The following is a 57,671-nucleotide window of genomic DNA, read 5'->3' as shown; positions in this document are numbered from 1 at the left end:
ACCTTCACCGGCTACCGGCGGATGAGGCTGCACGACATGGACACCCACGCCTGGGCGCCCGAGGCCTTCTGGGACGCGGGACGCGGCACGTACGGCGTCATCTACTCCGCCGTCGACGACAGCGGCCACAACGTCATCATGATCAACTACACCGGTGACTTCGTGACCGCCGGCGACCCGCAGGTCTTCTTCGACCCGGGCTACGACGTCATCGACGGCGACCTCGCCGTCGGCGTGGGCGGGGTGAACTACCTGTACTTCAAGAAGAACTCGACGCTCGTCGGCGCCCGCTCCACCTCACTGGACCCGGGCAGCTTCACCGAGTTCTCCACGGCCGTCTCGCACCAGGGCACCGAGGCCCCGACCCTGGTCAAGTCCCTCACGTCCGGTTCCACCTGGTACCTCTGGGGAGACACCTGGGACCCCAACGGCGTCTTCTACGCCTGGCAGACCAGCGCCCTGTCCGCCGGCACCTGGACCGCCCTCGACCAGAAGGCCTACACCCAGCCGCTCAACTCCAAGCACTGCGGCATCCGGCCCATCACCGCGACGGAGTACAGCAACCTCGTCGCCGCCTGGGGCACCCCCACCTGGAACCGGCTGAAGTCCTACAACCACCCGGACAGATACGTCCGGCACAGCGACTTCGTCGGGCGGATCGACGAGTACGCCTTCGACCCGTACACCGACGGCATGTGGAAGCTGGTCCCCGGACTCGCCGACAGCGGCGGCGTGTCCTTCCGGTCCGTGAACTACCCGACCCGCTATCTGCGCCACTACGACTACCGGCTGCGGCTCGACGAGAGCGACGGCACCACGACGTTCGCCCAGGACGCCACGTTCTACCGGACGGCCGGCCTGGCCGACGCCTCCTGGTCCTCGTTCCGCTCGTACAACTACCCGACGCGCTACATCCGCCACTCCGACTTCGTGCTGCGCGTCGACCCCGTCTCCACGAGCACGGACCTGGCCGACGCCACCTTCCACGTCGGCTACTGACTCCACGCCGGGCCCGCCCTGCGGCGACACGCCGACGGCGGGCCCGCGACCGCCCGAACGGCGGTGTGCCCGGCCAGGGGATTGGCCCAGCCGGGCGGTGTTGGGCGTGTCGCGACCACGGATGGGCCGCCTGGATGGTGCGCGCCGCGGGGCTGACTGACGGTGGTTCATGTCGGGGCCGGGTCGTTACAGCTGATGGAGTATCGGCGCCCGGCCGCGGCGAAAGGACATCGAGATGCGTTCTGCCCGCATGATCCTCGCGACCACGGCCGCCACCGCGGCCCTCGCGTTCTCCGCCCCGGCGGCCCATGCCGCGGGGTCGGGGGACCAGGACGACGGAGGCGACTCCTCCTACAGCAGCAACGACAGCAGGTTCGACCCCAATTCCTACAAGGACCAAGGCGACGAGGACGGGGGAGGCAAGCAGAACCAGGGCGGCAAGCAGGACCAGGGGGGCAAACAGGACCAGGGCGGCAGGGGGAAGGACCAGGGCGGTTCCTCGTGGGGCGACGACGAGGGGAGCGACCGGCCGCACGGCGGTATGCACACCGGCGGCGGCGCCCTCGCCTCGTCCGGTGTCACCGCGGGCGGGCTGGCCGTGCTCGGCGTGGCGGCCAGCGGTGCCTACGCGCTGCGGCGCAGGAGAGTGCCCGGGTCCGCGTCCTGATGGGCCCACGCATGCGGGGGCCGCGGTGCCGTCGGCGCTCCACACTCCGACGGCACCGTGCCCCCTGTGTCCCGCCCTCCCGCTGCCGTGCCCCAGAAAGGTGACCTCCGATGGCAGCTGGCCCCGCCACCCAGATCCCCGAAGCCCCCGCCGAGCCCGACGGCCCCGACGACCGGGACGGCGCCGGCAGCCCCCCGTCGGGCGGACGGCTCCCCGTGTGGTGCATCGCCGCCCTGCTCGTCGCCGTGGCGCTGATCGGCGGCCACCCGGGCGGCTCCGACACCGCCGACACCCCCGGCACCACCGGGGCCGAGAGCACGGACGCCCTGCCCTCGGCCGACCCCCGCCGGACCGGCGAGGCGCTGTCCCGGTCCACGCCGATCCGCCTGCTCATCCCGAAGATCTCCGTCGACGCCCCCTTCACCGCCCTCACCATCGGGCCCACGGGCCAGCTCGAGCCCCCGCCGGCCGCCAACACCAACCTCGTCGGCTGGTACTCGAAGGGCGCGGCACCCGGCGAGGCGGGCACCTCGATCATCGCGGGGCACGTCGACACCGTGACCTCGGCGGCCGTCTTCGCCAGGCTGGACGAACTGGAGCGCGGCGACCGCTTCACGGTGGACCGGGCCGACGGCACGGAGGCGGACTTCGTCGTCGACGACGCCGAGACCTTCGCGAAGGACGACTTCCCCAGCGACCGCGTCTACGCGGACACCCGCCGCCCCGAGGTACGCCTGATCACCTGCGCCGGCGACTACGACCACGACGTCAGGGACTACACGGAGAACCTGGTGGTCTTCGCCCACCTGGTCTGACACCGCACCGGCATTGCAGGGTCAGCCACCCGTGGACTCCCGCACCACCAGCCGGAACGGACCGGCGAACTCCTCCCGTTCCGGGCCCGGACCGTCAAGGTCGATGCGGGCCGCCAGCAGGGCGACCGCGCGCTCGGCCATCAGGTCGTGGTCCGGGTCGACGGTGGACAGGGAAGGGACGAGGTAGGCGCTCTCGTCGACGTTGTCGAAGCCGATGACCTTGACCTGCTCCGGCACCCGGATCCCGGCGTCGGCGAGAGCGCGCAGCACGCCCATGGCGACCGTGTCCGTCACGCAGAACACCCCGTCGAAGCCGAGGCCCCGGGCCGTTCGCTCGCGGACACCGCGGGCGGCCGCCTGCATGGTGAGCGACTCGGCCGTCACCACCAGCTCCGGGTCGGCCGGCAGCCCCGCGGCCGCGAGCGCCCGCAGATACCCGGCGTGCCGCAGGCTCGACACGTCGGCCTCACCGCCCAGCCGCCCGCACATGATGGCGATCCGCCGGCAGCCCCGCTCGACGAGATGGCGGGTCGCGGCCTCGGCGGCGGCCTCGTTCGGCATGGCGACATGGTCGACGGGCCCGCCGAAGATCCGCTCGCCGAGGATCACCACCGGGTGGTCGACGTCGAGCGCCCCGACATCGGCCGGTCCCATGCCGACCGTGCTCAGGATGAGACCGTCGTAGAGCCGGTTGCGGGACTGGGAGAGAGCGGCCAGCTCGCTCTCCCGGCGGGCGCCGGTCTGCTCGATGCTCACCCGCAGGCCGTGCCGGCCGGCCGCCGCGATGATGGCGGCGGCCAGCCGGCCGTAGTACGGGCGGTTGATCTCGGGGACGGCCAGGCCGATGGTCCCGGTACGGCCCTTGCGCAGGTTGCGCGCGGCCATGTTGACCCGGTAACCCAGCCGGTCCATCGCCTCCAGGACCCGCTCGCGGGTGGCCGGGCGGACGTTGGGGTGCCCGTTCATCACGTTGGAGACGGTCATCGCCGACACCCCGGCCGCCTTCGCCACGTCCTGGATCGTCGCCACACTCACTCCCGCCGGCTGTCCTCGGCAAGACGATAGAGGGCGGCACCGTGGGCGGGCAGCACCGCGGTCAGGTGCCGGCCGTCGTGAGCGGCCGCGGTGCCGGTCCACAGTTCCCGGACGTGGTCGCGGGGGGTGGCGCCGACCGACCCCAGCGGCACCTCGACGCGCCGCTCCTCGTCCGCGAGCGAGAACACCGCCGCGTACCGGGTGTGCCCGTCGGTGTCCCGGGCGGTCCACAGCACCAGGTCCCGCTCCCGCAGCACCTCCTGGTTGCCGGTGCTGTGCCACAGGACGTCGAGGGCCTCGTCGTTGGTGAGCAGCGCGATGGTCCCGGGCGAGGAGGTGGGCAGGTCGCCGCCCATCATCAGCGGGGAGCGGGAGATGAGCCAGAGGGTCAGCAGGCTGATCTGCTCCGGGTGGGTGAGGCGGGACCGGCGGTCCGCGCCGCGCTCCGCACGGATCCCGATGCGGCCGAGCGGCAGCATGTCGGCGTCCGCCCAGCCGTGGCGGCCCTGCCAGGGGGCCCAGCGGGCCATCCGCGCGAACTGCGCCTCGACGTCCTCCCAGCGGTCCCACAGGTCGTCGCAGACCCGCCACATGGTGGCGTGCTCGCGCAGGTGGTCCAGACGGGCGAGGGACATGTCGGTACCGGGGGAGAGGCTCAGCTCGATGGGCCGCCCGCTGCGCTCGATAGCCCGCGCGTAGGCGGCGATCTCCCGCTCGTGGTACGGGAAGAGCATGTCGTCGGCCTTGACGAAGTCCACGCCCCAGGCGGCGAACTGGGCGACCTGGGAGTCGTAGTAGGCCTGGGCGCCCGGGTGGTCGTGGTTCAGGCCGTAGTTGTCGGAGTTCCAGGGGCACACGGACCCGGTGTCGGCCACGTCCGCGGCCGTGAACCCGGTGCCGAGCACGGGCAGTGCGGCCTTCACCGCGCGCCGCGGGACGCCCCGCATGACGTGCAGCCCGAACCGCAGCCCCATGCCGTGCACCCGCGCGGCCAGCGGCCCGAACCCCGCCCCGCCCGCGGCCGAGGGGAACCTGTTGGGGGCGGGGAGCTGACGGCCGTGACCGTCCAGGACGAGCGGGGCGTCGGGGTTGTAGCCGTGGGCACGGGCGGTGGGCTCGTACCACTGGATGTCGACGACGACGGTGTCCCAGCCGTGCGGGAGCAGGTGCTCACGCATGAACGCGGCGTTGGCGAGGACCTCCTCCTCGGTGACGGTGGTGCCGTAGCAGTCCCAGCTGTTCCAGCCCATGGGCGGTCGCAGACGGCGGGCGGGCAGCGGGCGTGCGGGCCGGGTCACGGGGCGCTCCTGCGGGTCAGTGCCGGTCCAGGCGAGCCTGGACGGTCACGAACGAGTGGCGCGGGAGGGTGAGCCGCAGTCCGCCGGCGGTCACGGCCACACCGTCGAACGCCCGGGGGGAGACGGCGGTCGACGCCTCGGGTGTGTTGTGGGCCTGGAGCCTGTCGGCGGTCAGGATCCGGGCGGCCGGCTCGCCCAGGCGGCCACCGCGCAGGTCGAGGGTGATCTCGGCCGGTTCCGCCGCGTCCAGGTTGCTCAGCGAAATGAGGACGGTGCCGTCCTTGACGCTGGCCGAGGCGGACACCGTCTCCAGCTCCGCGTCCCCGACCGTGCGCCGGGTGCCCTCGCCGCGCAGGTGCACGGGGAGCGAGGTGGCGTCCTGGTGGCCCTTGTTCATCTCGAAGACGTGGTAGGTCGGGGTCAGGACCAGGGCGTCGCCGTCGGTGAGGAGCATCGCCTGGAGGACGTTGACGGTCTGGGCGATGTTGGCCATGTGCAGGCGGGCCGCGTGCCGGTGGAAGACGTCGAAGTGGGTGCTCGCCACCAGCGCGTCGCGCAGGGTGTTCTGCTGGAACAGGAAGCCCGGGTTGGTGCCGGGTTCCACGTCCCACCAGGTGCCCCACTCGTCCAGGACCAGGCCGACGGTACGTCCCGGGTCGTAGACGTCCATGACGGTGGAGTGGCCGGTCAGGATACGGTCGATGCGCTGGGCCGACAGCATCGTGCGGTAGTGGTCCTCGGCGTCGAACTCCGTGGCGCTGCCCTTGGCCTCCCAGGGGCCGGAGAGCGTGTAGTAGTGCACGGAGATGCCCTGGAAGAAGTTCTTGGGGGTGGCCTCGCAGCCGAAGCAGCTGATCTGCTGCATCAGCGTCTCGGTCCACTTGTAGTCGGCGTCGGAGGCGCCCGAGGCGATCCGGTAGAGCTTGTTGTCGCCGTGGTCGCGGCAGTAGGTGGCGTACTGGCGGGCCAGGTCGGCCGAGTACTCGGCGCGCATGTTGCCGCCACAGCCCCAGGTCTCGTTGCCGATGCCCCAGTACGTCACGCGCCACGGCTCCTCGCGGCCGTTCTCCTTGCGCAGCCGCACCATGGGGCTGTCGCCGTCCCGGGTGAGGTACTCCACCCACTCGCTCATCTCGCGGACCGTGCCGGAGCCGACGTTGCCGCTGATGTAGGGCTCGGCGCCGAGGAGTTCGCACAGGGCCATGAACTCGTGGGTGCCGAAGTGGTTGTTCTCCTCGACGTTGCCCCAGTGCGTGTTGACCATCCGGGGCCGCTGCTCGCGCGGGCCGACGCCGTCCCGCCAGTGGTACTCGTCGGCGAAACAGCCGCCCGGCCAGCGCAGGTTGGGGATGTCCAGGGCGCGCAGGGCTGCCACGACGTCCAGGCGGATGCCGCCCTCGTGGGGGACGGGGGAGTCCTCGCCGACCCAGAAGCCGCCGTAGACGCAGCGGCCGAGGTGTTCGGCGAAGTGGCCGTAGAGGTGACGGCTGATCGTCGGGCCCTCGATGTCGAGGTTGATGATCGCGCTGGCGGTGGGCACGCGGGGGCTCCTGTCCGGGTGATCCGATTCGTTCGATATATGGAACAGGGTTCGTGAGATCGGTTGTATCGATAAAAAGCTGCCATCGGGCCGTGATCGCGTCAAGAGCGCGCACAGCCCGGCCCCCTGTACGCACAGGGGGGCCGGGCTGCCGGAGGGCGAGGGGCGTCAGACCGCCGGGGACGGGAACGTCGGGTACTCCACGCCCGAGACGTGCTGGACGACCCGGACCACCTGGCAGGAGTAGCCGAACTCGTTGTCGTACCAGAGGTAGAGGATCGCGTTGTCGCCCTCCACCTTCAGCGCGCCGGCGTCGACGATCGACGCGTGGCGCGAGCCGATGAAGTCGCTGGAGACCGCGTCCGGGGCGGTGATGAAGTCGATCTGGCGCTTCAGCGGTGAGGTCAGCGACACCTCGCGCAGGTAGTCGAGGACCTCCGTGCGGGAGGCCTTGCGGGCCAGCTGGAGGTTGAGGATCGCGATCGACACGTCCGGGACCGGGACCCGGATCGAGCTGCCGGTGATCCGCGCCTTGAGGTCCGGGAGCGCCTTCGCCACGGCCGAGGCGGCGCCCGTCTCGGTGATGACCATGTTGAGCGGCGCGGACCGGCCGCGGCGCTCGGACTTGTGGTAGTTGTCCAGCAGGTTCTGGTCGTTGGTGAACGAGTGGACCGTCTCCACGTGGCCGCGCAGCACCCCGTACTCGTCGGCCATGGCCTTCAGCGGCGGCACGATCGCGTTGGTGGTGCAGGAGGCGCAGGACAGGATCTGCTCGTCCGGCTTGACGGTGTCGTGGTTGACGCCGTGCACGATGTTCGGGACGTCGCCCTTGCCCGGCGCGGTCAGGACGACCTTCTCGATACCCGGGCGCAGGTGCTTGGACAGGCCCTCGCGGTCCCGCCACTTGCCCGTGTTGTCGATGAGGATCGCGTCCCGGATGCCGTACGCCGTGTAGTCGACCTGGGACGGGTCGTCGGCGTAGATCACCTTGATCTCGTTGCCGTTGGCGAGGATGGTGCTGTTCTCCTCGTCGACGGTGATCGTGCCCTGGAACTGGCCGTGGATCGAGTCGCGGCGCAGCAGCGAGGCGCGCTTGACGATGTCCTCGCCGCCGGCCCCGCGCACCACGATGGCCCGCAGGCGGAGGCCGTTGCCGGAGCCCGCCTTCTCGATCAGCAGCCGGGCGACCAGGCGGCCGATGCGGCCGAAACCGTACAGGACGACGTCCCGCGGCTCGCGCTGCTCGATCTTGTTGGCGCCGGTGGCCCCGGCGACCGCCTCCGCGGTGAACGCCTCGACGCTCAGGCCCCGGTCGTCGGCCTTGTGGGTCGCGGCCAGCATGCCGATGTCGATCTGGGAGGGGCCGAGGTCCAGCGTGGCCAGCGCCCGCAGGAACGGCATCGTCTCGGTGACCGACAGTTCGGCACCGTCGATCTGCCGGGCGAAGCGGTGGGTCTTGAGGATGCTGACCACCGACTTGTTCACCAGGGAGCGGCTGTGGAGGAGGACCGTCACGTCCCGCTCCCGGTGCAGCTTCCCGATGAGCGGGATCATCGACTCCGCGATCTCCTCGCGGTTCTTCCAGTTGGTGAACGAGTCGTCGTTGACAGTCACAGACCTGAATCTCTCGATCGAGCTGGGTGGCGCTCATATGCTAAACCGCCCGGTGAATGATCGATCAAGGGGGTCCGGGTGTGATGCGGGTCGCGAAGTTCCGAACCCCGGCGGAAGACCGTAAGAAGCCTCCGTGCCGTGTTGCGCGCACGCGGGCCGTTGCCGAAGGTCGGAGCGTGAGCACGTCCTCCGTCCCGCGGCCCGGGTCCACCGCGCAGACCGGCCCCGCCCACCCCGCACCGGGCCGCCGCGTCCCGTCCGGCCTGGTGCCGGCCCTCGTCCTGTTCGCGGCCGTCCGGCTCGCCGGAGTCGCCGCCGTCGCCCTGGCGAACCACGCCGTGGGGCGCCCCCTGGTCGCGAACCTGGCCCATTCCTGGGACGCCCGCTGGTACCTGCACATCGCCACCCACGGGTACGGCGACCTCATCCTGATCACCCGCAAGGGGGCCGTCCAGACCGACTGGGCGTTCTTCCCGCTCTACCCCGGGCTCGTCCGCGCCGTGACGACGGTCCTGCCCCTCACCCCCGGCAAGGCCGCGCTGGCCGTCTCCTGGAACGCCGCCGTCGTCGCCGCGTGGGGCATCCACCGCATCGGCGATCACCTGTACGGCCGAGCCGTCGCCGCCGCGCTCGTCGTCCTGTGGGCCGTCCTGCCCCAGTCGGTCGAACTCACCATCGCGTACACCGAGTCCCTCTTCTCGGCCCTCGCGGCCTGGTCCCTGTACTGCGTCCTCACGCGCCGCTGGCTGTGGGCCGGCTGCCTGGCCGCGCTGGCCGGACTCTCCCGCCCCACCGGCTTCGCGGTCGCGGCCGCCGTCCTGGCCGCGGGAGCCCACGAGGCGGTACGGCGACGGGGCCGCGTCCCGCTCGCCCTGTGGGCCGGGTGCCTGCTCGCCCCACTCGGCTGGCTCGGCTACGTCCTGTGGGTCGGCCGGCGCACCGGCAGCCTCCTGCACGGCTACTTCCAGGTGCAGGACGCCTGGAGTTCCCGCTTCGACTTCGGCGCGGGTTCACTCCGCTTCGTCAAGGACCTGCTACTGCACGGCGGCGGTTTCGTCTACGCGGCGGACCTGGTGATCGTCGCCGCGGGACTGCTGCTCTTCGGCCTGCTCTGCCTGGACCGCGCCCCGCTGGTCCTGGTGGTCTTCGCGGGCGTCCTGGTCCTGGTGGTCGCGGCCGGCTCGGGCTCCTTCTCCTCCAAGCCCCGCTTCCTGCTCCCCGCCTTCCCCCTCCTGATCCCGCTCGCCCGCGCCCTGGCCGACAGCCGGCGCGTGCGTCCCGCGCAGACCGTCCTCGTCGTCGGCGCCCTCGCCGTGGTCTCGTGGCTGTTCGGCGCCTATGTCATGGCGGTCGCCCGCGCACCCCTGTGACGCCCGCACACAGACCGGTGGCGCCGGTCACCACGACGTGACCGGCGCCACCGGAGGACCGGACGGACCGCGGCCTAGCGGGGGTTGAAGACCACGCTGGCGAAGCGGACGCTGCCGGACGCCGAGCGGCCGGGGGCGAGCCGGTGTTCGGTGCCCTTGCACTTCGCCTTGCTGTAGACGGCGAGCGTCTTCTTCGTCGCGTTCTGCGGCCCACGCGCCTCCTGCGCCATGTCGAGGCACTTGCGGTCCGGCGGGTTCTGGATGGCGTACGCCTTGCCCTTCGGCCCCACCCAGACGAACGTCCCGTCGGCGGCGGACGCCGGTCCCATGGTGATGACGGTGAGGGCGAGCCCGCCGAGAGTGACGGCGAGCGGACGGAGCAGGCGCATGGTGGAGTCCTTCGGGAACGGCGAAAACGATGACCGACGGGCCTCGGGTGCACCGAGACCCGGCGCCATCACACACCGTCACCGCGCCCGGACGTCCCAGCGACACGGCGAGGTCCCACGTCCGGGGGACGCGCGTCGGCGTGTCGTGACGCGCGGCCCGGCCGGCCGGGGGCTCACACGAACGCCACGACCAGGGCGACCGCGACGGTGAGCGCCGACAGTCCGACCATCGCGGTCCGCCACGTGAAGGACGGCGGCGGCGCCGGGGGAGCCGGGTCGGGGACGTCCTCGCCCAGGTGGGGACTGTCCAGCCAGTAGGCGTCGGACAGTTGGGCGAAGGGAGGGGTGTCACTGAGACCCATGCCTGTTCCAACGCCCGCGACGCGCACGGGAGTCGGCGGGAGCGGCGTCGTCACACCAACGGGGCAATCCGGTTCCCCGCGATTCCTTGCCGGAATTGCGTGACATAAGAGTAAATTCCAGACCATCGCTCGAGGGAGATCTCACCGGCGGACGGGGCAAGGGATGAGCACGGACGACGGCGGCACCGTGACGACCGGGATCGCACGGCTGCACGCGGCGCCCGCACTCGCCGGTCCCGGCCGCTTCGGGCTGGTGACCAACCACACCGGTGTCCTGCCGGACCTGCGCCCGGCCGCGCCCGCGCTGCTCGAGGCCGGCGCGCGCCTGGTCGCCCTCCTCGGTCCCGAACACGGACTGCACGGCACCGGCCAGGCCGGCGAGAGCGAGACCGCCCGGACCGACCCCGGCACCGGCCTGCCGGTCCACGACACGTACCGGTGCCACGGCGAGCGGCTCGACAAGCTGCTGATCGACAGCGGCGTCGACGCCCTGGTGTACGACCTCCAGGACATCGGGGCCCGGTGCTACACCTACGTGTGGACCATGTTCGACCTGATGGTCTCGGCGGCCCGCACCGGCATCCGCTTCGTGGTCGCCGACCGGCCCAACCCGCTCGGCGGACTCGTCAGCGAGGGCCCGCTGCTCGACCCGGCGTGGGCCAGCTTCGTCGGACGCGCCCCCATCCCCGTCCGGCACGGCCTCACCTGCGGCGAACTCGCCCGGCATCTCAACGCGTCGGCCGTGCCCCGCGCCGCCGGGCACGCGGCCGACCTGACGGTGATCGAGGCCCTCGGCTGGCGGCGCGCCCTGGACGCCGCCGCCACCGGCCTGCCCTGGATCGCCCCCTCCCCGAACATGCCTACGCCCGCCACCGCCGCCGTGTACCCCGGCACCAGCCTCTTCGAGGGCACGAACCTCTCGGAGGGCCGCGGCACCACCCAGCCCTTCGAGATCGTCGGCGCCCCCTACCTCGACGCCCGGTTCGCGCCCGCCCTCGCCGAACTCGCCCTGCCCGGCGTGCACTTCCGCGACCTGCGGTTCGTGCCGGCCTTCCACAGACACGCCGGACGGCAACTGCGCGGGGTCCAACTCCACGTCACCGACCGCGCGGCGTTCACTCCCGTACGCACCGCGGTGGCGATGCTCGCCGTGCTCCGGCGGCTGTACCCGGACGACTTCGCCTGGCACACCACGGACACCGAGGGCGGCGCCGAGGGGACGGGCCACCGGCACGTCGTCGACCTGCTGTGGGGATCCGACCGGCTGCGGCGCACCGTCGACGCGGGCGACGACCCGCTGCCGCTGTGCGACCCGCCGGCCCCGCCCGGCCGGTGGGCCGGCGACGACGTGCTGCTCTACCCCTGAGACCCGCCGTTGCCTCCCCGGCAGCTGCCGCCCCGCTCGGAAGGACACCCCGTCGATGACCGACCTCACGACTCTCACGACGACCACCCGGACCGCGACCCGCGGCTTCCGCGCGGGCGACGGACCGCAGGTCGTGGCGGCGTGGCGGCGGAGCGCGCCGGCCGACCCCGTCACCGCGGACCGGTTCCGCTCGCTGGTGCTGCTCGACCCCAACTTCGACCCTGAGGGGCTGCGGGTCGCCGTCGACGGCGACCGGGTCGTCGGCGCCGCCTACGCGGTGCGCCGGCTGACCCCGATGGCCGGCACCGACCTGGAACCGGAGCAGGGCTGGATCCCGTTCTTCTTCGTCGACCCGGACGCCCGCGGGCAGGGCCTCGGCCGCCGGCTGCTCACCGAGGCCCTCGACTGGCTGCACGGCCACGGCCGGACGCGGGTGGACTTCTCCTCGTACACCCCGAACTACGTCTTCCCGGGACTGGACGCCGAGGCCTACCCGGAGGCGGCCGGCCTCCTCGACTCCCTGGGGTTTCGCGCCCTGTACGAGGCGGCGGCGATGGACCGCGTCCTGGTCGGCTACCGCGTCCCGGACGAGGTCGCCCTGCGGGTGGGCGAGCTGACCGCGCGGGGCTACCGGTTCGGCACCCCGGCCGACGACGACCTGGTGGACCTCCTCGCCCTCGCCCAGGGCCACTTCGGGCCGGACTGGGCGGCCACGATCCGGGCGTGCCTGACCGCGGGCACACCGCTCGACCGGATCGTCGCGGCCCGCGACCCCGGGGGCCGGATGGTCGGCTGGGCGATGCACGGGGCGTTCGACTCGGTGGACGAGCGGTTCGGGCCGATCGGCGTGCTGGAGGAGATGCGCGGCACCGGACTCGGCGAGGTCCTGCTCCACCTGGTCCTGGAGCGGATGCGGGCGCTGCGCGCGCACTCCGCGTGGTTCCTGTGGACCGGCGCGCAGTCCCCGGCGGGGCACCTCTACCGCAAGAGCGGCTTCACCACGACCCGGGTGTTCAAGGTGCTGCGCTGGGAGGCCGCCCGGTGACACCGTCACTGAGCCGGCGCCACTTCGCGCTCGCGCTGCCCTCGGCGCTGCTGGTCTCCGGCTGCGCGGCCCCGCACCGGGGCACCGGCCGGCCCGGCGACCCCATCGTCCTCACCCTGCTCTCCCACTACGCGAGCGGGGAGCTCAAGAAGGCGCTCCAGGGACCGGTGGACGAGTGGAACGCCCTGCACGACCGGGTCAAGGTGCGGACGAAGGCCGTCGAGTTCACCGACCTGCTGACCACCTTCATGGTCCGGCAGGCGGCGGGCCAGGGCACGGACATCCTGCACCCTTACTGCCTGTGGAACGGCCAGCTCGTCCGCGCCGGGGTGCTGCGGCCCGCGCCGCCCGAGCACGCCGAGGAGATCGGCCGCGGCTACGGCGCCGCCGCGGCCGGCTCCGCATCGGTGGCGGGCAGGGTCTACGGCTACCCCACCGAGATGCAGACCTACGCCCTCTACTACAACAGGCGGCTGCTGCGCGAGGCCGGCGTCCACGGCCCGCCGCGGACCTGGCCGGAGCTGGAGGAGGCCGCCTACCGGACCGCCCGGCAGGACCGGTACGGGAACACGCTGGTCCAGGGGTTCGGCCTGTCGGCCTTCGACGACTCCACGACCGTCGGCCAGACCCTCGCCCTGCTCAACGCCGCGGGCGGGCGGTTCGTCTCCGCCGACGGCAGACGCACCGCCATCGACTCGCCGGCCGGCCGGACCGTCTTCGAGCTGGAGCGCCGCCTCGTCGACAGGGGCGCGAGCGCCCCCGGCGTCAACGTCTACCAGGCGTTCGCCTCCGGACAGGTGGCCATGGTGATCAGCGCCGGCTGGTGGACCGCCAACCTGAAGGCGCTGATGGGCCCGGCCTACCGCGACGTCGGCGTCGCTCCCGTGCCCCTCCCCGGGGCGGGCGGGAGACGTGCCACCCTCTCCACCGGCTTCATGCTCGGCGTCAACACCGCCAGCCGGCACCCGGACGAGGCCTGGGAGTTCCTGCGCTGGCTCAACACCGAGAAAGTGCGGGGGACGACCCGGATGAGCGCGCTGCAGGCGTCGGTCGGCTCCCTGACCGGCCGCGCCGGCGACATGCGCAGGCTCCTCGGCGCGGGCGGCGACCCGAACCTGCGTCCGTTCCTGGACGCGCTGGCGTACGCCGTACCCGAACCGAACGTGCCCGGCGCGCAGCAGGCCAAGTCGCTGCTGCGCAAGAACATCGAGGCCCTGTGGACCGGTCAGCAGACGGTCGACGAGGCCCTGCGCGCCACCCGCCGCCAGGTCGACCAGGAGGTGGCGCGGTCATGGTGAACGCCACCCTGGCCCCGGAGCCCACCGAACGGGCGGCGCACGGCGGGGCCACCGCCATCGGACTCCGCATCCAGGCACGGAACCGTCGCCGCCAGGCCGTCGTCGCCTACCTCTTCCTGGCACCCACGCTGCTGTTCTACGCCGTCTTCCTCGCCCTGCCGCTCGGCTTCGCGGTGCTCCTCTCGACGTCCCGCTGGGCCGGGTTCGACCTCGGCGACATCCACCCGGTGGGCCTGGACAACTTCGCCGACCTGTTCGCCGACGGCTCGGCGTTCCTGACGCCGGTCCTCACCAACACGCTGCTCTTCGCCCTGGGCACCGTGGCCCTCGCGCTCGCGGGCTCGGTGCTCGTCGCCACCTGCATCGACAAACTGCGGTTCCAGGGGCTGTGGCGCACCCTGTACTTCCTGCCGATCGTCACGACCGTCGTCGCCGTCGGCAACGTCTGGAAGTACATGTACCAGCCGGGCGGACTCGTCAACGGCGTCCTCAACGCCGTCGGGCTCGGTTCGGTGGCGTTCCTCCAGGACCCGGACACCGCACTGCCCGCGGTGGTGGTCGTCCAGGCCTGGGCCTCCGTCGGCTCGGCGATCCTCGTCCTGACCGCCGGGCTGAAGTCCGTCCCCGAGTCCTACTACGAGGCCGCCGCGCTCGACGGCGCCGGGCCCGCGACCGTCTTCTGGCGGATCACCCTGCCACTGCTGCGGCCGTCCCTGCTGTTCGTGTGCGTCACCCAGTTCCTCACCGGCCTGCAGTCCTTCGCGCTGATCATCGTGATGACCAAGGGGGGCCCCGGGGACGCCACCGACGTGGCCGCCCTGGAGATGTACCGGCAGGCCTTCTCCTACGGCGACTGGGGTACCGCGAGCGCCGCCGCCTTCGTGCTGTTCTCGGTGGTCCTCGTGGTCACGCTGGTCCAGCTGTGGCTCTTCCGGCGCAAGGGGGAGGACGCGTGATCCGCCGCCGTTTCCCGTGGCTGTCGTACCTGCTGGTGGCGACCGGCGCGGTGCTCACCGTGGTGCCGTTCGCCGACATGCTGATGACGTCCTTCAAGGGACCGGACGAGGCGGGCACCCTGCCCTACCGGTTCCTGCCGAAGGCGTTCGACCTGTCCAACTACCGGGCGGCGGTCCACCAGCTCGACCTGCCGGTGCTCTTCCGCAACAGCGTCGTCGCCACCGCCACGATCACCGGCTCGGTGCTGCTCACGTCGTCGCTCGCGGGCTACGCGCTCGCCAAACTCCGCTTCCCCGGCCGGGACTTCGTCTTCCGTCTGGTGCTGTCGACGATGATGTTCCCGCCGTTCCTCTTCTTCATCCCGCACTTCCTGATCCTGGTGCACTGGCCGCTGGCCGGCGGCAACGACCTGCTCGGGCGCGGCGGCGCGGGACTGACCGTGAGCATCCTGGCCCTGGCCATGCCGTTCCTCGTCAGCAGCTTCGGCATCTTCCTGACGCGCCAGTTCATGGTCTCCCTCCCGGACGAGGTCCTGGAGGCCGCGCGCATCGACGGGGCGGGCGAGTTCGCCGTGTGGTGGCGGATCGTCGTCCCGCAGACCAAACCGGTCCTGGTCACCCTCGGCCTGCTGACCTTCGTCGACGCCTGGAACGAGTACATCTGGGCCCTGCTCGTCTCCACCGCCGACCCGGACGTGATGACGCTGCCCGTCGGCATCCAGTTCCTCCAGGACTACGTCGACCCGACGCGCACCCTGCCCATCGTCATGGCCGGCCTGGTCCTGAGCGTCCTGCCGGTCCTGGTCCTCTTCCTGCTGCTGCAGAAGTACTACATCAGGGGCGTCATGCTCAGCGGCCTCAAGTGAGGGCCCCGCGACGGTCAGGGGCTCGACGGCAGGTGGTTCGCGGTCGCGCCGGCCAGGGGGCGGCCCAGTGACGGCCGGAACGGTGCCGGCACGACGGCAGGCCGCCCGGGCGAGGCGCCCGGGCGGCGGTGCTCACGGGCGCTCCGGGCGCCGTCGCACGGCAGCCACCGTCACAGGCCGCGCCAGACGTTGTCGAACGCCGCGTCCTCGATCTCCCTGCGCTGGCGCACGGCTGCCAGCTCCGTCACGGCGTCGTCCACGGCGGCCACCACCGTCACGATCGGGTCGGAGACGGAACTCGCGAGGTCCTTGGCCGCCTCGTCCCGGATGCCCACCGCGGCCGCCAGGGCGGCGAGCACGGGCTCCCCGGACGCCCAGCGCTCGTGCGCCCGCGCGCGCTCGGGCGAGTCGGGGGCCTCCGTCCGCCCGGTCGGCAGCGGCAGCCAGCGCCGCCGCTGCTGGGCGACCGTCCCGTCCGCCTCCAGGGCGTCCAGGTAGGCGGCGCCCAGGCCGCGCCCCCGCCGCCACAGCCAGTCCTCGACCGACTCGTACGGCGTCTCCCGGCGCAGCGCCGCCGCCGCCTCGCCCAGGAGCCGGTCCTCCGTCGCGCCCGCCGGCGCGGGCACGATGAGCTCGTCGTCGAGCGCGACCGCCCCGGCGTCGATGAGATCGACCAGTTCGGCTCCCGCGAGCGCCAGCGAGAGGTCACCCTGCTCGACGGGCCGCGCGGCGGCGTCGTACACGGTGACCAGGAACAGGTCCCGGGGTGTGGTCATGACGGACTCCCCAAAAAAGACGGCGAAGGCACCAGAGGTATCTGGAGCACTAGAGGTACCAGAGGTACCGAGAGGTGTCAGGGAGAACGACGGCGCCGCGGCATTCGATGCCCGGTCGGACGCCGCCGCCCGCGCCGTACCGCCGGTCTGTACGTCGCCAGGCGCGCCCGGCGCGACGTGCGCGGCGGGGCCCCGCGGCAGTGATCCGCTGCGCCGCCGCGGCTCCCGCACGCGCGGTAGGCTGCTGGGCGATCAGAAGGGTGACTCCGGCCGGAGGTGGGTGGGCATGACAGCGCACGTCGGGCCGTCGTCCACCGTCGGCGCGGGCGGCCGGGACAGCCGGCTGGGCCCGCTGATCATCACCCTCTTCGCGCTGTACGCGCGCGGTGAGCACAACTGGCTCTCCGTCGCCTCCGTGATACGCCTGATGGCCGACCTCGGCGTGGAGGGGCAGGCCGTGCGCTCGGCGGTCTCCCGGCTGAAGCGGCGCGGGGTGCTGCGCGGGGAGCGCCACGAGGGTGCCGCCGGGTACGCCGTCTCCGCCGGCACGCTGGAGGTGCTCGAAGACGGTGACGTGCGGATCTTCGAGCGGAACCGGGCCGCGGCCGGCGACGGCTGGCTCGTCGTCGTGTTCTCCGTGCCCGAGTCCGAGCGCGACAAGCGGCACGCCCTGCGCACCGCCCTGACCCGTCTCGGCTTCGGCACCGCGGCCCCCGGCGTGTGGGTGGCGCCCGGCATCCTGGCCGACGAGACCCGCCGCACCCTGCAACGCCTCGCGCTGACGCCGTACGTGGACATCTTCACCGGTGACCACTTCGCCTTCGGCGACCTGTCGGCGAAGGTCCGCGAGTGGTGGGACCTCGACGAGCTCACCGCGCTGTACGCGGACTTCCTGGAGCGCTACCGCCCTGTGCGCGAGCGCGCCGCGGTGGGCGCGGTCCCGGCCCGCGAGGCGTTCGGGATCTACCTGCCGATGCTCACCGAGTGGCGCAGGCTCCCGTACCGCGACCCCGGACTGCCGCTGTCCCTGCTGCCGCCGGGCTGGATGGGGGAAACCGCCGGCGCGCTCTTCGAGGAACTGGACAGGACCCTGCGGGAGCCCGCCCGCGCCCACGCCCTGGCGGTCATACACACCCGGTAGCGCCCCCGGCCCCGGCCCCGGTCTACGGCCTGACCAGCCGGTCCTCCGGGATCACCGCCACACCGAGGATCTCGATCATCGCCTCCGGCTGCCACAGCGCGGTGCAGCCGATGCCCGCCATCGCCGGGTACACCGGCCCCGCCAGCTCCCGCCACACCTTGCCGATCTCCTTGCCGTGGGCCTGGTAGCCGGGGATGTCGGTGAGGTAGATCGTCACGCTCACCAGGTCCTCGGGCTCGCCCCCGGCCGCCCGCAGGGTGGTCAGTACATTGCCGAACGCCTGCCGGAACTGCTCGACGATCCCGCCCGGGACGATCTTCATGTCGGCGTCCAGCGCGGTCTGGCCGCCCAGGTACAGCGTGTTCCCGGCGAGGGTTCCGTGCGAGTAGCCGCTCGGGACGGGCAGGGCGGGCGGGTTCACGGCGACGGGAGTCATCGGGCCTCCGGTTCGGTGGTGTCCGGCGCCGGCCGCACGGCCGGTCGTATTGACAATAAATGACGACCGTGAAAGATACGAGATACAGCGCGCGGTCCGGATCCGGACCCCGGCGAGCCCACGGAAACGGAGTCGATTCCATGGAGCCTGACCTCGGCAAGTACCGGCTCGAGGGCGACAACGCGATGTACCGGCTGCCCAGCGGCATCGTCGCCCCGGTCGTGACCCGGGCCGGCCAGGAGGACGTCAACACCGCCGACTCGGGCGGCGCCGTCCGCGTGTCGGGCGTCAGCGCCCGGCACACCCCGGCGCGCCGCCTGTGGTACGGCAAGGTCAGCAACGAACCCGGCTACCGCTCGGTCTCCCACCACCATGGCGAGGCCGAGACCGGCGGCTACGTCCTGTCCGGTCGGGCCCGGATCTACTTCGGCGAGAAGTTCGAGGACTACCTCGACATGGAGGAGGGCGACTGGGTCTTCGTCCCGCCGTTCATGCCGCACGTCGAGTGCAACCTGTCGAGAACCAGGCCGCTGGTGTGGATGACCACCCGGACCCCGGAGAACATCGTGGTGAACCTGCCCGACGTGGCCGACACCGACCTGCGCGACTGGCTGAACCGGTGACCGGCGCCCCGGCCGGGCCGGCCGGCGAGACCGCCCCGGCCTCCGCGATCGTCACCGCGGCCCTCACCCTCAAGCCCGCCCCACCCGAGCACTTCGACCTCGCCTTCACCGCCACCACCCAGCCCTGCCCCTGGCCCAAGGCCTACGGCGGCGACCTCGTCGCCCAGGCCGCCGCCGCGGCGATGCGCTCGGTGACCGACGGCAAGACGCTGCACTCCATGCACAGCTACTTCCTGCGCCCGGCCGACATCGGCGCAGAGGTCCGCTACGAGGTCGAGGTGCTGCGCGACGGCCGTGGCTACAGCACCCGTCAGGTGCGCGGCTACCAGAACGGCAAGGTCCTCTACGTCTGCCTCGCCAACTTCGCGGCGGGAGAGCCCGGTTCGGCCTTCGGTGCCGAGTTCCCCGCGGACGTGCCCGATCCCGGGTCCCTGCCGGGCTCGGCCGAGTACCTCGCCGAGCGCTCCGGGGGGACCATGACCGACGGCTCCAAGGCCTACTGGAGCGGCGGCCGGGGCTTCGACATGCGCCACGTGCCCGGCCCGGTCTACCTCACCGTCGACGGCGCGCGCCTGCCGCACCAGGCCGTCTGGGTACGGCCGTTCGACGCGCTCCGCCCCGTCGAGGGACTCACCGACGCCCAGCGCGACCTCGCCGCGCTCGCCTACGTCTGCGACTACACCATCCTCGAACCCGTCCTGCGCGTCCTCGGCCTCGCCTGGGCCGACCCCGGCCTGGTCACCGCCAGCCTCGACCACGCCATGTGGTTCCACCGTCCCGCACCGGTCGGCGACTGGCTGCTCTACGCCCAGGAAGCGGTGGCCGCCGAGGCCGGCCGCGGGCTGGGCAGCGGCCGCTTCTTCACCCGCGACCACCGCCACCTGGCCACCGTGGTCCAGGAGGGCATGATCCGCCCCGCCTGAGCCGCCCGCCGTACACCACCGGCGGGCTCCCGGAAGGAACCCCGCGTTGGCTCTTCCGCTCTCACCCACCTCGCACCTGGACACCTTCGCCAGGGACCACCTGCCGCCCGCCGAACAGTGGCCCGTCATCGAGTTCACCACCCCCGAACTGGCCTACCCGCAACGCCTCAACGCGGCCGGCGAACTCATCGACGCGGCCGTCGAGCGGTACGGCCCCGACCGCCCCGCCCTGCGCACCCCGGCCGGGGAGCTGTGGACGTACGGCGAACTGCGCACCCGCGCCGACCAGGTCGCCCAGGTCCTCACCGAGGACCTCGGCCTGGTGCCGGGCGGCCGCGTCCTGCTGCGCGCGCCCAACACCCCCTGGACGGTGGCCTGCTGGCTCGGTGTCCTGAAGGCGGGCGGAGTGGTGGTCACCACGATGGCCGCGCTGCGCGCCCGCGAGCTCGTCCCGATCGCCGACCGCACCCGGCCCGCGCTCGCCCTCGTGGACCACCGCTTCACCGACGAGTTCCGCGACGCACTGCCCGGCCTGAGGGTGGTCGAGTACGGCGGGAGCGGTGCCGGCGACCTGGTGGCCCGGTGCGCGGTGAAATCGGGCGAGTTCACGAACGTCGACACCGCCGGCGACGACGTGGCGCTCCTCGGGCCGACCTCGGGCAGCACCGGCGTCCCCAAGATCACCATGCACTTCCACCGGGACATCCTGTCCATCGACAACACCTTCGGACGGCACGTCCTGCGGCTGCGGCCGGACGACCTGGTCGCCTGCACCGCGCCGTTCGCCTTCACCTTCGGCCTCGGCATGCTCGTCGTCTTCCCGCTGCGCGCCGGCGCCTGCGCCCTGCTCACCGAGACGGCGACCCCGCCCCAGCTCGCCGACCTCGTCGAGAAGCACGGCGTCACCGTCCTCGCCACCGCGCCCACCGCCTACAAGGCGATCGTGCGCGACGGCAGGGAGGGCCGGCTGCGCCGACTGCGCACCGGGGTCTCGGCCGGTGAGCACATACCGCTCACCACCTGGGAGGAACTGCGCGACCGCATCGGGCTGAAGGTCATCGACGGCATCGGCGCGACCGAGCTGCTGCACATCTTCATCTCCGCCGCCGGCGACGACATCAGGCCCGGCGCCACCGGCCGCCCGGTGCCCGGATACCGGGCCGCCGTCCTCGGTCTCGACGGCGAGGAGCTCGGCCCGGGGGAGTCGGGGCGGCTCGGCGTCATCGGCCCGGTGGGCTGCCGCTATCTCGACGACAAGCGGCAGCAGGACTACGTCGTGAACGGCTGGAACGTCACCGGCGACATCTTCCACCGCGACGAGGACGGTTACTTCCACTACCACGCCCGTAGCGACAGCATGATCGTCTCCTCCGGGTACAACATCGGCGGACCCGAGGTGGAAGCGGCCGTCGACACCCACCCGGACGTCCTCGAGTCGGCCGTGGTGGCCCGGCCCGACCCGGAGCGCGGCTCGGTGGTGTGCGCCTTCGTCGTGCTGCGCGAGGGCGTCACCGGGGACGCCGCGAAGGCCAGGGAGATCCAGGACCACGTCAAGCAGGTCCTGGCGCCCTACAAGTACCCGCGGGACGTGCGCTTCCGCGACACCCTGCCGCGCAACACCAGCGGCAAGCTCCAGCGGTTCGCGCTCCGCCGGATCATCGAGCAGGAGCAGGCCGCCGAACGCGAGCGGGCCGACGAACGGAAACAGACCGTCGGACAGAAGCAGACTGCCGGACAGAAGCAGACCGTCGAACAGGGACAGGCCGCCGAGCCGGTCGCCGAGCAGTGAGAGGAACTCCGGTGAAAATCGCGATCATCGGCGGTGGCCCGGGCGGGCTCTACCTCGCGGCGTTGCTGAAGCAGCTGGACCCCGCCCACGAGATCACCGTGTGGGAGCGCAACGCCCCCGAGGACACGTTCGGTTTCGGCGTGGTCTTCTCCGACGAGACGCTCGGCGGCATCGAGAACGCCGACACCGTCTTCGCCGAGGCCATGGCCCGCCGCTTCGCCCGCTGGACGGACATCGACATCCACTACCGGGGCGAGAGCCACACCGTCGGCGGCCAGGGCTTCGCCGCGATGAGCCGCAAGGAACTCCTGCGCCTCCTCCAGGAGCGCTGCCGCGACCTCGGCGTCACCCTGCGCTTCCGCACCCTGGCGCCGCAGGTCGCCGGGCTGCGCGCCTCGCACGACCTCGTCGTCGGCGCGGACGGCGTCAACTCCGCCGTGCGCACGGCCCACGCGGACGCCTTCGGCCCCTCCCTGGACCGCCGGCACAGCAAGTACATGTGGCTCGGCACGGACCGCGTCTTCGAGGCCTTCCAGTTCTTCGTCAAGGAGACGGAGTGGGGGGTGATGCAGGTGCACGGCTACCCCTACTCCGACGCCGGCTCGACGTTCATCGTGGAGATGCACGAGGACGTCTGGCGCCGGGCGGGCTTCGACGCCACCGAGGACACGGTGTTCGCGCCGGGCGCCTCCGACGAACAGGCGGTGACCCGGGTCCGTGAGCTGTTCGCCGCCGAACTCGACGGCCACCGGGTGTTCGCCAACAACTCCAGGTGGCTGAACTTCACGACCGTGCGCAACGAGCGGTGGCACCACGGGAACCTGGTCCTGATCGGCGACGCCGCCCACACCGCGCACTTCTCCATCGGCTCCGGCACCAAGCTGGCCATGGAGGACGCCCTCGCCCTCGCCGCCTGCCTGCACGAACACCCCGACACGCACAGCGCGTTGGGCGCCTACGAGAGCGAGAGGCGGCCGGTCGTCGAGTCCACCCAGCGGGCCGCGCAGGCCTCGCTGGAGTGGTTCGAGAACATCGGCATGTACGCCCGCCAGGAACCCACCCAGTTCTGCTTCAACCTGCTCACCCGCTCCCGCCGCATCACCTACGACAACCTGCGCACCCGCGACGCCGGGTTCGCCGACCGCGTCGACACCGCCTTCGCCACGGCCCAGGGCGCGAGCAGCCGGGCCCCCGCCATGTTCCAGCCGTTCCGCATCGGCCGGCTGGAGCTGAAGAACCGGGTGATCGTCTCCCCGATGGACATGTACTGCGCCGTCGACGGGGTCCCGGGCGACTTCCACCTCGTCCACCTCGGCTCGAAGGCCATGGGCGGGGCCGGCCTGGTGATGACCGAGATGGTCTGCGTCTCGCCCGAGGGCCGGATCACCCCCGGCTGCACCGGCCTGTGGAACGACACGCAACGCGACTCCTGGACCCGGGTGGTGGACTTCGTGCACACGAACAGCACCGCCCGCATCGGCCTCCAGCTCGGCCACTCCGGCCGCAAGGGCTCCACCCGCCTGATGTGGGAGGGCATGGACGAACCGCTCCCGGACGGCAACTGGGAGACCGTCGGCCCCTCCCCGCTGCCCTACGGCCCCGGCTCACCCACCCCGCGCGAACTCACCCGTGCCGACCTGGACCGGATCAGGGACGAGTTCACGGCGGCCGCCCGCCGCGGCGCGGACGCCGGGTTCGACCTCCTCGAACTCCACTGCGCCCACGGCTACCTGCTCTCCTCGTTCCTCTCGCCGCTCGCCAACCACCGCACCGACGAGTTCGGTGGGCCGCTGGAGAACCGCCTCCGCTTCCCGCTGGCGGTCTTCGACGCCGTCCGCGCCGCCTGGCCCGCCGGCCGCCCGGTGATCGTGCGGATCTCCGCCACCGACTGGATGCCGGACGGCAACACCGAGCACGACGCGGTCGAGATCGCCCGCGCCTTCGTCGCCCACGGCGCCGACGCCATCGACGTCTCCACGGGTCAGGTCACCAAGGACGAGAAGCCCGCCTACGGCCGCTCCTACCAGACCCCCTTCGCCGACCGCATCCGGCACGAGGTCGCCGCCGCCACCGGCGCGGCCGTCATCGCCGTCGGGGCCATCGCCTCCTACGACGACGTGAACTCCATCCTGCTCGCCGGCCGCGCCGACCTGTGCGCCCTCGGCCGTACCCACCTGTACGACCCGCACTGGACCCTGCACGCGGCCGCCGAGCAGGAGTACGCGGGAGCGGCCGCCGAGTGGCCGGTGCAGTTCCGGGCCGGCCGGCGCAGGCCGCCCACCGCGCGTACCGACGCCGTCCGCCCCCGTCTGTCCCTGCTGCGGGCCGGGCAGGACGGGGAGAGCGTCCACCTGCGGTGGAAGCCCGCGGGTCAGGAGCTGCCGGCGGTGCGCTGACGTCAGGCGCTGCCCGTCGAACGGGTCCGTGCCGCGGCGAGCGGCGGGGTGAGGGTGAACAGCGTGCCGCCGGGCACGTCGGCTCCCTCGACGCGGCCTGTACGTGACCCGTGGAGGCCGCCGATCTCGGGCCGCGGACCCCCCGAAAGGGCCCCGGATGCGTGACACCCCCCATAGGAGCCAGATCACATCCTATCGAGCATCGTAGGAACGGAACCCCCTGAACTGCCCGTAAGTCATATATAAGCAGGCATTTCAGGCATTGAGTCCTAAGTCGGGTAGTACGTCACGTCTTTGCCTCCGGCTCCGGCTGCCGCTAACCATTGCTCTCGTCGCCGGGAGACGGGCCGAGCGGAACCCCGCCGGTCCCGCCCAGCTCCCGCCGGTAGTACGGGCTCCGCCCACCGCCGCCGCGCACCGCGGCCGGCGCCGACGCCGTCCCAGACCGGAGAGTTCCTCACACATGACCACGATCAACCGCACCCGCATCGCCCGCCTTCGCACCCTCGGCCTGACCGGCCTGGTCACCACGGGTGCCGCGGCCGCCGCCCTCACCCTGATGCCGGCGAACGCACAGGCTGCCGAGATGACGCAGGCGCACACCTCGACCGCGGTCACGGCCACCTCCGCTGACAGCGGTCGCACCGCCTCCCAGAAGGGCGGCTACGCCAACAGCCTCGACGGCTGGATCAAGCAGTCCCTGCAGATCATGAAGTCCAAGGGCATCCCGGGCAGCTACGACGGCCTCAAGCGCAACATCATGCGCGAGTCCGGCGGCAACCCGGGCGCCCAGAACAACTGGGACGTCAACGCCAAGAAGGGCACGCCGTCCAAGGGCCTGCTCCAGGTGATCGACCCCACCTTCAACGCGTACCATGTGTCCGGCACGGCCCACAGCGTCACCGACCCGGTCGCCAACATCACCGCCGCCGCCAACTACGCCGCGCACCGGTACGGCTCGATCGACAACGTCAACTCCGCCTACTGACCTGCCTGTCGTGCCGTAGCAGGAAGGTGTCGACGAGGGTGTCCACGAACCCCTCGTCCACCGGACCGGCGGACACCGGCACGCGGCGGTAGAGCGGACCCACCGGCTGGTCCGCCTCCGCGTCCAGATGGGGACCGGCTGCCGCCTGCGAGGGCGCCGGGCCCCTACGGCTCGCGGTGCTCGTGCGACGCCTGCTCCAGGGCGGCCGCCTCCGCCTCGGCGATACGGGTCTCCGCCTCGACGTCGATCGAGCGGGTCAGCCACCAGTACAGCAGCGCCGACACCGGCAACCCGACGAACAGGGAGATGTCGGCGCCGTCGAGGGCCTTCGCGGCGGGACCGACATAGAGCGTGCCGACCGAGAAGAACGGGATCATGACGGCGAACCCGACCAGGTACGAGATGATCCCCCGCCAGCCCCAGCGGCCGTAGATGCCGTTCGGCTTGAAGATCTCGGCGATCGCGTAGTGGCCCCGGCGCACCACGTAGTAGTCCATCAGGTTCACGGACGTCCACGGGATGAACAGGTAGAGCACCAGCAGCAGGAAGTTGTTGAAGTTCGTCAGGAAGTTCGACGTCGCCGCCAGCGCGCCGATCAGGGAGAGCGCCGCGGTCACCACGAGGGTGACCAGCCGCACGCCCAGGGTCGGCCGCACCCGCTTGAACGAGTCGATGGCGCTGATCAGCGTCAGGGAGCCGCCGTACATGTTCAGCGCGGTGACCGAGATCAGGCCCAGGGCGGAGAACAGCAGCACGATCGCGCCGAAGCCGTCGAAGACCTTGTCGCCGGCGGCGTTGATCGAAGTGATCGTGTCGAAGCGGGGGCCCGCCCAGCCGGCCAGCAGCGTGCCGAGCACCATCAGCCAGATGCCGCCCAGCGCCGAGCCGAAGTAGGTCCAGTAGAACGTCTTGCGGACGGTGACGTCCGGCGGCAGGTAGCGCGAGTAGTCCGAGACGTAGATGGCCCAGCTGATCTGGTAGCCGGCGACCACGCCGAACTGCGCCAGGAACGGGGTGGCCCGGAAGGCGCCGAGGTCGAAGGAGCCCGGCGGGTAGTGCAGCGTGACCAGGACTCCGACGGTGAAGATCCCGAAGACGACCAGGAACGTGTAGGTCAGGAACCGCTCGGCCTTGTGGATGACGTCGTACCCCACCAGCGCCACGACCAGCCCGATCACCGTGACCACGACCACCCACAGCTTCACCCCGCCGTGGATCGTGGTGTTGAGGGCCTGACCGGCCAGGATGGTGTTGAACACGTTGAAGCCCGCGTACTGCACGTACGCGAACAGCCACACCAGCAGCGCCCCGACGTAGCCGAACTGCGGACGGGACTGGATCATCTGCGGCAGTCCCAGTTGCGGCCCCTGCGCCGAGTGGAACGCCATGAAGAACGTGCCGATCAGCGTGCCCGAGACGATCGCCAGCAGCGACCAGATCAGATTGCCGCCCTCCGTGATGCTGATCAGCCCCACGGCCAGGGTGGCGATCTGCGCGTTGGACATGAACCACAACGGGCCCAGATGCCAGAGCTTGCCGTGCCGCTCGTCCAGCGGCACGTAGTCGATGGACCGGACCTCCAGACCGCTCACCCGCGGTTCCGCCGACGTGCTCATGGCACCTCCCAGAGGCCAGGTCCGCCACACTGACCTCATTCTTCCCCCGGACCGACACGGATGAGGCATGCGGAATTCACGTTCCGTACAGCGGAAGGTCCACCCGCGTGAGCAGCTGTCGCCCTGCTCACAGGCAGGCCCTGTTGCCCTGCTCACAATCGGCCCCGAACCGGTCCCGTCGTGGCGGCCGTCATGTCGCAGGACGGACATTTTGTCTACGTTCGCAGCTCTGTGTCCCTCCGACCCGAACTGCGAAGGTTCCCGCCATGCTCAACCGCACCCTGTCCGTCGTGGCCACGGTGGTGGCCCTGCTCGCCGGAGCCGCGCCGGCGGCCATGGCGGCCGAGGCCGGATCCGGCACCACCGCCTTCCGTACCGCCGTCGGGGCGCCGGACAAGGCTCAGGTGACCGCCGCCGTCCTCGACCTCGACCGGACCGGCGGGGCACCCGCCGTCTACGGCGACGACACGCCGTACGACACGGCGAGCATCGTCAAGGTCGACATCCTCGCCGCGATGCTCCTGCACGCACGGGACCACCGGCGCGACCTCACCGCACGGGAGAACGCCGAGGCGCAGGTGATGATCCGCAACAGCGACAACACCGCGGCCACCGCCCTGTGGCGGGCCATCGGCGAGGCCCCCGGCCTGGCGTCGGCCAACAAGCGGCTCGGACTGACCTCCACCCAGGGCGGCCCCGGCGGCCTGTGGGGGCTGACCCGGACCACCGCGACCGACCAGATACGACTGCTCGAGGCGGTCTTCGGCGCCGGCCCCTCCCCGCTGGACACGGCGTCCCGCAACCGCATCGGCACCCTGATGACCGAGATCTCCGCCGGCCAGTCCTGGGGCGTCTCCGCCGCCACCGACTCCGGGTGGGCGCTGAAGAACGGCTGGCTCATGCGCACCACGACCGGCCGGTGGGACATCAACAGCATCGGGCGCATCACGAACGGCGGCCACCACTACCTCGTCGCCGTCCTCTCCGACGGGAACGCGTCCATGCCGGACGGCGTGAACCTGGTGGAACGAGCCGTCCGCACCGCCGTCTCCGAGACGGCGGCCCGCTGACCGGGCTGACCCCCTTGGCCCACCGCAACCCGCCCGCCGGCCGAAATGCCCCTAACGTGCATGAGAGGTGACGGAGGCCGGCAACGGGAGGCACGGTGGCGGGTGCGGACGGGCCGACGGCCGGGCGGGGCCGCGCGCGCCGGGCCCGCGGCACGACACCGGACGGCCGGACCACACCCGCGATCCGGATCCCGAAACGGGCCCGCGGCGCACGCGCCGCCGCCTCCGCCGGCGGGATCGTCGTCCCCGCCCTGCGGATCGCCGCCGCCTACGCCTGGCGGCTCATCGTCGTCGGCACCGCCGTCTACGGCGTCTTCGTCGTCCTCGGCCGCTTCCAGCTGATCGCCGGCGCCGTCTTCCTGGCCCTCGTCGTCACCTCGGTGCTGCGTCCGCTCGCCGACCTGCTGGTCCGGTGGCTCCCCAGGCCGCTGTCCGTGGCGGTGAGCCTGGTCGGCAGCATCTGCCTGTTCTTCGGCCTGCTGGCCCTCGTGGGCAACGCGGTCGCGCAGGAGTCGGCGACGCTGGCCGACGAGTTCCGCGGTGGCATCCACCGCATCGAGGTCTGGCTGCAGCACCCGCCCTTCCGGTTCGGCCCGGGCGCCCTGTCGCACCTCCAGCAGCAGATCGTCGACTACATCCAGGCCCACCGCTCCAACCTGGCGAGCCAGGCGCTCAGCGGCTTCGGCACCCTCGTCGAACTGGTCACCGGCGGCGCGCTCGCGCTCTTCACCTCCGTCTTCTTCATCCACTCCGGCGAACGGCTGTGGGCCTGGACGAGCAGCGAACTGCTGCCGGCCGGCGCCCGCGACGCCTGGGACCGGGCGGGGCACGCGGCCTGGCGGACGTTCGCCGGGTACACCCGCGGCATCATCATCGTGGCCGCCGTCAACGCCGTCCTCGTCGGCATCGCCCTGCTCGTCCTGCGGGTGCCGCTCGCGCTGCCGCTCACCCTGCTGGAGTTCTTCGCCGCGTTCGTCCCGCTGGTCGGCTCACCGGTCGCGCTGAGCGTGGCCACGGTGGTGGCGCTGGCCGGGCGGGGCCCGATCACGGCCGCCGCCGTCCTCGTGCTCATCGTCGTCATCGGCCAGCTGGAGGGCCATGTGCTGCATCCGCTGGTGATGAGCTGGGCGGTGCGGCTGCACCCCCTCGTCGTCGCCGTGTCCGTCATCGCGGGCAGCATCGTCGCGGGGGTGATCGGCGCCGTCGTGGCCGTGCCGTTCATCTCCGTCGTCTGGGCGGTGGTGCGGGCCCTGCGCCCGGTACCGCCGCCCTGACCGGGCGCCGTGGGCTCAGCCGTCCCCGGCGGGGCGACGGCCGCGCTTCGACGCGCGCCGGGGACGACCGGACGGCGCGGCGGGTCCGACGGGCTCGGGTCCGGCGGGGGCGGACGTGGCCGCGGTGGTGGCGGTGGCGGCGGGGGGTCCGGCCGCGGCGGACAGGGTGGTGGGAGACGTGCCGGAGGGCACCGCGGGGCCGGGTGCCGGCTCGCCGTCGTCCCAGGCCTCGTGCGCGCCGAACGGATCCGCCGGCCCGTCCGCGAGCAGCGCGGCCAGGCCGGGCGTCGCCTGTGCCCTGACGGTCGCGAGCGCCAGCGTGTCGGCGTCGGACTCGGCGCCGCTGCGCCAGGTGACGGTGCCCGGGAGCATGACGAGGGAGGTGGTGCCGGACTCTCCGGCGGCCGGCCGCAACTGGACCCGGATGCCGTGCCGGTCGGCGAGCCTGCCCACCACGAACAGGCCCATGTACTGGTAGACGCCGGCGTCGGCGGTCGGCGGGTTCGCCAGCTTGTGGTTGATCAGCGCGAAGTCCTCGGGCCGCAGGCCGATGCCCTGGTCGTGGATCTCGACCATGATCCGGGTGTCCGGCAGCCGGGTCGCCGTGACCCGCACCGTCGAGCGTGGCGAGGAGAACGAGGTGGCGTTCTCCAGCAGTTCCGCGAGCAGATGCACCAGGTCGGTGACGGCACGGCCGTGGACCTCGGCCTCCGGGACGCCCGCGAGCTCGATCCGCTCGTACTGCTCCACCTCGGAGGCCGCGGCCCGGATGACGTCCACCAGGGGGAGCGGGTGGTCCCACTGCTGCGTGGGGCGCTCGCCACCCAGGACCAGCAGGTTCTCGCCGTTGCGGCGCACCCGCGTGGCCAGGTGGTCCAGCCTGAACAGGTTCGCCAGCTGCTCGGGGTCGGCCTCGCGCTCCTCCAGACGGGTGATCAGGGCGAGCTGGCGCTCGATCAGCGACTGGTTGCGGCGGGACAGGTTGGTGAAGATCGTGTTGACGTTGCCGCGCAGCAGGGCCTGCTCGGCGGCCAGCCGCACCGCCTCCCGGTGCACGTGGTCGAAGGCGCGGGCGACCTCGCCTATCTCGTCGGTCGTGGTGATCGGGATCGGCGTGACCTTGGTGTCCACCTGGCCGGGCACGGCCTGCGACAGCTGGGTGATCACCGCCGGCAGCCGCCGCTCGGCGATCTCCATCGCCGAGGCACTGAGCCGGCGCATGCCGCGGCTCATCGAGCGGGCCACCCACGCGGCGAGGAGAACGGCCGCGAGTACGGCGCCGAGCGTGACGGAGCCGTTGGTGATCGCGGCCCGCCTGGCCTCGGAGGCGACGCTCCGGGCACCGGCGAGGGCGGTGTCGGTGAGATGCACCTCGATACCCCGGTAGGCGTCGAAGGCGAGCGCGGACGCGGCGAAGAACGACTCGGGTGTGATGCCCTCGGCGGCCAGCTGTTCGGTCGTCCTCCCACTGGCGATCTCGCTGATCATCTTCGACAGGGCCGGCGGCGTCACGAAGGCCTGCCCGGCCGCCTTGGTCTTCCGGGCGGCCTCGGCGGTCTGCCGCGCCCCCTTCTGCTGCGCGTCCGCCAGCGCCGCCCGTAGCCGGGCCATGTCCCCGGCGGTACCGGCGCCCGCGTACTCCTGGAGGCCCACCTGCTCCAGGTAGGCGTAGGAGCTGAACGAGCCGAGCTGGTTCTGCAGTTCGCCCTCGCCGAGCGCGTCGCGGTCCTCGACCAGCAGGTGCGTACCGATACTGCGGACCAGCGACTCCGCGGCCTGGGTGAGGGAGATGGCGTACAGGGTGCGCCCGAAGCTGGCCTGGTTGTTGCTGCCGAAGCCCAGTTCGTTGGAGAGCTCCATCAGGGGGTGCTGGACGGCGTGGTAGCTCTCCTCCGTCTGCACCCCGGACGACCTGGCCGTGAACGCGTTGGCCCGCACCGCCGCCAGCTGTTTCTCGCCCGCCCGCACCAGCTCGATCCGCCGGACGAGGCCCGCGGTCCTCGGCGCCCGGGCCACGGCCGCGTCGAACACCTTGGCGTCGGCGTCGGTGACCTTGCGGGCCGCCACCACGGCGGGCGCGTCCCGGTTGCCCTCCAGGAGCGGGATGACCGACACGTCGCGCTCGTTGATCGCGTCACTGGCGTAGGCGTTCGCCGCCTGCACCAACTCCGCGACGTGCACCGCGTCGTTGGCGTCGCGCAGCGTGTCGATCGAGTGCTTCACCCGGACGCCGCCGAGGCCGAGGGCGACGAGCACGGGGATGAGCAGAATGGCCTGGAGGCGTCTTGCGACGCGCCAATTGCCGGTCAGAGGTCTCGACTTGGGCAAGATCGTCCCATTTCACAACAGGGATGGCGTGCAGGGCTGTGCGCAGCCCGACGTTCTGTGGCCAATTTCTAACACCCGGCGATCGGGATCGGCCCGCGTTTTGGTGAAGCGGTTTCTCCGAAATGGTACAAAACTCAATCAAAACCATCGATGGTCAACGCACGGACCACGGCGTGGGAGGCCTGCGGGTAGGGCCTGCTCGTGCGACTGGAAAGACAGCGCTTGCCGATCCGCTGTACGGCGGCATCGTGCGCAGCGCGACGTGTCGGTCCCCACCCGCGCCGCGATCTTCGCCGGCGGGTCCGACCGCTGCCTGCGGCGACGGCGTCCCGGCTCGCCGACCGCCCCTCCCGGGGTGACCATGGGGGGACGGAACCGGTCCGGGGCCACCAGGGGAGACACCCGTGACGCACGCAACCGACGTCCTGATCGTGGGCGCGGGCCCAGTCGGGCTGAGCGCCGCCGCCGAACTGCACCGGCACGGCGCGGACTGCCGCCTCGTCGACCGGCTCCCGGCCCGGCTGCCGTACGCCAAGGCCGTCGGCATCCAGCCGCGCACCATCGAGATCTGGGACCGGATGGGCCTGGCCCGGGCCGTCGTCGAGCAGGCCATGCCGCTGCGCGGGCAACTGAGCTACGTCGACGGCCGGCAGACCGGCCGGGTCGAGCTGACGCTGCCGCCCGAGGTGCCGTACGGCTTCGCCGCGCTGCCGCAGTACGAGGTCGAGCGGATCGTCGAGGAGTACCTGAACGGGCTCGGCACGGCCGTCGAACGCGGCACCGAGCTGCTCTCCTTCACCCAGGACGCGGACGGCGTCACCGCCCGGCTGCGCAGCGCCTCGGGTGCGGAGGAGGAACTGCGGGTCCGCTACCTGGTCGGCTGCGACGGCGCGCACAGCACGGTCCGCGCAGGTCTCGGCCTCGACTTCGCGGGCGGGGCCTTCACCGAGGAGTACATGCTCGGCGACGTGGTGGCCGACTGGGACCTGCCGGCCGGCTACGCCGTGAGGTCCGAGCACCGTGGTGCGGACGGCGCCACGGACGACCTGCTGGTCTGCATCCCGCTGCCCGGACCGGGCCGCTACCGCATGTCGATGCGGGTCCCGCCGGAACCCTCCGGCGTCACCGAGGACACCGGCGGCCCCGAAGACCCCGCCGCGGTGGCCCACGGCCCGCTGAGCGGACGCCGGCTGCCCGAGCTGCCCGACCTCCAGGCCGTCGTGGACCGCCTCGCGCCCCGGCCCGCGACCCTCTCCCAGCTGCGCTGGTCCTCGGTCTTCCGGATCGGCCACCGCATCGTCGACCGCTACGGCGAGGGCCGCGTCTTCGTCGCGGGGGACGCCGCCCACATCCACCCGCCCATCGGAGCCCAGGGCATGAACACCGGCATCCAGGACGCCTGCAACCTCGCCTGGAAACTCGCCCTCGTCCTGCGCGGCGAAGCCGGACCCGCCCTGCTCTCCAGCTACGACGCCGAGCGCCGCCCGGTCGGCGAGGAGGTGGTCGGCCGCACCGTACGTCACACCGTGCACGGAACGGCTGACCCCGACGATCCGCGGACCGCCCTGCTCCGTGAGGCCCAGCTCCTCGTCGGCTACCGGGACGGCCCCCTCGCCACCGCCGCCCACGGCCCCGCCGACGCCCCGCAGCCCGGCGACCGCGCCCCGGACTGCGCCGGTCTCACCACCCCGGTCGCCGCGTACCCGCTGCGCCTGCTGGACATCCTGCGGGGCCGCCCGGACCACGTCGTGCTGCTCTACGCGGCGGACCCCACCGACGTGATCAAGGCGGTCCTCGCCCCGGGCTGGGACGTCCTGGCCGTCCGCACGGAGGACGGCACCCACGTGCCCCTCGTCCCCGAATACCTGGACACGGGCGGCGAGTTCGCGCGGCTCTACCGCCCGGACGGCCCCACCGGCTTCGTCGTCCGCCCCGACGGGTACCTCGGCGCCCGCTTCCCCCTCACGGACACCGAGACCGCGCTCGCCGACTACTGCGAGGCACTGGGCTGAGGACCGTTCCCGGCACTCCACTCGACGGCCGGCGGTACGACCCGTGCGCACAGCGGCATGCCTCGGCCGTCGGTCAGCCCGAGCCGTCCGACCAGCAGCCCCTCCCGCGCCGCCGCCTCGGCCACCGCGCCGGGGACGGCACCGAGCATCAGCTTGGCCCGGCGGAACATCGTGAAGGCGCCCCCGGCGTCCACGGTCCCCCAGGACAGGTAGACGAACCGGCCGCCGGGACCGCCCTGGACATGCGGCCCCGTGATGTCGACGCCCGTGACCGAGACCGCCGCGACGCACGGCAGGGTCCAGGTCGCGGAGACGGCGTCGCCGGGGTGCGGATCGAGCAGTTCGGCGGGGCGGTTGCGGCGCTGTACGGCGACGTGGATGTCGCCGTAGCGGGAGAAACCGCTGTCTTCGGGCGCCGGGCAGGAACGGCCGGGCAGGTCGGTGGCGTCGATGCGGAGGTCCATGGCGGCCATGCGGCCATCATCGCCGATGCGGCGCGCGCCCCTGCCGGCCGGCGGGTGTCATGAGCGGACGTCATGAACGATCCGCCGGCCGGGCGCGGTCAGCGCTTCGTGTAGATGAAGCCGACCTTGTCCAGCTCGTCGCCGGAGCGGCCGTGGAAGCCGGCGATCTGCCAGCCCGACGGGGCGGTGCGGGTCACGCAGTTCGAGGTCGTCGTACCACCCGCGAGGGTGCGGCCCAGGTTGGTGGTGAACTTCGCGTAGAAGATGCGGGTCGTGTTGTTGTACTTGCCCTCGCACAGGTACGCCGTCGTCACGTACTCGCCGCTGCCCAGCGTCAGTGAGGACGCCGTGCCGCCGGTGCCGCCGTGGGTCAGGGTCGTGCCGTCGGCGAGCGCGATGCCGACCTGGTCGACGCGGGAGCCGGAGCGCAGCGAGATGCTGGTGGCGCGGGCGCCGGCGGCGACCTTGTCGATGTCCTGGTAGTAGTCGCCGTGCGGACCGCCGAACTGGTCGCTCAGCTGGAAGTCCGCGTTCTCGGACCAGGAGAAGCCGACCGTGATCGGGTCGTGGTCGGAGAGCATCAGCCCGTCGCTCGTCAGGAACTTGGCGTGCTCGTTGTTGTACGAGGTCGCGTGCAGGTTCACCAGCTTGCTGCCGCGGTACAGGACCTTGTCGACGACCTCGCAGGTGTTGGGCACGGTCGCGCCGGACTGGTCGCAGACCAGCGCGTCGCTGCCCTTGGCGGGCGCGCTGCCGCCGCGGATCAGCTGCACCCAGGCGTCGGTGAGCCCGTTGTCCGAGGCGAACTCCGCGATGGTGTCGGCGGAGCGGGTGTAGCGGGTGTTGGTGTCACCCATCACCACGACGGCGTTGCCGGCCGAGTGGGTGCTGATGAAGGACGTCAGCTGGCTGAGGTTGGCGGCCCGGGAGGCCTCGTCGCCGTCGTTCGTGCCCGCGTTGGTGTGCAGGTTGTAGAAGTCGACGTAGACGCCCTCGGCGAGCCGCTCGCGCATGAAGGTGAAGCCCTTCGGCGTGAGGCAGTCGCCCGAGTCGAGCTGGCAGGAGTTCCAGCCGGCGCGCTCGAAGTCGTCCTCGTCCCAGCCGTAGGTGGAGACGGTGTTCAGGCCGCTGCCGATTCCCGCGCCGCCGCTGGTCGCGGTGCGGTAGGGATGCGTGTCGGTGGCGTACAGGTACGCGTGGTAGTTGAAGTCCTCCTGGACGTTGACGACGTCGTACGGCGCGATGCGCTTGCCGATCTCCGTGGTGCTGGTGTCGCGCGGGGTGGGTGCGCTCGACAGGCCTTGCGGAAGTCCGGCGACGTTGTACGTGAGCACGCTGAACGTGCCCGAGCCGGCCGCCGCGGCCGGGGTGGCCGTCGCCGTGAGCCCGCCGAGAGCGGCGACCGCGGCCGCCAGACAGGCAACGAGTCTGCGCATGGGGGTGTCTCCTACGGGGAGGGTGTGCGCTGAAGGATGTGAGCATGCCAATGAGGCACGGCAAAACGTAGCGGTAAACGCTTTCTCCCGAACCCCCCTTGTTACTAACCAGTTTGGAAATTCCTGGTGACGCGCGAAAGATCGGGTTCTCTCCGCACGGCCGATCGGGCGCTGACTGTTACTCACTTTCGGGTGACCCGAGACCCGTTCACCCGTCGGTCCGGTGGCGGTCGAGGCCGTTGCCTGCGGGGCGAAACAGGGTGAAGAGACGTCAAACCCGCCCATTCAACTAGTAAATGGACATTACATCCGAGAGTCACGGGAAAGCGAAGGATCCGTAATAGGCGCCGTGTGGCGCCCGGTCCGCGCCCGGCCGGGGCGCAGGGTGTGGCTGCGCGGCCGACCGGTCGCCGTCCCGCTCCACACATCCCGCGCGGCCTGCGGCTTCGTGCCGCACGCGACCGGGGTGTGCTCGAACCCCGCGAAGGGGGACCACGTGTCCGTTTCCGTCTCCGTGACCGCCCGCCGTCTCGGCTCCGCCGCCGCCGTGGCGGCCGCTCTGGTGGGCGTCACGGCCCTGCCGGCCGCGGCGGCCGCCGCTCGGCCCCCGATGCCGCACCGTGACGCGGTCGTCATCAGTGCCGTACAGCACGATCTGCAGGGTCGCGCGGTCTTCTCCGGCCGCGCGCTGAACCGGGAGTGGGTGGACGTCACGAACATCTCGCGCCGGGACGCCGACCTCAGCGGCTGGTCGCTGTCGGACGCCGCGGGCAACACCTACACCTTCCGCCACTACCGGCTGGCGGGCGGTGCCACGGTCCGCGTCCACACCGGGGAGGGCCGGGACTCCCGGACGGACCTGTACCAGGACCGCCGGTCCTCCGTGTGGAACCGCGACGCCGACACCGCCACCCTGCGCAACGACCGCGGGCGTTACGTCGACTCCGCCTCCTGGGGCCCGCACCACCACCGTCCGGTGGAGGAGCGGCACGGTGTCGCCCACCGCCCCATGGGGGAGCGGCACGGCGTTGCCCACCGTCCGGTGGAGGAGCGGCACGGAGTCGCTCACCGCCCCATGGAGGAGCGGCACGGCGTTGCCCACCGTCCGGTGGAGGAGCGGCACGGCCTCGCCCGCCCGGCCGTGGAGGACCGGCATGCCTTCAGTCACCGTCGCTGACCGGTGAACGTCCGCCGCCGGGCCCCTGCTCAGGGATCCGGCGGCGGACCTGTGTCACGACGGCGCCCCGTCTCAGGCCAGGTCGACCGGCCCGCTCACCGTGGACGTGAAGACGGTCTCGCCGTCCTGCACACCGACGACGTCGACGGTCGCCGTGCCGTCGTCCCTGGCCGTCACCCCCGTGACGTCGATCCAGCAGGGGCTGTCGAGTTCGACGTAGCGGTGGAACGACGAGGACGTGCTCGCCGGGATCAGCGCCCGGGGCGCCAGCCGGGCGCAGGCGGCCTGCCGGGCGCCCTCCATCAGGACCATGCCGGGCAGGTGGTCGCCGCCGTGGTCGAACAGGATCGGGTGGTCCAGGTCCGGGGTGAGCAGCCAGCGGTCCGGCACGTCCGTGGCCGTCAGCACCACGTCGGCGGGGGAGGTGCGGCCCACGGACGCCGGTGGCATCGGCCCGGCGGCGACGGCCGGGCCGGCCGAAGCCGGCTGTCTCGCGGACCGGTTGGCGCGCAGCCGGGCATACACGGGCGGCGTCACGACGGAGTACCGCCCCTCCCCGTGGGCGACGGTCACGCCGTCCCGGCGCAAGGTGAACCCGATGCCCATCCGGCGCGCGGAGGCGCGGCCGCGCGGTGCGGGGTCCGGGCAGACCACGTCGAGCCGGAAGTCGGTGGGGCGGGAGGCTATCCGCAGCCGCTCCAGATCCGTGTGGCAACTGAGCGACCACAGCACGAAGTGGTGGCCGAGCGGCACACCGTGTTCCGCGTGCGTCACGAACATGCCGGCCTGCCGAAACGTCTCTGCGGCCTGGAGCGGGTCATGGCTCGAACCGTCGGCGCTGTTGAAGAACGTGTGGGCGCGGGGCCACTGGCCGGTGAGGGAGAACCGCAGCCCGTCGTCCTCGGCGGTGCAGCCGGTGAGGAACACCTCGGCGAGGGAGGCGCGATGGACGTACTCCTTGGGGACCGTGGTGGTCAGCCGAGGCGGTATGGGCAGACCGACACCGATCTCGCCGGCGGACAGACCCACGGACGACCCCCCGTCGGAATGCTCTTCGTTGGCTTGAATCCCTGTTCGACGCCTATAAGATACGGACCTACCGGTTTTCTCGGGTCGGCCACCAGGTAAAGGATTCGCCAAGTGCGGTGGGACTCGATCCATGCATGACTCCGCTCGGTGATGGTATGGCCAAGTATTTTCGCCCTCAACCATGCCGATGGGCGCGGCGAAAAGCGGACTGACTGGCGGATGTCGCCGGCTCGTTGCCGTCGGAGCCGAAGTCCGCACCGCCCTCGAAAGAACCCGGCCGACGGCCTTTTCCGGCCGGATTCCGCGGAGTTGACCAGCCCGCCGCCGTACCTGATCCTCCCTCCGCCCCGACGGCCCCTGCATGATTGTCGAACGGCCCGCGAGAGGGAGAGACCCCCATGGAAGCACTGCGCACCCTGCGCCTCGCCGCCGTCAACATCGACGGCGTCCTGCTCAACGACAGCTTCAGTCCCGTCCTGCACCGGCTCGTCCTCAAGTACGGCGGCACCTACACCCGGGAACTGGAGCAGCGGCTCTTCTCGCAGTCCCGGCTCGCGGCCGCGAAGGTGCTGCTGGAGGAGACCGGCGCCGGGGTGAGCGAACAGGAGGCCATCGCCGACTACTTCGCCGAACGCGAGGACCATCTGCGCGACCACCCCGTCCACACCCTCGCCGGCGCCGAGGATCTCCTGCACCGGCTGCGCGGCCTGGGTCTGGACGTCATCTGCTACGGCGGCCTCGACGAGACCCATTTCCGCCGTCATCTCGGCGCCTGGGAGCACCTGTTCACCGCCCCGCACTACATCTGCACCGACGGCTTCCGCCCCGGTATCCGGGAGATCGTCCGCGACCGCTTCGGCCTCGGTTACCACCAGGCCCTCTTCATCGACGACGTCGCCCGCTTCGCCGGCCACGCCAAGGAACTGGAAGTGCCCTTCGTCGGCCGCCCCAGTACCTTCGAACACGGCTTCCAGCGCGAGCTGATGCGCGAACTCGGTGTCCGGCACCTGGTCGGCAGCCTCGCCGAGATCGACGAGGAACGCCTGCGTACCCTCGACCGCGAGGCCGGTCTCGGCACCGTCTGGCAGGACGCGGACTCCCTCGCCGCCCGCTCTTCGACGCAGCACGGGTGAGCCGGCGGACCGTCGAGGTCACCGTCGAACCCTACGACCGCCTCTGCGCGGCCGCCGTCGAGTACACTCCGCTGTCCCGTGCCGCAGGTCCGGAGGAAACCCGGAGGCCGCCGCCCGGTCGTGGGGTGACCGGGGCGACCTTCGTCACGGTGCCACGTCTACCGTGGACGGCGGGCGCACCGCCTGGTGAACTGCGGGGAAGGGTCACCCGCGCCAGGGGCCGGCCGCGGCGCGCGATCGGGGCGGGACGGCGGCAGGACCGACCGTGAGGCCGCCCTGTGCGGCCGAAGTACCCGTCCCCGATTGGGGTAAGGTACGTCACGTCCGGTTTTGTTTTGACCGAGGAGGGGTCCCCATGGCGCGTCAGGAGCGTGCGATTCGGACCCGCCGCGCCGTTGTCGAGGCCGCCGCCGCGGTCTTCGCCGAACGCGGGTACACGGCGGCGACGATCGCCGAGATCCTCGAACGGGCCGGAGTCACCAAAGGCGCCCTGTACTTCCACTTCGATTCCAAGGAAGCGCTCGCGCGCGGCGTGATCAACGCCCAGATCAGCGACGACTACTGGGTGCCGCGTGAACTGAAGCTCCAGGAGTGGGTGGACATCGGCATGACGCTGGCCCACCGCATCCCCAAAGAGGTCATTCTCCTCGCCGGCATAAGGCTCTCCGCCGACATCCAGGGGCGCTCCCTGTTCGGCAGCGCCTGGCCCGCCTGGACCGAGCTGGTGACGGACAAACTGGTGGAGGCCAAGGAGCGCGGCGAGGTGCTGCCGCACGTCACACCGCGCGAGACCGCCGAGTGCTTCCTCGGGGCCTGGATCGGGACCCAGTTCATGTCGGAGGTGGTCGCCGACTGGACCGATCTCAACGACCGGATCTCCGTCCTCTACAACCACGTACTGCCGGCCATAGCCACTCCGGCGGCCCTGATCCGGCTGGACACCGCGCCCGACCGGGGTGCCCGGGTCGTCGAGGAAGTCGAGCGCCGTCGGCTGGAACCGCCCGTGCCCACCGAGGCCTGACGAGCTCGGACCAAACCATCTGCCTGGTTTGTTGCTCACATAGGTCAACCGACGCCGATTCCCTCACGGTGGAGCCGGCGCGGCCTCCGAACACCGGCGAGCCTGCCCAACGTGCTGTCCACCGAGGTTCTTCGAATCGCGATACCCCAGGTCCCGCGGGAATCCGACCGTCCAACTTCCGTGCTGCCCGGGGCGCCGGTGGGGTGTGACGGTCAAGCGGCTCCCGTCGGTCCCGACCCGGCAGGGCCTCTCCCGCCCCAGACTGAGACCGCGTCGTCCGGCCGGAGTGCGGTTGACAAACAAACCGTCCGCGCCGTTTTTGACTCAGGGGTGCCCAGGATCCGCCCCGCACCACCCCCGGTGGCGGACGAGCGGGCGGACGGCATGGTCATCGGCGTACTCGGCGCTCTCGTTGCCCGGGCGCCGCGCGGGGCCGCCGAGGACGCGGGCGGGCGCACCGCCAGGCAGATCCTGCGCACCGTACCCGGCGGCTGTCTGCTCGACAGCGGCGAAGGCACCAGCGACGCCCGGGAGTTCGGGCGGATCGCCGGCACCGGATACCGGACCAGGGCGGCCGGGGACCAGCGTGCGGCGGGCCGCCTGCTGCGCACCGCGCTCGGCCCGTGGCGGGGGCCGGCCCCGGCCGACGTCACCGCGGGGGACTACCTGAGCATCCGGATCCAGGGACTGGAGGAGAGCCGGCTGTGCGCGCTGGACCAGCGGATCGAGGCCGACCTCCGGCTCGGCCGGCACCGTGAGCTGATCCCCGAACTCACGGTGCCGGCCGACCTGTACCCCACCCACGAGAGCCTGTGCGGCCGGCTCATGCTCGCCCTGCACCGCTCGGGCCGGAGCAGCGACGCCCCGGACGCCTTCCGGCGACTGCGCACCACCCTGGTGCGCGACCAGGCCTGGAGCCCTCGGCCGCACTGGGCCGCATGCGGCAGTCGGTACTGTCGGCTCCCGCCGACGGCACCCCGGCACCCGGTACGGCGGACCCGCTCGCCCGGATCGGCTGACGGGCCCGCCGGGACCGGCGAGGGGTTCGCCAGGGTCGGTCGACAGGTTTCTCAGGCGGCCGCGACGTGCCGGGCGATGCGTACGGCGGCGAACTCCGTGCCCGCCACGAACCGCATCATCGGCCCGAACATCGGCGCCGCCAGCGAACCGGTGAAGTACAGGCCGGGCACCGACGACTCGAACGTCCCCCGCAGCGCGGGCGCCTTCGAGCCCGGCACGCACGCCACGGCGTCCCGCACCGCGGGTGACAGGAACGGCAGCGCGTCCAGGTCCAGCCGGTAACCGGTGGCCGCCAGCACGTGGTCGACCGCGAGGGACTCCCGCTCGCCCCCGGGGCCCACGACGTCCAGGCGCACCTCCGGTCCCCGGACCACGGCGCCCGTGACCCGGCGCGAGGTGCGCACCGGTACGACGCCTTCCACCCGGTCCCGCAGCCACCAGCCGCCCGACGGGCCGAGCGCCCGCCGGAACAGCAGCAGCCGCGCCGCCGCGGGCAGCCGGCGTACCGCACCCGGTGACGCGCAGACCCCGGCCAGGATCCACCCCGTGCCGAGCGGCGAGGCCGGCTTGGTCACCCGCTGCGTCCAGGGCCGCGACAGCTCCGGCTCCATGCCCCACAGCACCGTCCGCTCACGCACCAGGACCTGCGCCTCGGCGCCCGCCTCGTGCAGCAGCGCGGCGCTCTCCAGCGCGGACTGACCGCCGCCGATGACGGCCACCCGGCGTCCCGCGTACACCGAGAGGTCCGTGTGGTGGCTGGTGTGCGACACCCGCGCCCGCGGGCCCGGTCCCTCGGGCGCGAGCCGCCGCAACTCGTCCGGGACATGGGCGAGACCGTTCAGCCCCGTCGCCACCACGACGGCCGAGGCCGCCATCGCCGATCCGTCGTCCAGCCGGACGACGAAGCCGGGCCCGGACGCCGCCCGCTCGACGGCCGTCACCCGGGCCGGCTCGACCTCACCCACGTACCGCTTCTGGAACCACTGCCCGTACCGCACGAAGACGTCGCACGGGATCGGTGTCAGCTCGGTCAGTTCCGGCTCGCTGTGCACGCGTCGGAAGTCCGCCAGCGTGCCGCCGGGCTCCGGCGCCGACAGATCGGTCGCGTCCGGCGTCGATTTCAGGTACATCCCGGTGGCCATGGCGTGCCGCCAACTGCCCATCACGTCACCGAAGACGCGCACCGGCGCCCCCGCAGCCCGCAAGTGGGCGGCCACCGAAAGCCCGTAGGGCCCGGCGCCGATCACGACGACGGGTGGCCGACCGTGCCCCGTGAAAGCCTGCTCCTGGGCAGGGCGCTGCCCCGGAAGCGACTGCGTCATGCATTCCTCCGCTGGTCCGCTCGCCGCCCTCCCCTGGGCGACGCGACACTGCGGGATGGCACGTCCGGCGTGAAACGGCCGTGCTCGTCCCCCCTCCGCGGGTGAGTCTGTCCCACGTCCGGGCGCCTGGAAACGATATCGACGCACGTTGGCCAAAACTTGGTCGAATCATACGACAAGTGACGCGGGGCAGGTCATCGACGTGCGGGGGGCGGATGCCGACGATCACGGAAGCGACAGGATCGATCCGCACGCCCGCCGGGCCGAGGGCGGCGGACCGCCCGGTTCGGCCGCCGCCCGCAGACCGCGGCCACCGGATGCCGACGGCCGCCCCCGTACGCTCGTCCCGTGAACACCTACTGGCACGTCGTTCTGCCGCCGCTCTGCGCCTGACGGGCGCACCCGCGAAGGATCCGAACCCAAGCTCCCGGCCCTGGCGTCCAGGCGGCCCGGTGCTCGTGTCGTGCGCCCATCGAGACCAGTCCGCAGACGGTATTCGACGACGGAAGTTCACGACCGTGCCGAACGACACCTCATCCCGGTCCCGCTCATCCCGCGCGCCTGCCGGCGCTGCGCCCGCGTCCTCGCCGCACCGGCCCGTTCGCCGGCCCGCTCCCGATCCTCACGGCCGCCGTGCTCCGGGGCACCACCGGGACCGCCGCCTCCCTCGCCCCCGCCGGAGTACCGGCCGCGGCGGTCGGCGCCGCCGGACCGGCCCTCGGTGGCCTCCTCCTGTTCCTGACCGCACCCGGCAGCCGCACCCTGGCCGGGGTCCGCGACGGCGCCGAAGTCCACCCTCACGGCCGGCGCCGAGATCCCCGCCACCCCGCCGCACCACGACGAACTGACCGCACCGGCACCGGGCGGAGGACTGGCGCGCGCCCTGTGAACCTCCGCATGCCCCCTGGTCGAAGCTGTCGTCGCCATGAGCGTCCGGGCCCTGCCCGAGGCGCCGGCCGGCGAGGTCCGCTCAGGAGGGCACCGGGACGCACAGTACGGCGGCCGGTCCCTGTGCGCTGCCCACCCGGGTGGTGAAGGCGATGCCCGCGATGAGCTCGTCGGCGGCACACTGGCCCTTGTAGGCGCCGTAGGCGAAGTCGTCGCCCGCGCCGTCGGCGGGGCGGTTGTCGGAGCGGTCGAACCACACTGTCCGGCCGGCGGCTTTCGGCGTGGCGCGGGCGGGGGCGCACAGGGCCGCCGAGACCCGCTCGCCGCGGCGGCTGTAGCCGATGACGAACTGGCCCGCCGGGCACTGGAATTTGGTGTACCCGGACGCCCAGTCGCCGCCGGCGGGGACGTACCGCTCGTCGGTGACCACCGTCTGGGCGTTGCCCGTGGCGCGCAGGTCGCCGGCGGTCACGTCGGTGCACAGACCCCGTCCGCCGGAGTGCGCGAGACCGATCAGCCGCAGCCCGTCCGGGCAGACCGCCTTGTAGGCGCCCGAGTCCCAGTCGCCGCCCGCCCGCACGCGCAGGGACTCGACCTGGTCGCCGTGGTCCGTGGACAGCATGCGCCAGGTCGCCCCCTGCTCGACGTACCCGGTGCGGCTCCCGGAGTTCATGAGGTGGTCCCAGGCGGTGGCCCGCCAGTCGCCTCCGTCGAGGATGCCGGAGCGGTGCCCCGAGGTGTCGTAGCCGAGCAGCGCCCAGTCGTCGTGACCCGCCCAGCCGACCAGCGGCCAGTAGGCGAAGTCGGCGTCGTGGTCGGCGAAGTAGTCGGTGATGTTGCCGAACCAGGAGCGGGCGGCCGTACCCGTCTCGTTCGCGCCGATGCCGAACTCGCTGATCCAGACCGGCGCGGTGTAGTGCCTGCCCTCCGTGGTGACGAAGAAGGCCTCGTCGGCGAGGGCCTGGTACAGCTCGTCGCGGGTCAGGTCCTGATAGCGGGGGTCGCTGGTCTCGCCGATGCCGGTGGCGCCGCTGTGGTGGGGGCCGGTGTAACCGTAGAAGTGGGCCGAGTAGACCAGTTTGTGGGCGTCGACGAGGGTGTTGGAGAGGGTCCGGACGGGGGTGAGCATGGGGCGGCCGTGGGGGAATCCGTCGACCGGCAGGCCGGTCCAGTTGATGCCCTCGACGACGATCAGGAGATTCGGGTTCGCCTCGGTGAGGATGCGGTCGCCGGCGAGCTGGGCCGCGGCGTACCAGTCGTGGCCGTCGCCCAGGCCCCAGTTGGGGTCGTCGAGTACGTCACGGCGTACCTCGTTGTAGAGGTCGGCGCCCACGACCCGGGGGTTGGCGGCGTAGCGGCGGGCCATGAAGACCCAGTCGTCGGCCCACTGCTGGGTCGACTGGCTGCTGTTCCAGCGCTCGTTGCCGTCGACGCCGCAGCACCAACGGGAGGTGTTGGTGTGGTTGTTGAGGATGACGGCGAATCCCGCGCCGGTGAGGGCGCTGACGACGGCGTCGTAGACCTCCAGCGGGGTCCTGCCGCGCAGCTGTGGGTTGGCGGTGACCGCGACGTCCGGCACCGGGGCCGTGGTGTGGATCATCTCGTTCGAGAACGGCAGCCGGATGCTGTTGATGCCGAGTGCCTGGAAGTCGTTGAGGAGCTGGGAGAGGGGCGCGCGGTCCAGGCCGAGGGGGATGCCGTAGGAGTCCTGGCCGGCGTGGTGGTTCGCGGGATCGCCGGAGCTGCCGCTGCCCGTCCAGGAGCCCTGGGCGCCGTCCCAGTTGGCGGACTTGAGACGGAAGCGGTTGCCCGCGGCGTCGACGATGTACCGGCCCCGTGTGGACAGCGGGGGCTGCCAGGTGCCGGTGGTCTGCGCGGCGGACCGCGCGGGCCGCGGACCGGCGGTGGCCGGGGCGGTGCCGAACAGGGTGAGAACCAGGAACGTGACTGTCAGGTACGCGACAATCCGGAACGTTCGGGCGATCGGCATCGGCGGCAGTCCTCCGGGTGGGGTCCCGTGCGGGTGAATGTCCAGTACGGCTGAACGCCCCATGGGGGCGAGGCACCCTACCAGGGCACGGATCAGCGCAGAAGCGGCTCGTCCGACGTGCAGGCCTCGGCCGTCCATCCCTCCAGATCGCGTTCGGGGCGCAGCAACCGCCTGACGGCGGCCGCCGAGGCCCGGTGCCAGTCACGGCTGCGGCGGAGCATCGCGTGATCCCCGCCCCTGAGCAGCACCATCCCGGCCTGCGCGCCGGCGGTGCGGGCCTGCCGCACGTACGCGGCCGAGTCGGCGGGACCGGTGGTGCGGTCCCGCTCCCCGTGCAGGACGACGATCCTCGTCCCGGCGAGATCGTCCACGGGGTCGCCGGGCGGGCACCACGGGGCCAGTGCGAGCACCCCGCGCACCGAGGGGTCGGCCGCCGCGCGCAGCGCCGCCCGGCCGCCCATCGAGTGGCCGACCAGCACCACGGACGCGTCGCCGGCCAGGCCGCGCAGCTCGTCGAGCGCGCGCAGGGTGTCCTGGAGCGGATCGGCGTCGTCGTTCCAGCCCTGGTACCGGTAGCGCACCTGGCCGATCAGCACGTCGCGGGGCGAGGAGACCGACGCGGCCGCGCTGACGAAGGGCCGCATGCGCAGCGCGGCCGGCTGCCAGGAGCGCGCCGGGCGGAGTCCGTTCTCCTGTCCGCCGTGCAGGACGAGCACCGCGGCGCGGGTCCGCTCCCGCGGCCTGCGACGCACCACCAGCGCAGTCCCGCCCGCCTCGACGACCCGTCCGCGTCCGTCGGTCATCGCGTCGCGTCCCCCCTTTTTTCCTCCGGCCTGCAGCGTGCTCCCGCCATCAAACACTCCCGGAGGAGTCCCCTGCCACCGACCGGTACGTGCGGCGCGTGCCTTCCCCGCGAACATCAGTTAGGCTCCGGCGCGCACAGGGGACGCACAGCGGGGGTGGGGGACATGACCGAGAGCTTCGCCGAGCCCGAAAAGGACGGCAGACCGGGGCTTCAGGCGATCGCGGCGGTGGCGTTGTTCGCGGTCGTCGTGGGCGCTCTGTGGGCGCAGAAGGAGTTCGTCCACCAGAAGGACGCGGTGGGCGAACCGGCGGCCTGCTCGAACCCGGACGACCATCTGCCTGCCCGTTACGTCTCCGGCGGCCGGCTGTGCAAGGCGCTCAACCGGCCGGACCTGCCGGCCCTGCTGGGGACCTCGGACGAGCAGGCCGAGACCGCCCACGGCAGCGGGGAGTGGCTCACGCTCGCCGGGGGCACGAAGATCGCCGAACCCGAGGCGACGGTGACCCTGGAAACGTACTCCGTGAAGCTGACGGCGTCGTACGACCACATGACCGTAGCCACGGCGGGCGACCTGATGGACGACGCCCGCAGGACGACCGTTCTCGGACACCCCGCCGTCCTCTACTCCAGCCCGACCATCTCCATCGGGTTCAACCTCGGTGGCGGCAAGGCGAGCACGGGCCCCGGCGGCACCGCGCGCTGCCTCCTGGTCTCCAAGCACGGCAAGGACGACGGCCAGGGCACGTTCGAGGTCGCGCTCTGGCGGCAGGACGACGTGCCACCGGACGACACGGCACTGGAGCGGGTCGCGGAGCAGGTACTGCCGACCGTCCCCGGCTGGACCGGGCACTGACGGTCGCGGGAGCGGACAGGCGCGCCGCCGGGCCGGCCGGAGCTCCGGCCGGCCCGGCGGCGGGGAGAGCGCCGACGCGGTGTCAGGTCCTCACTGGGCGACGGTCGTCGTGGCGGCCAGGCTGCCCGCCGAGGGCAGCGACGGCAGCGAGGGCAGGGCGCCGAGAAGACCGGTGACCGCCGCGAGGATGGGGGCCAGCAGCCCGGTGACGGCGCTCACCACCCCGCCGAGGTCGAGCGAGGTCAGTGCGCTGAGCAGGTTCTTGACGGCGGCCTGGATCGCGTTCACCAGGTCCGAGACGGGGTCGGCGGCGCGGGGCGCGGCGCGGTGCGCGCGGTCGGTGGCACCGGAGTCCAGGTGCCGCAGCCGCTCCTGGACGGTGTTGCTCCACTCCCGCAGCGCCTTCGCGTAGGCGGTGGCCTGCGCCGGGTCGATGCGGGTGCCCTGAGCCGCGGCGAAGCCGGGCAGCGTGTCCAGCAGGGGTGTCAGGGCGGGGTCGTACCGTGTCGGGTCGATCGCGTCGATCCGGTCGAGGAGCGTGGCGAGGTCGGTGCCGGGCGGCAGGGCCGTCTGCGCGACACCGGGTCCCGTCCCTTCCCGGCCGGCGTCGGCGGCGGCAGCGGAGGCGGCCGCCGGGCCGAGGACCAGGGCGGCACAGACCAGGGGGGAGACGAGAAGGCCGCGGGAGGCAAGGGCGCGCATGGGATTCCTTTCGAGAACTGCTGTCTTTCGCCCACCGTGGAAAAAAGGGTGCGGCCCCGCAACCGGTCATCCGCCGTGGCGTGCCCAGAACGTGTCGGGGCGACGGCTCTGACCAGGGGGTTTGTTCCGGTACTTGGCTCCGTCCGGGTGTCGGTCGGGTGTTCGCCCGTCAGAGTGCGCCCGGCAGCCGGCACGGGCCGCACGCGAAGAGCCCCGTCCCTGACGGATCAGGGACGGGGCTCTTCGCATCGAGCGCCGGGCAGGCCTTGCACCTGCATCTCCCCACAGGAAGCGGGGCGTCTTTCCTTGGACCACCAACGCATCGCGTGCGACCCGGAATTGGGTGCCGCGCTCAAGATCGAGCCTACCGCGGCCGGGGCACCGGCCACAAACCGCTGCCACGCGGGGACGCCGCGCCCGCCCCGTGACGGCATCCGACGACGACCACGGCGGCCCGCCGCCCGGAAGCGGCGGACCGGCCCGCACCACGACCAGCACCCCGAGGAGCCACCCGCGACCGACGCCTGCCTCGTCATCCGACCGGCCGGCGGCACCCGCCTGCCTCGTCGTCCGACCGGCCGGCGACCGACGGACCGGGCCCGTGCCGCGGGCGGCTACTCCGGGACGCGGGCCAGGTCGTGCAGCCAGGCCTTCGCCGAACTGTCCGACGGAGCACGCCAGTCGCCGCGCGGGGAGAGCGAGCCGCCGGCCGAGACCTTGGGCCCGTTCGGCATCGCCGAGCGCTTGAACTGGGCGAAGGCGAAGAAGCGGCGGCAGAAGTAGTCGAGCCAGTGCCGGATCTCCGCGAGGTCGTACGCCTTGCGCTCGGCCTCGGGGAAGCCGGGCGGCCAGGCGCCCGCCTCCCGGTCGTGCCAGGCGTGCCAGGCCAGGAAGGCGATCTTCGACGGCCGGAACCCGTGCCGGAGCACCTGGTAGAGGGTGAAGTCGTGCAGCGCGTACGGGCCGATCTTCGACTCGGTGGACTGCAGTTCCTCACCCGGCACCAGCTCGGGGCTGATCTCGGTGTCGAGGATCGCGGCGAGGGTCTTGCCGGTCTCCGAGTCGAACTGCTCGCTGCTGATGACCCAGCGGATCAGGTGCTGGATCAGCGTCTTCGGCACCCCTGAGTTCACGTTGTAGTGGCTCATCTGGTCGCCGACACCGTACGTCGACCAGCCCAGCGCCAGCTCCGACAGGTCCCCGGTGCCGAGCACGATGCCACCGCGCTGGTTGGCCAGCCGGAACAGGTAGTCGGTGCGCAGCCCGGCCTGCACGTTCTCGAAGGTCACGTCGTAGACCGGCTCGCCGGCGGCGAACGGATGGCCCATCTCCCGCAGCATCAGCCGCGCGGTCGGTGTGATGTCCAGCTCGGCCGAGGTCACCCCGAGCGAGTTCATCAGCCGGTGCGCGTTGCCCTTGGTGTGCTCGCCCGTCGCGAAGCCCGGAAGGGTGAACGCCAGGATGTCGCTGCGCGGCCGGCCCGCGCGGTCCATGGCACGGGCGGCGACGATCAGCGCGTGCGTGGAGTCGAGGCCGCCGGACACCCCGATCACCACCTTCGGGCCGCCGATCGCCGCCAGCCGCTGCTGGAGCGCGGCGACCTGGATGTTGTACGCCTCGTAGCAGTCCTGGGCGAGCCGCCGCGGGTCGGCCGGGACGAAGGGGAAGCGCTCCACCCGGCGCCGCAGCCCCAGGTCGGCCGTCGGCGGGTCGAGCCGGAAGGCGACGGTCCGGAAGCCGCCGGTGCGGGCCGCGTGGGTACGGCGGTTGTCGTCGAACGAGCCCATCCGGGCCCGCTCCTGCCGCAGCAGGTCCAGGTCGACGTCGGCCACCGCGTACTGGTCGTCGAGCGGGAACCGGTCCGTCTCGGCCAGCAGCGAGCCGTTCTCGTAGATCATGGTCTGGCCGTCCCAGGACAGGTCCGTCGACGACTCGCCGAGCCCGGCCGCGGCATAGACGTACGCGGCGAGGCAGCGCTGCGACGCGGAGCGGCACAGCAGCTTGCGGTCCTCCGCCCGGCCGACCGTGATCGGGCTGCCCGAGAGGTTGAGCAGCACGGTCGCGCCGGCCAGCGCCGCCTCCGCGCTCGGCGGCACCGGCACCCACATGTCCTCGCAGATCTCGGCGTGCAGCACGAGACCGGGGACGTCCTCCGCCTCGAAGAGCAGGTCCACCCCGAACGGCACGTTCTCGCCGCCGATCCGGATGGTGCCGCCCCGCTCGTCGTCACCGGCGGCGATCTGGCGCCGCTCGTAGAACTCCCGGTAGTTCGGCGGGTACGACTTGGGCGCGACCCCGAGGATCCGGCCGCGGTGCACGAACACCGCGCAGTTGTAGACCCGGTTGCGGTGCCGCAGCGGGGCGCCGACGACGAGGACCGGCAACAGCCCGGCCGAACCGGCCCGCACCGTCTCGACGGCCTCCTCGGCCTGGTCGAGCACCGCGTCCTGGAGCAGCAGGTCCTCGATCGAGTAGCCGGTCAGGCCGAGCTCCGGGAAGACCGCCACCGCGACGCCCTCCTCGGCGCAGCGGCGGGCCTGCCGCAGCACCGCCTCGGCGTTGGCGTGCGGGTCGGCGATGACGGTGTGGCCCGTGCACGAGGCGATGCGCGCGAAGCCATGCTCATAGATCGACCAGAAGTTCAACGGGGTTTCCTCGGGAGAGCGGGCGGGACGGACACGGTGCGGATGCCGGACAGGGAGTGTCGCCGTACCCGGGCACTCTCTCCTTCGACGTCCGGCGAACCTCCTGCCCCCAGCAGCATAGATCGCCGCGCGATCCGGGCTGGTCAGGGATTCTGCGCGGGCCGCAGGCAGGGTCGCCGCGCACGGCGGGCTCACAGGGGCATGGCCTCCACCAGGACCGCGGCTGTCCGGCGGGCCGGGGCCTCGGTCTCTGCCGCGACGCGGTGGAACGTCCGCTCCGCCTCGTGGGCCGGCCAGCCGCCGGGCAGCGGTCGGCCGCTGCCCGGCTCGACCGGATCCCTACGCGGCGGTGCCGCCCGCGTAGTCGCTGTTGAACGTGGTCTCGACGGTCGTGGCCACCGACTGCGCCACCCCGGTGCCCGTGAGGATGATGCCCAGCTCACGGTTGTTGGACAGGGAGTTGCTGCTGACGTTCATGGAGCCGGCCTCCACCTCCTGGGTGGACAGGCCGTAGTCGGCGACCATGGCCTTGGCGTGGATGTAGAACCCGTTGGGGTCGGAGTAGCCGACGACCGTGCCGCCCGCGGCCTTGATCGAGGAGACCTCGCTGGAGTAGTCGCCCGGTGTCTCCAGGACGACCCGCACCTTCACGCCCGCCTTGGCTCTGGCGACGATGGCGTTGACCACCGTGCTGTCGCTGAACTCCAGTTCCTCGACGTCGAGCGTCCTGGTCGCGGCGTTGACCACGGTCAGCAGGCGGCTGCGCGAGTCGGTGGGGGACCAGAGCAGGTGGTCGCCGTCGGTGGGGGTGACGGAGGTGCCGGCGTAGTCGGCGTTGAAGACCTTCTCGATCGCCGCGACGTCCCGGGTGTCGTCGGTGAAGACCCCGTAGTCCCGGCCGGTCGAGTAGTACTGGGAGGTCAGGTTGCCGGTCAGCACGAGCGACTTGGCGCCGTCGACCGTGATGGTCTTCTGGTGCGTGTAGACGAAGCTGGACGGCGACCACACCACACCCACGCCCGCGTTCGTGAGGGAGGTGTAGGCGGAGTTGTCGGCGCTCTTGTGTGCCTGATCCAGGACGACCCGCACGGTGACGCCCTTGTTCTTCAGGGCTATGAGGTCGTTGACGGCCGTGGTGTCCTCCAGTTCGTACATCGTCATGTCGAGCGAGCTGGTGGCCGAGTTGATGAAGCCGTAGATCGTGGGCTCGCCGCTGCTGAGCGAGAAGGCGAACGCGGAGTAGCTCGCGGCGCTCGCGGGGACCGCGGTGGCGACCACGGCCGCAGTGGCCGCGAGGGCGGCACCCGCGCGAACGAGAAGCTTCGACAGCATGTGCGTGACTCCTAGTCGAGTAGACGCTCACGTGGGGGGTGGGTGAGCGTGGGCATGACACCACGCGCGTAGACTGCCGAGGAAGGGGAGCCGGGTGAACTCACCGCCACCTGCGGGGTGTACAGGCGGACATTGCGGACTCGCAGCAGGTGGGGGCCGGTTCATGGGCGTACCGCGAGAACGCAAAATCTTCGTAGCCGAGCACGGCGGGCCCGTCCGCCCGCGTCATCGGCTCCGCCGGGTGACGGGCGACGTCGGGACCGCCGTGCGCCGTCGAGCCGGGAGCCCAGGCCGTCGCGGAGGAGGTCGTAGGCCGGGCGGGCCGCCGGGACGGCCCGCGGGTAGCGGCCGCGGCGGCCGCGCCGTCCGCCAGGGCCTGGCGGTTCATGCCGGCCGGTTGCCGCTGCTCCACGACACCTGGGCCGCCGTGAGACGCGCGGCCGGCGGATCGGCGCCGGCCTCCCGCAGTGCCTCGGTCACCCCTCGATCCCGTGGGGCGTGTACCGGGTGAGCCGTGTCGCCGGGCTCTCCCTGGCGAAGGTCATCCTCAGTGGTCCACCGCCGACGGCATCCCCCCTCGAAACGGCGCTCACCCACTGGTTCGGCTGATGGCAGACGGGAGCCGGTCAGGAATGGAGAAGCGTTAGGCTTCCGATCCCGGCTAGCGTGGCGGCGATCGACCAAGGACCCCGCGCAGCAGACGGAGACGGGTTTGAGCATGGCCACAGAGACCGAGAAGACGACGTCCACGCCGCACGAGGCCGACAGCCACGGCCTGATCCGCGTGCACGGCGCGCGGGAGAACAACCTCAAGGACGTCAGCATCGAGATCCCGAAGCGCCGGCTGACGGTCTTCACCGGAGTCTCCGGCTCGGGCAAGAGCTCACTGGTGTTCGACACCATCGCCGCCGAGTCCCAGCGGCTGATCAACGAGACCTACCCCGCGTTCGTCCAGGGCTTCATGCCCAACCTGGCCCGGCCCGAGGTCGACGTCCTCGAAGGACTGACCACCGCGATCATCGTCGACCAGCAGCGGATGGGCGGCGACCCGCGCTCCACCGTGGGCACGGCCACCGACGCGAACGCCCTGCTGCGCATCCTCTTCAGCCGCCTGGGCAAGCCGCACATCGGCTCGCCCAAGGCGTTCTCCTTCAACATCGCCTCGATCAGGGGGGCCGGCGCGGTCACCGTCGAACGCGCCGGGCAGAAGGTGAAGGAGCGCCGCAGCTTCAGCATCACCGGCGGCATGTGCCCGCGCTGCGAGGGCCGGGGCGCCGTCACCGACCTCGACCTCGCCCAGCTCTACGACGAGACCCTGTCCCTCAACGAGGGCGCGATCACCGTCCCCGGCTACAAGGGCGGCGGCTGGAACTCCCGCCTCTACATCGAGTCCGGCTTCTTCGACCCGGACAAGCCGATCAGTACATTCACGAAGAAGGAGCTGCAGGATTTCCTGCACCGGGAGCCGACCCGGATGAAGATCGCGGGCATCAACATGACCTACGAAGGTCTGATCCCGCGCATCCAGAAGTCGATGCTCTCCAAGGACAAGGAGTCGATGCAGCCGCACATCCGCGAGTTCGTGGAGCGGGCGGTCACCTTCGCCACCTGCCCCGACTGCGACGGCACCCGGCTCAGCGAGGGTGCCCGCTCCTCGAAGATCGACGGCGTCAGCATCGCCGACGCCTGCGCGATGCAGATCAGCGACCTCGCCGCTTGGGTGCGCGGCCTCGACGAACCGTCGGTGGCGCCGCTGCTCGCCACGCTCCTGCACACCCTGGAGTCGTTCGTCGAGATCGGCCTCGGCTACCTCTCCCTCGACCGGCCGGCCGGCACGCTCTCCGGCGGCGAGGCCCAGCGCACCAAGATGATCCGCCACCTCGGCTCCTCGCTCACCGACGTCACCTACGTCTTCGACGAGCCCACCACCGGCCTGCACCCGCACGACATCCAGCGCATGAACGGCCTGCTGCTGCGGCTGCGCGACAAGGGCAACACGGTGCTCGTCGTGGAGCACAAGCCGGAGGTCATCGCCATCGCCGACCACGTCGTCGACCTCGGCCCCGGCGCCGGGGCGGGCGGCGGCACGGTCTGCTTCGAGGGCACCGTCGCGGCCCTGCGGACGGGCGGCACCGTCACCGGCCGTCACTTCGACGACCGGGCCGCCCTCAAGGACACGGTCCGCAAGCCCACCGGCACGCTGGAGATCCGTGGCGCGAGCACCCACAACCTGCAGGGCGTCGACGTCGACATCCCGCTCGGCGTCCTGGCCGTCGTGACCGGGGTCGCGGGCTCCGGCAAGAGCTCCCTGGTGCACGGATCGATCCCGGCCGGCGCCGGGGTGGTCTCCGTCGACCAGGGCGCCATCCGCGGCTCCCGGCGCAGCAACCCGGCGACCTACACCGGACTGCTCGACCCGATCCGCAAGGCCTTCGCCAAGGAGAACGGCGTCAAGCCGGCCCTGTTCAGCTCCAACTCCGAGGGCGCCTGCCCCACCTGCAACGGCGCCGGTGTGATCTACACCGACCTGGCGATGATGGCGGGCGTCGCCACCACCTGCGAGGACTGCGACGGGAAGCGGTTCGAGGCGTCCGTCCTCGACTACCGGCTCGGCGGCCGGGACATCAGCGAGGTGCTGGCGATGCCGGTGACCGAGGCCGAGGAGTTCTTCGCCGCGGGCGAGGCGCACACCCCGGCCGCCCACCGCATCCTCCAGCGGCTCACGGACGTCGGCCTCGGCTACCTCACCATCGGCCAGCCCCTCACGACCCTGTCCGGCGGCGAGCGCCAGCGCCTCAAGCTGGCCACGCACATGGCCGACAAGGGCGGCGTCTACGTCCTCGACGAGCCGACCGCGGGCCTGCACCTCGCCGACGTCGAGCAGTTGCTGGGGCTGCTGGACCGGCTGGTCGACTCCGGCAAGTCGGTGATCGTCGTCGAGCACCACCAGGCGGTCATGGCCCACGCCGACTGGATCATCGACCTCGGCCCGGGCGCCGGCCACGACGGCGGCCGCATCGTCTTCGAGGGCACCCCGGCCGACCTGGTGACCGCCCGCTCCACCCTCACCGCCCAGCACCTCGCGGAGTACGTCGGGGCCTGAACCGGCGCCGTCCACGGAGGTTTGAGCATTCAAACGTCACTGGTTAGGCTGCGCCCATGACCACGACGCCACGCTGGCTGAACCCCGAGGAACGACGGGCGTGGCTCGCCTACGTCCAGTTCTCCACGCACCTGTCCGACCACCTGAACCGCCAGCTGCGGCGCGACGCGGGGATGACCCACGCCGACTACTCCCTCCTCGCCAACCTGTCCTCGGTCGAGGACCACAGCCTGACCATGTCCGAGCTGGCCGAACGGCTGAAGATCACCAGAAGCCGGCTCACCCACGCCGTGACCCGCCTCCAGGAGGCCGGCTACGTCGACCGCCGCGAGGACCCCGTCAACCGCCGTAACCAGCACGCGGTCCTCACCCCGGCCGGCATGAGCCTCCTGGAGCGTGCGGCTCCCGGCCATGTCGAGGCGGTACGCCGAGCCGTCTTCGACGCCCTCACCCCCGAGCAGGTCACCCAGTTCGCCGCCATCGGCGAGGCCGTCAACGCGGCCCTTCAGCGCATCGACGCCGACACCGACGAACAGGAGGCACTTCCCTGGCGCCGCCGCTAGCCCGGCGCCGGGATGCGCGACCGCCACAACGGCCCCGCAGACGGCAGCCGGCGTGTCGCGGCACCTCCAGCGCCCCGGGGGCCCGTCACGGACGACGAATCCGCGGCGGGCCCCCGGGGGCGCGATGGCCGGTGCGGCCGGTCAGGCCTCCTCGTGGCCCTCCGGCGCCAGCAGGATCGCCGTGTTGGTGCGGTGCGCCACGGCGTCGCTGACCCGCGGGTCGAACAGCGCCTCGACGGCGCTCCGGTGGTGGGGGCTCAGCACGATGAGGTCGGCCGCGAACTCCTCGGCGGTGTCGGCGATGGTGGTCGCGACCTGGGTGGTCAGCCCCCTGACGAGGGTTCCCCCGGCCTTGACGCCCTGTTCGCGCAGGGCCGTCAGAGCCTCGTCGAGGACTGCCTTGGCCTCGGCGTCCTCCTCCAGGGGCATGATCGCGGTGACGGAGGCGGCGGAGGCGATGACGTGTACGACGCGGACCTCGGCGTTCGTCAGCCGGGCCAGCTCGCCGGCCAGCCGCACGGCGGAGTGGCGGGCGGGGCTGGGATCGACGGCGACCAGGATGCGCTGGAACACGGACACGGTGTTTCCCTTTCCGGGGATCTGGAAGGTCTACTCGGTGGTCAGGGACGCCGGATCACGGCGTGACGGGTCGGCGCGTCCGGCGCCGAACGAGTTCTTCCAGCCCCACCCTATGATCATCGCACCGGTCGTCGGCGTCCCGGACAGCGGCCCGTGCAACAGCCACCGATCTGCCGCGAGCCGCCCGGTGTCGCAGGCGCGGCCGGCCGTCGGACGTACCGTCCCGCCCCTCACCGCATGACGTCGACGAGGTGGGGTACGACGCGGGTCAGCCGGGTCACGCCCCACAGGATCAGACCGGCCCCGGCCACCTCGGGCAGCAGCCACCATCCGGTGCGGACCGACTCGTCGAAGAGGGTGACGCCGAGGAGCAGGCTCACCGCGGCGTCGCCGATGGTCAGCGCGGGCTGGGAGGCGACGAGGGGACCGGCCTGCAGCGCGTTCTCCAGGAGCAGCAGCGCCGCGATCCCGGTGAGCGCGAAGCCGTAGGTCTGCCAGGCGCTGAGAAAAGCGGCCAGGCCGTCGTCGGCGAGGCGTCCGGTGGCCGACTTCATGAGCGCCGCGGTCAGCGCGTTGCCGATCGCGGCCCCCGTGGCCAGGGCCGCCGCGCGGAACAGCGGCGACGACGAGGACCGTACGAGCAGCACGGTGACGCCGATGGCGCCGAGGGCGAGAGCGAGGACCGGGACCCAGCGCTGCATGGACGCCTGCTGCCGGCCGCCGGACGGGGCGGCCGACGCGAGCAGCAGGGCCAGTCCGGCCACCACCACGGCGATCGTCCGCCATCCCTCAGGACTCGGCCTGCGATGCATCAGCGGCACGGCGATCAGCAGTGCGCACGGCAACTCCAGCATGAACAGCGGCTGGACCAGCGCCATGGGCCCGTTGACCAGGGCGAGCGCCTGGAAGACCGCGGCCCCCGCCACTCCGGCGATACCGACCGCCCAGGCCGGCCGCCGCATGAGCACCAGCAGCAGGCGCAGTCCGCTCCGGCCGGGCACGGTGGACGCGGCCTTGCGCTGGAAAGCCGTGCCCGCCGCGTTGCTGACGGCACCCAGGACGGCGAAGAGCACGGCGAGCACCATCATGGTTCCAGCATGCCTGCTGCGCCCGGCCCGCTCAGCCCCGGAGCGTCCGCCGCCGCGGACCGGGCGCTACGGCCGGAGCACGATCTTGCCCCGGGCGTGCTGGCGTTCCAGGTCACGGAACGCCTCCCGCACCTGCTCCAGCGGGTAGACGCGGGCGATCGGCACGTCCAGCTCGCCCCGGGCGGCGAGCCGTGCGAGCTCGCCGACCACGACCGCGGACGCGGCCGACCCCTCCCCGTAGGTCCGGGCGCCGACCCGGGCCGCGGCCGGCCAGTCCCGGATGGTGTTGATCCGTTCGGGCCGCACCCCCAGCTCCACGGCCATGTCCACGTAACCGTCGCCGAAGGTGTCGATGAACGCGTCGACGCCCCCGCCCCCGGCGGCCTCGCGGATCCGGTCGGCCGCCCCCTGCCCGTACACCACCGGCACGACGCCGTGGGCCGTCAGCCAGGCGTGGTTCGCCTCGCTCGCCAGCCCGACGACTTTCGCGCCGCGCCGTCGCGCGAGCTGTACGGCGAGTGCCCCGACGCCACCGGCCGCGCCGGAGACCACGACGGTCTCCGCCGGCCTGGGGTCGACCGCGAACACGGTCGCGTACGCGGTGGTGCCGGCCACGTACAGCGACCCGGCCACCTCCCACGGCAGTCCCTCCGGACGGGACACCAGATTGACGTCCTCGGCCACGACGTACTCCGCGTGGCTCGCCCGGTTGTGAGTGAATCCGAGGACCTCGTCGCCCACCGCGAAGCCGCGCACCTCGGGACCGGCCGCGACCACGACACCGGCCAGGTCGCTGCCCTGCCCGGAGGGGAAAACAGCGGGCCAGCGTCCGTGCCGGGCACCCTCGCGGATCATCACCTCACCGGGCTGGATCCCAGCCGCGCGGACCTCGACGAGCACCTGCCCGGGACCCGGCACCGGCCGCTCGACCTCCTCCACCCGCAGCACATCGATCCCGCCGTACGCGTGGAACCGCACCGCCTTCATCGCCTGATCACCGCTCTTCCTCGCAGAGAGAAGCCCTGGCCGACGAGCCCCGGCCGGCCGCACCGGACGCGGCTTCGCGTTCAACGAACCGGTGGCACGGCTGTCTTCCCGGTGACGGCACGGAGTCTCGTCAAGTCCCCCACGGATCAGGAGAGTTGCGCGGCGAGCGGGTCGTCGGCCAGGAACGCGGCCAGTTCCGCCCGGTCGGGCGCCGTGGCGGGACCGCGCCGGGTCACCGCGAAGGCCGCCGCCGCGTTGGCGCCGTGCGCGGCCGTCAGCGGGTCGAACCCCTGGCCGAGCAGGGCGAGGAACGCGCCGACGTGCGCGTCGCCCGCGCCGTTGCTGTCCACGGCGGTGACCGGGAAGCCCGGTACATGCACGGGCGACCGCCCGGGGGCGGCCAGCCAGCAGCCGTCCTTGTCGGCCCGGACGAGCACTCCCGCCCCAGGGGACAGCCGCCGCACGAGGGCCGCCGCCGCGGTACGGGGATCCTCGTGCCCGGTCATGATGCGGGCCTCGCGGGCGTTGGCGCTGAGCCAGTC

General features: G+C 72.2%; 47 protein-coding genes and 1 pseudogene (2 of these 48 only partly in view). 25 read left to right on the top strand and 23 right to left on the bottom strand.

The window, feature by feature from the left end:
• From BLW82_RS02005 to BLW82_RS01995, 3 genes are all read left to right on the top strand, one after another.
• Positions 1 to 999: the 3' portion of a glycoside hydrolase family 43 protein gene (locus BLW82_RS02005; protein WP_093497167.1), read on the top strand. It extends 390 nt beyond the left edge of the window; the window shows 999 of its 1,389 coding nt (coding positions 391-1,389); its start codon lies off the left edge, out of view; the stop codon is at positions 997 to 999.
• A gap of 235 nt (positions 1,000 to 1,234) precedes the next feature.
• Positions 1,235 to 1,666, top strand: coding sequence for a hypothetical protein (locus BLW82_RS02000; RefSeq protein WP_093497166.1), 432 nt, complete (start codon positions 1,235 to 1,237; stop codon positions 1,664 to 1,666).
• 110 nt (positions 1,667 to 1,776) lie between these two features.
• On the top strand, positions 1,777 to 2,481 hold the full coding sequence (locus tag BLW82_RS01995) for a class F sortase (RefSeq protein WP_093497165.1): 705 nt from the start codon (positions 1,777 to 1,779) through the stop codon (positions 2,479 to 2,481).
• A 21-nt stretch (positions 2,482 to 2,502) separates the two neighbouring features.
• On the opposite strand, the gene BLW82_RS01990 is transcribed toward BLW82_RS01995, so the two are convergent.
• The 4 genes from BLW82_RS01990 to BLW82_RS01975 form a co-directional block, all read right to left on the bottom strand.
• A complete protein-coding gene (locus BLW82_RS01990) occupies positions 2,503 to 3,510 on the bottom strand; it encodes a LacI family DNA-binding transcriptional regulator (RefSeq protein WP_093497164.1) in 1,008 nt (335 codons plus the stop codon).
• Positions 3,511 to 3,512: 2 nt separating this feature from the next.
• Positions 3,513 to 4,814: an alpha-galactosidase gene (locus BLW82_RS01985; protein ID WP_256215599.1), complete on the bottom strand. Its 1,302-nt coding sequence runs from the start codon at positions 4,812 to 4,814 to the stop codon at positions 3,513 to 3,515.
• Between the two features lie 16 nt (positions 4,815 to 4,830).
• Complete coding sequence (locus BLW82_RS01980; protein ID WP_093497163.1) at positions 4,831 to 6,354, bottom strand: alpha-N-arabinofuranosidase; 1,524 nt, start codon at positions 6,352 to 6,354, stop codon at positions 4,831 to 4,833.
• A 168-nt stretch (positions 6,355 to 6,522) separates the two neighbouring features.
• Positions 6,523 to 7,968, bottom strand: coding sequence for a glyceraldehyde-3-phosphate dehydrogenase (locus tag BLW82_RS01975; RefSeq protein WP_093497162.1), 1,446 nt, complete (start codon positions 7,966 to 7,968; stop codon positions 6,523 to 6,525).
• 176 nt (positions 7,969 to 8,144) lie between these two features.
• On the opposite strand from BLW82_RS01975, the gene BLW82_RS01970 reads away from it, so the two are divergent.
• Positions 8,145 to 9,338: a glycosyltransferase family protein gene (locus BLW82_RS01970; protein WP_093497161.1), complete on the top strand. Its 1,194-nt coding sequence runs from the start codon at positions 8,145 to 8,147 to the stop codon at positions 9,336 to 9,338.
• Between the two features lie 74 nt (positions 9,339 to 9,412).
• Here the strand turns inward: BLW82_RS01970 and BLW82_RS01965 are convergent, their stop codons facing one another.
• Both BLW82_RS01965 and BLW82_RS01960 read right to left on the bottom strand, forming a co-directional pair.
• The gene (locus BLW82_RS01965) at positions 9,413 to 9,727 is read right to left on the bottom strand and encodes a hypothetical protein (protein WP_177232801.1); all 315 of its coding nucleotides are present in this window, start codon (positions 9,725 to 9,727) and stop codon (positions 9,413 to 9,415) included.
• Between the two features lie 173 nt (positions 9,728 to 9,900).
• Complete coding sequence (locus BLW82_RS01960; RefSeq protein ID WP_093497159.1) at positions 9,901 to 10,089, bottom strand: hypothetical protein; 189 nt, start codon at positions 10,087 to 10,089, stop codon at positions 9,901 to 9,903.
• A gap of 163 nt (positions 10,090 to 10,252) precedes the next feature.
• On the opposite strand from BLW82_RS01960, the gene BLW82_RS01955 reads away from it, so the two are divergent.
• The 5 genes from BLW82_RS01955 to BLW82_RS01935 are packed head-to-tail and all read left to right on the top strand — an operon-like array spanning position 10,253 to position 15,620.
• Positions 10,253 to 11,455, top strand: a complete 1,203-nt coding sequence (locus BLW82_RS01955) for an exo-beta-N-acetylmuramidase NamZ family protein (protein WP_093497158.1) — start codon at positions 10,253 to 10,255, stop codon at positions 11,453 to 11,455.
• A gap of 55 nt (positions 11,456 to 11,510) precedes the next feature.
• Positions 11,511 to 12,500, top strand: coding sequence for a GNAT family N-acetyltransferase (locus BLW82_RS01950; protein ID WP_093497157.1), 990 nt, complete (start codon positions 11,511 to 11,513; stop codon positions 12,498 to 12,500).
• A complete protein-coding gene (locus BLW82_RS01945) occupies positions 12,497 to 13,798 on the top strand; it encodes an ABC transporter substrate-binding protein (RefSeq protein WP_256215598.1) in 1,302 nt (433 codons plus the stop codon). The genes BLW82_RS01950 and BLW82_RS01945 overlap by 4 nt, the downstream gene beginning before the upstream one ends.
• A complete protein-coding gene (locus tag BLW82_RS01940) occupies positions 13,792 to 14,754 on the top strand; it encodes a carbohydrate ABC transporter permease (protein WP_093497156.1) in 963 nt (320 codons plus the stop codon). Before BLW82_RS01945 ends, BLW82_RS01940 begins: the two co-directional genes overlap by 7 nt.
• On the top strand, positions 14,751 to 15,620 hold the full coding sequence (locus BLW82_RS01935; RefSeq protein ID WP_093497155.1) for a carbohydrate ABC transporter permease: 870 nt from the start codon (positions 14,751 to 14,753) through the stop codon (positions 15,618 to 15,620). The genes BLW82_RS01940 and BLW82_RS01935 overlap by 4 nt, the downstream gene beginning before the upstream one ends.
• Positions 15,621 to 15,790: 170 nt before the next feature.
• Here BLW82_RS01935 and BLW82_RS01930 read toward each other — a convergent pair whose 3' ends face one another.
• Positions 15,791 to 16,396 carry a GOLPH3/VPS74 family protein gene (locus tag BLW82_RS01930; RefSeq protein WP_093497154.1) on the bottom strand — a complete coding sequence of 202 codons (606 nt, stop codon included), beginning with the start codon at positions 16,394 to 16,396 and terminating at the stop codon, positions 15,791 to 15,793.
• Positions 16,397 to 16,682: 286 nt separating this feature from the next.
• Between BLW82_RS01930 and BLW82_RS01925 the strand changes: the two genes are divergently transcribed.
• Positions 16,683 to 17,537 carry a PaaX family transcriptional regulator gene (locus tag BLW82_RS01925; protein ID WP_093497153.1) on the top strand — a complete coding sequence of 285 codons (855 nt, stop codon included), beginning with the start codon at positions 16,683 to 16,685 and terminating at the stop codon, positions 17,535 to 17,537.
• Positions 17,538 to 17,559: 22 nt separating this feature from the next.
• Here the strand turns inward: BLW82_RS01925 and BLW82_RS01920 are convergent, their stop codons facing one another.
• Positions 17,560 to 17,973 carry a RidA family protein gene (locus BLW82_RS01920; protein ID WP_093497152.1) on the bottom strand — a complete coding sequence of 138 codons (414 nt, stop codon included), beginning with the start codon at positions 17,971 to 17,973 and terminating at the stop codon, positions 17,560 to 17,562.
• Between the two features lie 140 nt (positions 17,974 to 18,113).
• Between BLW82_RS01920 and BLW82_RS01915 the strand changes: the two genes are divergently transcribed.
• The 5 genes from BLW82_RS01915 (at position 18,114) to BLW82_RS01895 (ending at position 24,692) form a co-directional block, all read left to right on the top strand.
• The gene (locus BLW82_RS01915) at positions 18,114 to 18,596 is read left to right on the top strand and encodes a cupin domain-containing protein (RefSeq protein ID WP_093497151.1); all 483 of its coding nucleotides are present in this window, start codon (positions 18,114 to 18,116) and stop codon (positions 18,594 to 18,596) included.
• Complete coding sequence (locus BLW82_RS01910; RefSeq protein WP_093497150.1) at positions 18,593 to 19,519, top strand: acyl-CoA thioesterase; 927 nt, start codon at positions 18,593 to 18,595, stop codon at positions 19,517 to 19,519. The genes BLW82_RS01915 and BLW82_RS01910 overlap by 4 nt, the downstream gene beginning before the upstream one ends.
• 46 nt (positions 19,520 to 19,565) lie before the next feature.
• Positions 19,566 to 21,308 carry an AMP-binding protein gene (locus BLW82_RS01905; protein WP_093497149.1) on the top strand — a complete coding sequence of 581 codons (1,743 nt, stop codon included), beginning with the start codon at positions 19,566 to 19,568 and terminating at the stop codon, positions 21,306 to 21,308.
• An 11-nt stretch (positions 21,309 to 21,319) separates the two neighbouring features.
• Entirely contained in the window at positions 21,320 to 23,704 is a 2,385-nt protein-coding gene (locus BLW82_RS01900; protein WP_093497148.1) for a bifunctional salicylyl-CoA 5-hydroxylase/oxidoreductase, read from the top strand.
• Between the two features lie 463 nt (positions 23,705 to 24,167).
• Positions 24,168 to 24,692: a transglycosylase SLT domain-containing protein gene (locus BLW82_RS01895; protein ID WP_093497147.1), complete on the top strand. Its 525-nt coding sequence runs from the start codon at positions 24,168 to 24,170 to the stop codon at positions 24,690 to 24,692.
• Positions 24,693 to 24,856: 164 nt separating this feature from the next.
• On the opposite strand, the gene BLW82_RS01890 is transcribed toward BLW82_RS01895, so the two are convergent.
• Positions 24,857 to 26,308: a purine-cytosine permease family protein gene (locus tag BLW82_RS01890; protein ID WP_177232800.1), complete on the bottom strand. Its 1,452-nt coding sequence runs from the start codon at positions 26,306 to 26,308 to the stop codon at positions 24,857 to 24,859.
• Between the two features lie 266 nt (positions 26,309 to 26,574).
• On the opposite strand from BLW82_RS01890, the gene BLW82_RS01885 reads away from it, so the two are divergent.
• Both BLW82_RS01885 and BLW82_RS01880 read left to right on the top strand, forming a co-directional pair.
• On the top strand, positions 26,575 to 27,378 hold the full coding sequence (locus BLW82_RS01885; RefSeq protein ID WP_093497146.1) for a serine hydrolase: 804 nt from the start codon (positions 26,575 to 26,577) through the stop codon (positions 27,376 to 27,378).
• A 95-nt stretch (positions 27,379 to 27,473) separates the two neighbouring features.
• Positions 27,474 to 28,652: an AI-2E family transporter gene (locus BLW82_RS01880; RefSeq protein ID WP_371131280.1), complete on the top strand. Its 1,179-nt coding sequence runs from the start codon at positions 27,474 to 27,476 to the stop codon at positions 28,650 to 28,652.
• 15 nt (positions 28,653 to 28,667) lie between these two features.
• On the opposite strand, the gene BLW82_RS01875 is transcribed toward BLW82_RS01880, so the two are convergent.
• Complete coding sequence (locus tag BLW82_RS01875) at positions 28,668 to 30,908, bottom strand: nitrate- and nitrite sensing domain-containing protein (protein ID WP_256215597.1); 2,241 nt, start codon at positions 30,906 to 30,908, stop codon at positions 28,668 to 28,670.
• Positions 30,909 to 31,384: 476 nt separating this feature from the next.
• Between BLW82_RS01875 and BLW82_RS01870 the strand changes: the two genes are divergently transcribed.
• Complete coding sequence (locus BLW82_RS01870) at positions 31,385 to 32,992, top strand: FAD-dependent monooxygenase (RefSeq protein ID WP_093497145.1); 1,608 nt, start codon at positions 31,385 to 31,387, stop codon at positions 32,990 to 32,992.
• Here BLW82_RS01870 and BLW82_RS01865 read toward each other — a convergent pair.
• Together BLW82_RS01865 and BLW82_RS01860 are read right to left on the bottom strand one after the other, a co-directional pair.
• The gene (locus BLW82_RS01865) at positions 32,971 to 33,456 is read right to left on the bottom strand and encodes a DUF5990 family protein (protein ID WP_093507789.1); all 486 of its coding nucleotides are present in this window, start codon (positions 33,454 to 33,456) and stop codon (positions 32,971 to 32,973) included. The two genes, BLW82_RS01870 and BLW82_RS01865, sit on opposite strands and share 22 nt — an antisense overlap.
• A 98-nt stretch (positions 33,457 to 33,554) precedes the next feature.
• Positions 33,555 to 34,892 carry a jacalin-like lectin gene (locus tag BLW82_RS01860; protein ID WP_093497144.1) on the bottom strand — a complete coding sequence of 446 codons (1,338 nt, stop codon included), beginning with the start codon at positions 34,890 to 34,892 and terminating at the stop codon, positions 33,555 to 33,557.
• A 496-nt stretch (positions 34,893 to 35,388) separates the two neighbouring features.
• On the opposite strand from BLW82_RS01860, the gene BLW82_RS01855 reads away from it, so the two are divergent.
• Positions 35,389 to 36,069, top strand: a complete 681-nt coding sequence (locus BLW82_RS01855; RefSeq protein WP_093507788.1) for a lamin tail domain-containing protein — start codon at positions 35,389 to 35,391, stop codon at positions 36,067 to 36,069.
• Positions 36,070 to 36,141: 72 nt separating this feature from the next.
• Here the strand turns inward: BLW82_RS01855 and BLW82_RS01850 are convergent, their stop codons facing one another.
• The gene (locus tag BLW82_RS01850; protein WP_256215596.1) at positions 36,142 to 37,098 is read right to left on the bottom strand and encodes a ScbA/BarX family gamma-butyrolactone biosynthesis protein; all 957 of its coding nucleotides are present in this window, start codon (positions 37,096 to 37,098) and stop codon (positions 36,142 to 36,144) included.
• A 398-nt stretch (positions 37,099 to 37,496) separates the two neighbouring features.
• On the opposite strand from BLW82_RS01850, the gene BLW82_RS01845 reads away from it, so the two are divergent.
• The 3 genes and pseudogenes from BLW82_RS01845 to BLW82_RS01835 all read left to right on the top strand — a co-directional run.
• Positions 37,497 to 38,231 carry an HAD family hydrolase gene (locus BLW82_RS01845; RefSeq protein ID WP_093497142.1) on the top strand — a complete coding sequence of 245 codons (735 nt, stop codon included), beginning with the start codon at positions 37,497 to 37,499 and terminating at the stop codon, positions 38,229 to 38,231.
• A 355-nt stretch (positions 38,232 to 38,586) separates the two neighbouring features.
• Positions 38,587 to 39,252 (top strand): ScbR family autoregulator-binding transcription factor, encoded by a 666-nt coding sequence (locus BLW82_RS01840; RefSeq protein WP_093497141.1) that lies wholly within the window; start codon positions 38,587 to 38,589, stop codon positions 39,250 to 39,252.
• A gap of 384 nt (positions 39,253 to 39,636) precedes the next feature.
• A pseudogene (locus BLW82_RS01835) lies at positions 39,637 to 40,119 on the top strand (AfsR/SARP family transcriptional regulator); the annotation flags it as partial.
• A gap of 203 nt (positions 40,120 to 40,322) precedes the next feature.
• On the opposite strand, the gene BLW82_RS01830 reads toward BLW82_RS01835, so the two are convergent.
• The 3 genes from BLW82_RS01830 to BLW82_RS01815 form a co-directional block, all read right to left on the bottom strand.
• The gene (locus BLW82_RS01830; protein WP_093497140.1) at positions 40,323 to 41,594 is read right to left on the bottom strand and encodes an FAD-dependent oxidoreductase; all 1,272 of its coding nucleotides are present in this window, start codon (positions 41,592 to 41,594) and stop codon (positions 40,323 to 40,325) included.
• A gap of 970 nt (positions 41,595 to 42,564) precedes the next feature.
• A complete protein-coding gene (locus tag BLW82_RS01820; RefSeq protein WP_093497139.1) occupies positions 42,565 to 44,472 on the bottom strand; it encodes a glycoside hydrolase family 5 protein in 1,908 nt (635 codons plus the stop codon).
• Between the two features lie 92 nt (positions 44,473 to 44,564).
• Positions 44,565 to 45,275 (bottom strand): alpha/beta fold hydrolase, encoded by a 711-nt coding sequence (locus BLW82_RS01815; protein ID WP_093497138.1) that lies wholly within the window; start codon positions 45,273 to 45,275, stop codon positions 44,565 to 44,567.
• A 165-nt stretch (positions 45,276 to 45,440) separates the two neighbouring features.
• On the opposite strand from BLW82_RS01815, the gene BLW82_RS01810 reads away from it, so the two are divergent.
• The gene (locus tag BLW82_RS01810) at positions 45,441 to 46,130 is read left to right on the top strand and encodes a DUF6215 domain-containing protein (protein ID WP_093497137.1); all 690 of its coding nucleotides are present in this window, start codon (positions 45,441 to 45,443) and stop codon (positions 46,128 to 46,130) included.
• A gap of 90 nt (positions 46,131 to 46,220) precedes the next feature.
• Here the strand turns inward: BLW82_RS01810 and BLW82_RS01805 are convergent, their stop codons facing one another.
• The 3 genes from BLW82_RS01805 to BLW82_RS01795 form a co-directional block, all read right to left on the bottom strand.
• The gene (locus tag BLW82_RS01805) at positions 46,221 to 46,832 is read right to left on the bottom strand and encodes a hypothetical protein (RefSeq protein ID WP_093497136.1); all 612 of its coding nucleotides are present in this window, start codon (positions 46,830 to 46,832) and stop codon (positions 46,221 to 46,223) included.
• 614 nt (positions 46,833 to 47,446) lie between these two features.
• Positions 47,447 to 49,477 carry an NAD(+) synthase gene (locus tag BLW82_RS01800; protein WP_093497135.1) on the bottom strand — a complete coding sequence of 677 codons (2,031 nt, stop codon included), beginning with the start codon at positions 49,475 to 49,477 and terminating at the stop codon, positions 47,447 to 47,449.
• Between the two features lie 339 nt (positions 49,478 to 49,816).
• Entirely contained in the window at positions 49,817 to 50,809 is a 993-nt protein-coding gene (locus tag BLW82_RS01795; protein WP_093497134.1) for a phospholipase D-like domain-containing protein, read from the bottom strand.
• A 718-nt stretch (positions 50,810 to 51,527) separates the two neighbouring features.
• On the opposite strand from BLW82_RS01795, the gene BLW82_RS01790 reads away from it, so the two are divergent.
• Both BLW82_RS01790 and BLW82_RS01785 read left to right on the top strand, forming a co-directional pair.
• Positions 51,528 to 53,912, top strand: coding sequence for an ATP-binding cassette domain-containing protein (locus tag BLW82_RS01790; RefSeq protein WP_093497133.1), 2,385 nt, complete (start codon positions 51,528 to 51,530; stop codon positions 53,910 to 53,912).
• 56 nt (positions 53,913 to 53,968) lie between these two features.
• Entirely contained in the window at positions 53,969 to 54,475 is a 507-nt protein-coding gene (locus BLW82_RS01785; RefSeq protein WP_093497132.1) for a MarR family winged helix-turn-helix transcriptional regulator, read from the top strand.
• A gap of 141 nt (positions 54,476 to 54,616) precedes the next feature.
• Here BLW82_RS01785 and BLW82_RS01780 read toward each other — a convergent pair whose 3' ends face one another.
• The 4 genes from BLW82_RS01780 to BLW82_RS01760 all read right to left on the bottom strand — a co-directional run.
• Positions 54,617 to 55,054: a universal stress protein gene (locus BLW82_RS01780; protein ID WP_371131279.1), complete on the bottom strand. Its 438-nt coding sequence runs from the start codon at positions 55,052 to 55,054 to the stop codon at positions 54,617 to 54,619.
• A gap of 230 nt (positions 55,055 to 55,284) precedes the next feature.
• Entirely contained in the window at positions 55,285 to 56,142 is an 858-nt protein-coding gene (locus BLW82_RS01770; protein ID WP_093497130.1) for a DMT family transporter, read from the bottom strand.
• Between the two features lie 66 nt (positions 56,143 to 56,208).
• Positions 56,209 to 57,129, bottom strand: a complete 921-nt coding sequence (locus BLW82_RS01765) for an NADP-dependent oxidoreductase (protein WP_093497129.1) — start codon at positions 57,127 to 57,129, stop codon at positions 56,209 to 56,211.
• A 146-nt stretch (positions 57,130 to 57,275) separates the two neighbouring features.
• Positions 57,276 to 57,671, bottom strand: the 3' end of a protein-coding gene (locus tag BLW82_RS01760; protein WP_093497128.1) for a PfkB family carbohydrate kinase. The gene runs 558 nt beyond the window's last position; only the last 396 of its 954 coding nucleotides appear in the window; the start codon falls outside the window, past its right edge — the gene reads right to left on this strand; the stop codon is at positions 57,276 to 57,278.

Origin of the sequence: Streptomyces sp. Ag109_O5-10 (assembly GCF_900105755.1) — a bacterium.
Taxonomy (GTDB): domain Bacteria; phylum Actinomycetota; class Actinomycetes; order Streptomycetales; family Streptomycetaceae; genus Streptomyces.
The sequence above is the reverse complement of the archived record's forward strand: the minus strand, read 5'-3'. Positions and strand labels throughout refer to the sequence as shown.

Bases quoted from the DNA above. Each gene is read 5' to 3' on its own strand.
- BLW82_RS02000 (WP_093497166.1), top strand. From the start codon at position 1,235: ATGCGTTCTGCCCGCATGATCCTCGCGACCACGGCCGCCACCGCGGCC.
- BLW82_RS01995 (WP_093497165.1), top strand. From the start codon at position 1,777: ATGGCAGCTGGCCCCGCCACCCAGATCCCCGAAGCCCCCGCCGAGCCC.
- BLW82_RS01965 (WP_177232801.1), bottom strand. From the start codon at position 9,727: ATGCGCCTGCTCCGTCCGCTCGCCGTCACTCTCGGCGGGCTCGCCCTC.
- BLW82_RS01960 (WP_093497159.1), bottom strand. From the start codon at position 10,089: ATGGGTCTCAGTGACACCCCTCCCTTCGCCCAACTGTCCGACGCCTAC.
- BLW82_RS01955 (WP_093497158.1), top strand. From the start codon at position 10,253: ATGAGCACGGACGACGGCGGCACCGTGACGACCGGGATCGCACGGCTG.
- BLW82_RS01950 (WP_093497157.1), top strand. From the start codon at position 11,511: ATGACCGACCTCACGACTCTCACGACGACCACCCGGACCGCGACCCGC.
- BLW82_RS01940 (WP_093497156.1), top strand. From the start codon at position 13,792: ATGGTGAACGCCACCCTGGCCCCGGAGCCCACCGAACGGGCGGCGCAC.
- BLW82_RS01930 (WP_093497154.1), bottom strand. From the start codon at position 16,396: ATGACCACACCCCGGGACCTGTTCCTGGTCACCGTGTACGACGCCGCC.
- BLW82_RS01925 (WP_093497153.1), top strand. From the start codon at position 16,683: ATGACAGCGCACGTCGGGCCGTCGTCCACCGTCGGCGCGGGCGGCCGG.
- BLW82_RS01920 (WP_093497152.1), bottom strand. From the start codon at position 17,973: ATGACTCCCGTCGCCGTGAACCCGCCCGCCCTGCCCGTCCCGAGCGGC.
- BLW82_RS01915 (WP_093497151.1), top strand. From the start codon at position 18,114: ATGGAGCCTGACCTCGGCAAGTACCGGCTCGAGGGCGACAACGCGATG.
- BLW82_RS01895 (WP_093497147.1), top strand. From the start codon at position 24,168: ATGACCACGATCAACCGCACCCGCATCGCCCGCCTTCGCACCCTCGGC.
- BLW82_RS01890 (WP_177232800.1), bottom strand. From the start codon at position 26,308: ATGAGCACGTCGGCGGAACCGCGGGTGAGCGGTCTGGAGGTCCGGTCC.
- BLW82_RS01885 (WP_093497146.1), top strand. From the start codon at position 26,575: ATGCTCAACCGCACCCTGTCCGTCGTGGCCACGGTGGTGGCCCTGCTC.
- BLW82_RS01865 (WP_093507789.1), bottom strand. From the start codon at position 33,456: ATGGACCTCCGCATCGACGCCACCGACCTGCCCGGCCGTTCCTGCCCG.
- BLW82_RS01860 (WP_093497144.1), bottom strand. From the start codon at position 34,892: ATGCGCAGACTCGTTGCCTGTCTGGCGGCCGCGGTCGCCGCTCTCGGC.
- BLW82_RS01845 (WP_093497142.1), top strand. From the start codon at position 37,497: ATGGAAGCACTGCGCACCCTGCGCCTCGCCGCCGTCAACATCGACGGC.
- BLW82_RS01840 (WP_093497141.1), top strand. From the start codon at position 38,587: ATGGCGCGTCAGGAGCGTGCGATTCGGACCCGCCGCGCCGTTGTCGAG.
- BLW82_RS01830 (WP_093497140.1), bottom strand. From the start codon at position 41,594: ATGACGCAGTCGCTTCCGGGGCAGCGCCCTGCCCAGGAGCAGGCTTTC.
- BLW82_RS01820 (WP_093497139.1), bottom strand. From the start codon at position 44,472: ATGCCGATCGCCCGAACGTTCCGGATTGTCGCGTACCTGACAGTCACG.
- BLW82_RS01815 (WP_093497138.1), bottom strand. From the start codon at position 45,275: ATGACCGACGGACGCGGACGGGTCGTCGAGGCGGGCGGGACTGCGCTG.
- BLW82_RS01810 (WP_093497137.1), top strand. From the start codon at position 45,441: ATGACCGAGAGCTTCGCCGAGCCCGAAAAGGACGGCAGACCGGGGCTT.
- BLW82_RS01805 (WP_093497136.1), bottom strand. From the start codon at position 46,832: ATGCGCGCCCTTGCCTCCCGCGGCCTTCTCGTCTCCCCCCTGGTCTGT.
- BLW82_RS01795 (WP_093497134.1), bottom strand. From the start codon at position 50,809: ATGCTGTCGAAGCTTCTCGTTCGCGCGGGTGCCGCCCTCGCGGCCACT.
- BLW82_RS01790 (WP_093497133.1), top strand. From the start codon at position 51,528: ATGGCCACAGAGACCGAGAAGACGACGTCCACGCCGCACGAGGCCGAC.
- BLW82_RS01785 (WP_093497132.1), top strand. From the start codon at position 53,969: ATGACCACGACGCCACGCTGGCTGAACCCCGAGGAACGACGGGCGTGG.
- BLW82_RS01770 (WP_093497130.1), bottom strand. From the start codon at position 56,142: ATGATGGTGCTCGCCGTGCTCTTCGCCGTCCTGGGTGCCGTCAGCAAC.
- BLW82_RS01765 (WP_093497129.1), bottom strand. From the start codon at position 57,129: ATGAAGGCGGTGCGGTTCCACGCGTACGGCGGGATCGATGTGCTGCGG.